Annotated in this window: 60 protein-coding genes and 2 pseudogenes (2 of these 62 running past the window's edge); 28 read left to right on the forward strand and 34 right to left on the reverse strand. The window is 54.4% G+C overall.

Annotated features, from left to right (window positions below):
- From ACWHYZ_RS23145 to ACWHYZ_RS23170, 6 genes are all read left to right on the forward strand, one after another.
- Window positions 1-219, forward strand: partial view of a DUF3987 domain-containing protein gene (locus ACWHYZ_RS23145; protein ID WP_447985027.1) — the final stretch only. Its footprint begins 1,215 nt before the window's first position; the window shows 219 of its 1,434 coding nt (coding positions 1,216-1,434); its start codon lies off the left edge, out of view; its stop codon occupies window positions 217-219.
- Between the two features lie 202 nt (window positions 220-421).
- Window positions 422-718: a hypothetical protein gene (locus ACWHYZ_RS23150; RefSeq protein ID WP_447985028.1), complete on the forward strand. Its 297-nt coding sequence runs from the start codon at window positions 422-424 to the stop codon at window positions 716-718.
- Between the two features lie 190 nt (window positions 719-908).
- Entirely contained in the window at window positions 909-1,220 is a 312-nt protein-coding gene (locus ACWHYZ_RS23155) for a hypothetical protein (RefSeq protein WP_447985029.1), read from the forward strand.
- Between the two features lie 193 nt (window positions 1,221-1,413).
- A complete protein-coding gene (locus ACWHYZ_RS23160; protein WP_447985030.1) occupies window positions 1,414-1,935 on the forward strand; it encodes a hypothetical protein in 522 nt (173 codons plus the stop codon).
- 31 nt (window positions 1,936-1,966) lie between these two features.
- A complete protein-coding gene (locus tag ACWHYZ_RS23165) occupies window positions 1,967-2,188 on the forward strand; it encodes a hypothetical protein (protein ID WP_447985031.1) in 222 nt (73 codons plus the stop codon).
- Between the two features lie 117 nt (window positions 2,189-2,305).
- Window positions 2,306-2,905: an AAA family ATPase gene (locus tag ACWHYZ_RS23170; protein ID WP_447985032.1), complete on the forward strand. Its 600-nt coding sequence runs from the start codon at window positions 2,306-2,308 to the stop codon at window positions 2,903-2,905.
- A 12-nt stretch (window positions 2,906-2,917) separates the two neighbouring features.
- On the opposite strand, the gene ACWHYZ_RS23175 is transcribed toward ACWHYZ_RS23170, so the two are convergent.
- The 3 genes from ACWHYZ_RS23175 to ACWHYZ_RS23185 form a co-directional block, all read right to left on the reverse strand.
- On the reverse strand, window positions 2,918-3,487 hold the full coding sequence (locus tag ACWHYZ_RS23175) for an adenylate/guanylate cyclase domain-containing protein (RefSeq protein ID WP_447985033.1): 570 nt from the start codon (window positions 3,485-3,487) through the stop codon (window positions 2,918-2,920).
- 229 nt (window positions 3,488-3,716) lie between these two features.
- Complete coding sequence (locus tag ACWHYZ_RS23180; RefSeq protein ID WP_447985034.1) at window positions 3,717-4,046, reverse strand: Pycsar system effector family protein; 330 nt, start codon at window positions 4,044-4,046, stop codon at window positions 3,717-3,719.
- Window positions 3,943-4,203 (reverse strand): hypothetical protein, encoded by a 261-nt coding sequence (locus tag ACWHYZ_RS23185; protein WP_447987646.1) that lies wholly within the window; start codon window positions 4,201-4,203, stop codon window positions 3,943-3,945. The genes ACWHYZ_RS23180 and ACWHYZ_RS23185 overlap by 104 nt, the downstream gene beginning before the upstream one ends.
- A 517-nt stretch (window positions 4,204-4,720) precedes the next feature.
- Here ACWHYZ_RS23185 and ACWHYZ_RS23190 point away from each other — a divergent pair.
- Window positions 4,721-5,371, forward strand: a complete 651-nt coding sequence (locus tag ACWHYZ_RS23190) for a YkgJ family cysteine cluster protein (protein ID WP_447985035.1) — start codon at window positions 4,721-4,723, stop codon at window positions 5,369-5,371.
- Window positions 5,372-6,254: 883 nt separating this feature from the next.
- Here ACWHYZ_RS23190 and ACWHYZ_RS23195 read toward each other — a convergent pair.
- The 4 genes and pseudogenes from ACWHYZ_RS23195 to ACWHYZ_RS23210 form a co-directional block, all read right to left on the reverse strand.
- Window positions 6,255-7,103: a DUF4145 domain-containing protein gene (locus tag ACWHYZ_RS23195; protein WP_447985036.1), complete on the reverse strand. Its 849-nt coding sequence runs from the start codon at window positions 7,101-7,103 to the stop codon at window positions 6,255-6,257.
- Between the two features lie 41 nt (window positions 7,104-7,144).
- A complete protein-coding gene (locus tag ACWHYZ_RS23200; protein ID WP_447985037.1) occupies window positions 7,145-9,811 on the reverse strand; it encodes a site-specific DNA-methyltransferase in 2,667 nt (888 codons plus the stop codon).
- 18 nt (window positions 9,812-9,829) lie between these two features.
- A pseudogene (locus ACWHYZ_RS23205) lies at window positions 9,830-12,801 on the reverse strand (BPTD_3080 family restriction endonuclease).
- 16 nt (window positions 12,802-12,817) lie between these two features.
- A complete protein-coding gene (locus ACWHYZ_RS23210) occupies window positions 12,818-12,985 on the reverse strand; it encodes a hypothetical protein (protein WP_447985038.1) in 168 nt (55 codons plus the stop codon).
- A 210-nt stretch (window positions 12,986-13,195) separates the two neighbouring features.
- Between ACWHYZ_RS23210 and ACWHYZ_RS23215 the strand changes: the two genes are divergently transcribed.
- The 7 genes from ACWHYZ_RS23215 (at window position 13,196) to ACWHYZ_RS23245 (ending at window position 21,585) form a co-directional block, all read left to right on the forward strand.
- Window positions 13,196-13,423: a hypothetical protein gene (locus tag ACWHYZ_RS23215; RefSeq protein WP_447985039.1), complete on the forward strand. Its 228-nt coding sequence runs from the start codon at window positions 13,196-13,198 to the stop codon at window positions 13,421-13,423.
- Window positions 13,399-14,631 (forward strand): tyrosine-type recombinase/integrase, encoded by a 1,233-nt coding sequence (locus ACWHYZ_RS23220; RefSeq protein ID WP_447985040.1) that lies wholly within the window; start codon window positions 13,399-13,401, stop codon window positions 14,629-14,631. Before ACWHYZ_RS23215 ends, ACWHYZ_RS23220 begins: the two co-directional genes overlap by 25 nt.
- A gap of 1,394 nt (window positions 14,632-16,025) precedes the next feature.
- The gene (locus ACWHYZ_RS23225) at window positions 16,026-16,199 is read left to right on the forward strand and encodes a hypothetical protein (RefSeq protein ID WP_447985041.1); all 174 of its coding nucleotides are present in this window, start codon (window positions 16,026-16,028) and stop codon (window positions 16,197-16,199) included.
- 168 nt (window positions 16,200-16,367) lie between these two features.
- Complete coding sequence (locus ACWHYZ_RS23230) at window positions 16,368-17,864, forward strand: hypothetical protein (RefSeq protein WP_447985042.1); 1,497 nt, start codon at window positions 16,368-16,370, stop codon at window positions 17,862-17,864.
- A 164-nt stretch (window positions 17,865-18,028) separates the two neighbouring features.
- On the forward strand, window positions 18,029-19,684 hold the full coding sequence (locus tag ACWHYZ_RS23235) for a UvrD-helicase domain-containing protein (protein ID WP_447985043.1): 1,656 nt from the start codon (window positions 18,029-18,031) through the stop codon (window positions 19,682-19,684).
- A 65-nt stretch (window positions 19,685-19,749) separates the two neighbouring features.
- Window positions 19,750-20,973, forward strand: a complete 1,224-nt coding sequence (locus ACWHYZ_RS23240) for a tyrosine-type recombinase/integrase (RefSeq protein WP_447985044.1) — start codon at window positions 19,750-19,752, stop codon at window positions 20,971-20,973.
- Window positions 20,974-21,231: 258 nt separating this feature from the next.
- Entirely contained in the window at window positions 21,232-21,585 is a 354-nt protein-coding gene (locus ACWHYZ_RS23245) for a hypothetical protein (RefSeq protein ID WP_447985045.1), read from the forward strand.
- A gap of 60 nt (window positions 21,586-21,645) precedes the next feature.
- On the opposite strand, the gene ACWHYZ_RS23250 is transcribed toward ACWHYZ_RS23245, so the two are convergent.
- Complete coding sequence (locus ACWHYZ_RS23250) at window positions 21,646-22,503, reverse strand: PEP-CTERM sorting domain-containing protein (protein WP_447985046.1); 858 nt, start codon at window positions 22,501-22,503, stop codon at window positions 21,646-21,648.
- A 437-nt stretch (window positions 22,504-22,940) separates the two neighbouring features.
- On the reverse strand, window positions 22,941-23,255 hold the full coding sequence (locus tag ACWHYZ_RS23255; protein ID WP_447985047.1) for an Hsp20/alpha crystallin family protein: 315 nt from the start codon (window positions 23,253-23,255) through the stop codon (window positions 22,941-22,943).
- 470 nt (window positions 23,256-23,725) lie between these two features.
- Here ACWHYZ_RS23255 and ACWHYZ_RS23260 point away from each other — a divergent pair, with 470 nt between their 5' ends.
- Entirely contained in the window at window positions 23,726-24,679 is a 954-nt protein-coding gene (locus ACWHYZ_RS23260) for a hypothetical protein (protein ID WP_447985048.1), read from the forward strand.
- Window positions 24,680-25,235: 556 nt separating this feature from the next.
- A complete protein-coding gene (locus ACWHYZ_RS23265; protein ID WP_447985049.1) occupies window positions 25,236-25,532 on the forward strand; it encodes a hypothetical protein in 297 nt (98 codons plus the stop codon).
- Window positions 25,533-26,074: 542 nt separating this feature from the next.
- Here ACWHYZ_RS23265 and ACWHYZ_RS23270 read toward each other — a convergent pair.
- The 3 genes from ACWHYZ_RS23270 to ACWHYZ_RS23280 all read right to left on the reverse strand — a co-directional run bounded on the left by ACWHYZ_RS23270 (window position 26,075) and on the right by ACWHYZ_RS23280 (window position 29,051).
- Window positions 26,075-26,692, reverse strand: coding sequence for an O-acetyl-ADP-ribose deacetylase (locus tag ACWHYZ_RS23270; RefSeq protein WP_447985050.1), 618 nt, complete (start codon window positions 26,690-26,692; stop codon window positions 26,075-26,077).
- A gap of 175 nt (window positions 26,693-26,867) precedes the next feature.
- Window positions 26,868-27,257: an Hsp20/alpha crystallin family protein gene (locus tag ACWHYZ_RS23275; protein WP_447985051.1), complete on the reverse strand. Its 390-nt coding sequence runs from the start codon at window positions 27,255-27,257 to the stop codon at window positions 26,868-26,870.
- 477 nt (window positions 27,258-27,734) lie between these two features.
- Window positions 27,735-29,051, reverse strand: a complete 1,317-nt coding sequence (locus ACWHYZ_RS23280) for an MFS transporter (RefSeq protein ID WP_447985052.1) — start codon at window positions 29,049-29,051, stop codon at window positions 27,735-27,737.
- Between the two features lie 173 nt (window positions 29,052-29,224).
- Here ACWHYZ_RS23280 and ACWHYZ_RS23285 point away from each other — a divergent pair, with 173 nt between their 5' ends.
- Both ACWHYZ_RS23285 and ACWHYZ_RS23290 read left to right on the forward strand, forming a co-directional pair.
- Window positions 29,225-30,487 (forward strand): MFS transporter, encoded by a 1,263-nt coding sequence (locus tag ACWHYZ_RS23285; protein ID WP_447985053.1) that lies wholly within the window; start codon window positions 29,225-29,227, stop codon window positions 30,485-30,487.
- Window positions 30,488-30,554: 67 nt separating this feature from the next.
- A complete protein-coding gene (locus ACWHYZ_RS23290; RefSeq protein ID WP_447985054.1) occupies window positions 30,555-31,046 on the forward strand; it encodes a discoidin domain-containing protein in 492 nt (163 codons plus the stop codon).
- A gap of 534 nt (window positions 31,047-31,580) precedes the next feature.
- Here ACWHYZ_RS23290 and ACWHYZ_RS23295 read toward each other — a convergent pair.
- The gene (locus ACWHYZ_RS23295; protein ID WP_447985055.1) at window positions 31,581-31,808 is read right to left on the reverse strand and encodes a CBS domain-containing protein; all 228 of its coding nucleotides are present in this window, start codon (window positions 31,806-31,808) and stop codon (window positions 31,581-31,583) included.
- Window positions 31,809-32,021: 213 nt separating this feature from the next.
- Here ACWHYZ_RS23295 and ACWHYZ_RS23300 point away from each other — a divergent pair, with 213 nt between their 5' ends.
- Window positions 32,022-32,465 (forward strand): CBS domain-containing protein, encoded by a 444-nt coding sequence (locus ACWHYZ_RS23300; protein ID WP_447985056.1) that lies wholly within the window; start codon window positions 32,022-32,024, stop codon window positions 32,463-32,465.
- Window positions 32,466-32,841: 376 nt separating this feature from the next.
- Here the strand turns inward: ACWHYZ_RS23300 and ACWHYZ_RS23305 are convergent, their stop codons facing one another.
- Entirely contained in the window at window positions 32,842-33,300 is a 459-nt protein-coding gene (locus tag ACWHYZ_RS23305) for a thermonuclease family protein (RefSeq protein WP_447985057.1), read from the reverse strand.
- Between the two features lie 310 nt (window positions 33,301-33,610).
- Here ACWHYZ_RS23305 and ACWHYZ_RS23310 point away from each other — a divergent pair, with 310 nt between their 5' ends.
- The 4 genes from ACWHYZ_RS23310 to ACWHYZ_RS23325 all read left to right on the forward strand — a co-directional run bounded on the left by ACWHYZ_RS23310 (window position 33,611) and on the right by ACWHYZ_RS23325 (window position 36,001).
- The gene (locus ACWHYZ_RS23310) at window positions 33,611-33,790 is read left to right on the forward strand and encodes a hypothetical protein (protein ID WP_447985058.1); all 180 of its coding nucleotides are present in this window, start codon (window positions 33,611-33,613) and stop codon (window positions 33,788-33,790) included.
- A 197-nt stretch (window positions 33,791-33,987) separates the two neighbouring features.
- The gene (locus tag ACWHYZ_RS23315) at window positions 33,988-34,602 is read left to right on the forward strand and encodes a Tll0287-like domain-containing protein (RefSeq protein ID WP_447985059.1); all 615 of its coding nucleotides are present in this window, start codon (window positions 33,988-33,990) and stop codon (window positions 34,600-34,602) included.
- Window positions 34,603-34,986: 384 nt separating this feature from the next.
- Window positions 34,987-35,475, forward strand: coding sequence for a hypothetical protein (locus tag ACWHYZ_RS23320; RefSeq protein WP_447985060.1), 489 nt, complete (start codon window positions 34,987-34,989; stop codon window positions 35,473-35,475).
- A gap of 58 nt (window positions 35,476-35,533) precedes the next feature.
- A complete protein-coding gene (locus ACWHYZ_RS23325; protein WP_447985061.1) occupies window positions 35,534-36,001 on the forward strand; it encodes an FKBP-type peptidyl-prolyl cis-trans isomerase in 468 nt (155 codons plus the stop codon).
- Between the two features lie 27 nt (window positions 36,002-36,028).
- Here ACWHYZ_RS23325 and ACWHYZ_RS23330 read toward each other — a convergent pair whose 3' ends face one another.
- The 11 genes from ACWHYZ_RS23330 to ACWHYZ_RS23380 form a co-directional block, all read right to left on the reverse strand.
- Complete coding sequence (locus ACWHYZ_RS23330) at window positions 36,029-36,274, reverse strand: CBS domain-containing protein (RefSeq protein WP_447987633.1); 246 nt, start codon at window positions 36,272-36,274, stop codon at window positions 36,029-36,031.
- Between the two features lie 39 nt (window positions 36,275-36,313).
- On the reverse strand, window positions 36,314-36,559 hold the full coding sequence (locus ACWHYZ_RS23335) for a universal stress protein (RefSeq protein WP_447985062.1): 246 nt from the start codon (window positions 36,557-36,559) through the stop codon (window positions 36,314-36,316).
- Between the two features lie 151 nt (window positions 36,560-36,710).
- Window positions 36,711-37,226, reverse strand: a complete 516-nt coding sequence (locus ACWHYZ_RS23340) for an FKBP-type peptidyl-prolyl cis-trans isomerase (RefSeq protein WP_447985063.1) — start codon at window positions 37,224-37,226, stop codon at window positions 36,711-36,713.
- 1,004 nt (window positions 37,227-38,230) lie between these two features.
- The gene (locus ACWHYZ_RS23345; protein ID WP_447985064.1) at window positions 38,231-38,683 is read right to left on the reverse strand and encodes a S41 family peptidase; all 453 of its coding nucleotides are present in this window, start codon (window positions 38,681-38,683) and stop codon (window positions 38,231-38,233) included.
- Between the two features lie 242 nt (window positions 38,684-38,925).
- Window positions 38,926-39,105, reverse strand: a complete 180-nt coding sequence (locus tag ACWHYZ_RS23350) for a hypothetical protein (RefSeq protein WP_447985065.1) — start codon at window positions 39,103-39,105, stop codon at window positions 38,926-38,928.
- A gap of 155 nt (window positions 39,106-39,260) precedes the next feature.
- Window positions 39,261-39,863 (reverse strand): DUF4142 domain-containing protein, encoded by a 603-nt coding sequence (locus ACWHYZ_RS23355; RefSeq protein ID WP_447985066.1) that lies wholly within the window; start codon window positions 39,861-39,863, stop codon window positions 39,261-39,263.
- A gap of 407 nt (window positions 39,864-40,270) precedes the next feature.
- The gene (gene smbP, locus ACWHYZ_RS23360) at window positions 40,271-40,603 is read right to left on the reverse strand and encodes a small metal-binding protein SmbP (protein ID WP_447985067.1); all 333 of its coding nucleotides are present in this window, start codon (window positions 40,601-40,603) and stop codon (window positions 40,271-40,273) included.
- Between the two features lie 465 nt (window positions 40,604-41,068).
- Entirely contained in the window at window positions 41,069-41,389 is a 321-nt protein-coding gene (locus tag ACWHYZ_RS23365) for a hypothetical protein (RefSeq protein WP_447985068.1), read from the reverse strand.
- Window positions 41,390-42,201: 812 nt separating this feature from the next.
- Window positions 42,202-42,522, reverse strand: coding sequence for a PilZ domain-containing protein (locus tag ACWHYZ_RS23370; RefSeq protein ID WP_447985069.1), 321 nt, complete (start codon window positions 42,520-42,522; stop codon window positions 42,202-42,204).
- 1,047 nt (window positions 42,523-43,569) lie between these two features.
- A complete protein-coding gene (locus ACWHYZ_RS23375; protein ID WP_447985070.1) occupies window positions 43,570-44,232 on the reverse strand; it encodes a PEP-CTERM sorting domain-containing protein in 663 nt (220 codons plus the stop codon).
- Window positions 44,233-44,431: 199 nt separating this feature from the next.
- On the reverse strand, window positions 44,432-44,752 hold the full coding sequence (locus ACWHYZ_RS23380) for a hypothetical protein (protein ID WP_447985071.1): 321 nt from the start codon (window positions 44,750-44,752) through the stop codon (window positions 44,432-44,434).
- Window positions 44,753-45,280: 528 nt separating this feature from the next.
- On the opposite strand from ACWHYZ_RS23380, the gene ACWHYZ_RS23385 reads away from it, so the two are divergent.
- Window positions 45,281-45,838 (forward strand): sugar O-acetyltransferase, encoded by a 558-nt coding sequence (locus ACWHYZ_RS23385; protein ID WP_447985072.1) that lies wholly within the window; start codon window positions 45,281-45,283, stop codon window positions 45,836-45,838.
- 810 nt (window positions 45,839-46,648) lie between these two features.
- Here ACWHYZ_RS23385 and ACWHYZ_RS23390 read toward each other — a convergent pair.
- Complete coding sequence (locus ACWHYZ_RS23390; protein WP_447985073.1) at window positions 46,649-47,143, reverse strand: DUF4112 domain-containing protein; 495 nt, start codon at window positions 47,141-47,143, stop codon at window positions 46,649-46,651.
- A 172-nt stretch (window positions 47,144-47,315) separates the two neighbouring features.
- Between ACWHYZ_RS23390 and ACWHYZ_RS23395 the strand changes: the two genes are divergently transcribed.
- Window positions 47,316-47,609, forward strand: a complete 294-nt coding sequence (locus ACWHYZ_RS23395; RefSeq protein WP_447985074.1) for a hypothetical protein — start codon at window positions 47,316-47,318, stop codon at window positions 47,607-47,609.
- A gap of 93 nt (window positions 47,610-47,702) precedes the next feature.
- Here ACWHYZ_RS23395 and ACWHYZ_RS23400 read toward each other — a convergent pair whose 3' ends face one another.
- The 5 genes from ACWHYZ_RS23400 to ACWHYZ_RS23420 all read right to left on the reverse strand — a co-directional run bounded on the left by ACWHYZ_RS23400 (window position 47,703) and on the right by ACWHYZ_RS23420 (window position 51,445).
- Window positions 47,703-48,239: a GNAT family N-acetyltransferase gene (locus ACWHYZ_RS23400; protein WP_447985075.1), complete on the reverse strand. Its 537-nt coding sequence runs from the start codon at window positions 48,237-48,239 to the stop codon at window positions 47,703-47,705.
- 419 nt (window positions 48,240-48,658) lie between these two features.
- Window positions 48,659-48,913 (reverse strand): RNA recognition motif domain-containing protein, encoded by a 255-nt coding sequence (locus tag ACWHYZ_RS23405; RefSeq protein WP_447985076.1) that lies wholly within the window; start codon window positions 48,911-48,913, stop codon window positions 48,659-48,661.
- 274 nt (window positions 48,914-49,187) lie between these two features.
- Window positions 49,188-50,765, reverse strand: coding sequence for an HlyD family secretion protein (locus ACWHYZ_RS23410; RefSeq protein ID WP_447985077.1), 1,578 nt, complete (start codon window positions 50,763-50,765; stop codon window positions 49,188-49,190).
- A 147-nt stretch (window positions 50,766-50,912) separates the two neighbouring features.
- Window positions 50,913-51,089, reverse strand: a complete 177-nt coding sequence (locus ACWHYZ_RS23415; protein ID WP_447985078.1) for a hypothetical protein — start codon at window positions 51,087-51,089, stop codon at window positions 50,913-50,915.
- Between the two features lie 200 nt (window positions 51,090-51,289).
- Window positions 51,290-51,445 (reverse strand): hypothetical protein, encoded by a 156-nt coding sequence (locus ACWHYZ_RS23420; RefSeq protein ID WP_447985079.1) that lies wholly within the window; start codon window positions 51,443-51,445, stop codon window positions 51,290-51,292.
- 435 nt (window positions 51,446-51,880) lie between these two features.
- Here ACWHYZ_RS23420 and ACWHYZ_RS23425 point away from each other — a divergent pair, with 435 nt between their 5' ends.
- The gene (locus ACWHYZ_RS23425) at window positions 51,881-52,279 is read left to right on the forward strand and encodes a hypothetical protein (RefSeq protein WP_447985080.1); all 399 of its coding nucleotides are present in this window, start codon (window positions 51,881-51,883) and stop codon (window positions 52,277-52,279) included.
- A gap of 120 nt (window positions 52,280-52,399) precedes the next feature.
- On the opposite strand, the pseudogene ACWHYZ_RS23430 reads toward ACWHYZ_RS23425, so the two are convergent.
- The 3 genes and pseudogenes from ACWHYZ_RS23430 to ACWHYZ_RS23440 all read right to left on the reverse strand — a co-directional run.
- A pseudogene (locus ACWHYZ_RS23430) lies at window positions 52,400-52,552 on the reverse strand (thermonuclease family protein); the annotation flags it as partial.
- Between the two features lie 7 nt (window positions 52,553-52,559).
- Complete coding sequence (locus ACWHYZ_RS23435) at window positions 52,560-52,760, reverse strand: thermonuclease family protein (protein ID WP_447985081.1); 201 nt, start codon at window positions 52,758-52,760, stop codon at window positions 52,560-52,562.
- Window positions 52,761-53,235: 475 nt separating this feature from the next.
- Window positions 53,236-53,520 (reverse strand): hypothetical protein, encoded by a 285-nt coding sequence (locus ACWHYZ_RS23440; protein WP_447985082.1) that lies wholly within the window; start codon window positions 53,518-53,520, stop codon window positions 53,236-53,238.
- A 1,092-nt stretch (window positions 53,521-54,612) separates the two neighbouring features.
- Here ACWHYZ_RS23440 and ACWHYZ_RS23445 point away from each other — a divergent pair.
- On the forward strand, window positions 54,613-55,473 hold the full coding sequence (locus ACWHYZ_RS23445; protein ID WP_447985083.1) for a PEP-CTERM sorting domain-containing protein: 861 nt from the start codon (window positions 54,613-54,615) through the stop codon (window positions 55,471-55,473).
- Between the two features lie 156 nt (window positions 55,474-55,629).
- A protein-coding gene (locus ACWHYZ_RS23450) for a response regulator transcription factor (protein WP_447985084.1) crosses the window boundary here: on the forward strand, window positions 55,630-55,675 show its start. It continues 203 nt past the right edge of the window; 46 of the gene's 249 nt are visible here — the first part of the coding sequence; it begins with the start codon at window positions 55,630-55,632; its stop codon lies off the right edge, out of view.

Below are 55,675 nucleotides of genomic sequence, written 5' to 3' on the forward strand. Positions count from 1 at the left end.
ATTGCGGATACGATCCTTCGGGCGGTACGGGAGAAGGGCAGTCTGGATAACTCTGCTATCTCCGGTCTATTCGCTCGTCACGAGAGCGCTGCACGGCTGGACCGGGTCAAAGCCAGTCTGACGGCCGCCGGATTGATCCACTGTGTGGAAGTTGGCACCGGTGGCCGACCCCGAACGGTGTGGCGACTGGGTGCGAAGCAAGCGAAAGAAGAGAATTAACACGCTCTTTCTTCGCTTGTTTCGCATAATTCGCAACTCATGGCGGGGAACTGATGGCTTGTTTCGCTTTGTTCTCTTTTTTCGCAACGTCCAGAAAGGTGTGGCGATGAGTTACCTTGAACGGCTGCGGCAGATCGAACTGTAAAGGGCCGCTCCGCCGACGGCAGAGCGATGGCTCATAGCTTTACGTGAGATTGCAGCATTGGCGGACGGAATTCCGGCGGACGATATTCGATTCAAGCCCCTAATGTGCGCTATTGACGCCTGTGAAGCTCGCTACAACGAAGGCGACTGGCTCGGCTTTCAGCAGACCGCCAAGCTGGCGAAAAAAGTTTCAAGGCTAGTGCTGGGTAGCCCCGTGCAATGGACGTCGATAAAAGGCATCCAACAAGCAACGGTCGAGACGGTCATCGAGGATGCGGGAACCATCTGGGTCGCTGTCCCTGGCGGTCTCTTTCGCGCAGATCTGCTGGCGCCCTTGGGAGACGCTGAACGATGAGCCGTCGTCGTCAGAACAATGTGTCCGCTCCCCCGCGCGGATTCGGCTCCGTAGCGGCTGAGCAGACCGCGAAGTGGCGGGGCTTCACCACCTGGCCACCTCGCCCACATGGAAGGGAAAGCCGATGACGCCGCGGAAACAGAAACGAAGCACCACATGAACGCCAAAATGGTCACCGAAAGGAGGACATATGCGATTGACGCTATCAGACCGAACATTCATCGCCCAACTTGAGCACCTAGCGAAGGTGCAGGTTGCCTTAGCCCTGGGCCTGTTCGGGCAACCACATGAAGGCAATGATGAAGGAGTTGATCTCAAGATGGGCCAACTGTGGACTGACGACATGTTGACCATAGGAGTGATAGCGCAATCCAACGCCAAAGCTCTATTGGTCGAAACTACAAAAGTGCAAGCAGAATACTACGTTCTCGTCAGCTATGACGAGAATCTATGGAAACAAGCACTACGCGATGCCTTGCCTGAATTTATGTCCAATCAATGAGCTTCGAAGCATGAGTGAAGAGTATCCCAGTGAACGGCGGCCAGACGGACGAGGACCTAAGAACGAGCGATGACTAACAACACACTGGCGCTTGTCATCTGCGCAAGACGCTTTGCACCCCTCGGGAAGGGGTTATGTGACTGCTTGCCGCCGATGGACAATCCGCACCTACCACAAACCAAAAGGAGAACTCATGATCGACACCTATGACCCCCGTGAAACGCTTGTGAGTAACTTCTCTCCGATCCCCGGCATGGGGTCTTACGAACTGGCAGTGCGCGCGTCGAACCCTGGCATTCGGCGATTGTGGGGGTCCACGACCCAGCGACAAATGACCGGCCCCGGACCAGACAAAATATTGTGCCCAGGTGCGGCCGTAGGCGTGTGCGAGGACGGCCGAGTGCGCCACATTCGGACTTACAACGTGCCGCAGGAATTCGCAGGATTTTACTTGGCGGCGATTAGCCCGGAGAAGATCCTGGTGTACAGTCGTGGCACTGTCCGTTTACTCGTCGATGGGCTCGAAAATGCAAAGTTGGGAGATCCAGTATACGTAACGGACATCAACAAATTCTCGATCGAACGCACGGAGCACGCACTCATGATCGGAGAGATCCGGTCCCGTGAGGAAGAGAAGCCCGGGTGGTGCCTCGTGGCCTTCAAATCGTTCCACGATACAACGCCATTCCTCGATCCTGGAAACGCGACACGTTAAGGAGGTCTCTCACACTAACCAAGGAGGACGTATGCAGTACCGAGATCCCGATGAAGCTGAACTGCTCAGGACATTGACGACACCTGAAACCGCGAAAAGCTTATGGCGGAGCCCGAGCGCCGCCGGCCGAAAACTACGACAAGATTTTGATGGTCAGGAAAGTACATTCCTGGCGTATATCGGGGCCATTCAGGCGCGCAGAGGGACGAATGAGGCGAAAAGTGCGTGGGCCTCGTATGCCGGCCACCCATAGCCCTGCGAGAAAACACTATTCGTTCAAGTGCTTCCACTGACGCTGCTTCCTGCGCCAAAGTCGTGATGAACGACCCTCATGAGGGATGATCACGGCACTTAGTTGGGAGGCGGACACATGTACCAACTCAAGACGGAGAATGGGTATCAATTCGGCGAAGTCATTTCTGCACTACAGAAAGACATCCGTCGAGGCCACGAAGTCGAGGCAATGTTCTGGGCCTTGGAGTTGTACGAAAAATACGGCAAGGCTCTGTGGACGCGCTTGCAAGTCATCGTCAACGAAGACATTGGCTTGGGGAATCCCACAGCGATCATCCTGATCCAGACGCTCAAGACCCAATTCGAAGACTTCGCGAGGGCGGGACGAGACGGCAGCATGCGACTAGCTCTCGCGAACGCAATTCTGTACTTGTGCCGATCCCAGAAATCCAGAGAGGCCGACCATTTTCAATGCGTGGTAAATCAACGGCGATTGCAGGAGGGTTGGAGACTTGAAATTCCTGACTATGCACTGGACAAGCACACCTCACGTGGAGCCCGCATGGGCCGCTCCTGGCAAGAGTGGTTCGCAGTGGGCTGCCAGCTGAGCCCTGAACCACAGAGTAACCCCTATCAAAATGAGGCTGAAAGGCTATGGCCTACGATGACAAAAAAAAAGAAGACGGCGAGACGAGACAACCACGAGTCCTCGCTTTTCGACGAAGCTGAGGACTAGACTGCGCCGCGCCTAAGACTTCGGAATAAAAAGCGAACTTAACAGGCTGGGTCGTGATGGCATTTCCACGTCAGGTCTATGCGCATGGAAATGCCAGACACGATACGTGTTGCCAGTTGCGGTGTAATTCCACCCCCAGTCATTTTGCGGTGTGACATCGATGAACCAATCTTGCCACGCTGATGGAGAATTTGTTTTGACGATGTCTCCCACCCAGATTTGATTCGTTTCTGCCATTTGCTGTAGATGACATGCAATATTAGCAGTTGGACCAATTGCCGTAAGAAAATTACGATCCTGTTTTGCTGAGCCTTTCGGTGTACCTATACGAGCAAGTAAAAGGCGACCGACATCGATTCCAATTCGCGCGTCTACACCGGGTATCCCGTGCGAGAGGAGATATGGATTTATTAATTTATTGAGCAGATAGAAAACGGTGAGTGCTATTTCAAGGGCGGGAAGGGAAGTTTCATCATCTTTGCCTGTTAGTATCCCCATAACACCATCGCCGGTATTCTTCTCTACATACCCTCCGAAGTCGTAAATAACGTGCATTACCATGGGAATGACGCAATCCAACATGTGAAGGGTCTTGTTTAGCTCGGCAAGGTCCTCGGAGCCAGTTCTCGTACTGAACGATCTTATGTCGAAAAACAAAACAGCCGCTCGAGTCTGTTTTCCCGATCCTATAGCAATGTCGTCAATAGAGGGAGCAACGCGCGCGTTTATTACATCATCAAGACGATTTGGAAGCTCTTTTGTTATCAGAGAGAATCGCTCCCTGAGAGAATCATAATATTGTGTATTCCATCTAGGCATGTTCTAACCCACGACAAGACAGATAAAATGCTCCCATTGAGAGACGGACCTTCTCGTATTTTGCGTGAAGTACCTTGCTAGCGTAATAATTTTGGCTCGCATACTCTCTTTCAACAGCGGCCTTATCAAGCGAGCGTAGTTGATCATAATATTGAGAAGAACTGGCCTTCGCCTGAATATCTTCCCAGAAGATTGACCCGGTTCCCCCTGTTAACGTCCTAGGATACAGAACGAGCCAGCCGGGTAATACCGGAAAACACCGCCATGCCGAATGCCATCCAGTGGAATGCCAATGGAATAAGCGCTTGAGGCCATTGCGCAATTAGGAAGCCAATTAGCGCGAAATTGCCCGTGATTATTCCAGCAGCCTTTGCATCCGCAACATTGACGTAATGATTCAGATAACTGTTCACTGCTAGCCCGAAACCTGCCGGAGGTCTTTCATTATGCTCGTCAGAACCGTCAGAGGGTGCGCTCATATACCTTCGTCACTACTAAGTCATTATCCCTAAAACTATGACATTGGGGGTGTGGCAATGCAAGGCGATTCCAATAGCGTTGTTTACCCCGCTGTCACCGGACACCCTATCCAGCCTGTCAAAGGCAATAAGTTCCGTCCTGGTTGGGCGATGGTGGTGAAGTGGTGGTCAGGGTCCTTCCTGGGCGGGGGATTGTTGAGGGGACTAAAACCTCACTTTTCCACTGACCTGACGTTTGTTTTGGCCTGTCGCTCATATCAGCTGCAAAACCTTCAAATGATCACGAGAGGACCAAAACCTTGTCCTCACGATTTGTTCATGACCTCTGAAATACCTGGCGGGATCTATTCGGAATCCAGGTCTAGAACCATTCATACTGGATGTTACCGGGCAGCCTCGTAGAATGGGTAGGTACTTACTGCTTGGGTACAACGCTTGATTGATGTTGCCAGCGGAGAAGTCTATGTTGAGCACGTCCTTGACCGACCCTCGGTATCACATTTACTAGAAAATGATTATGGAGCAGTACCCACCAAACATCTATGAGCTGACACTTATTATGACCGAAAACTTCCGTGCGCTGTGGGAACAATGGACCGGTGACCAGCGTGTAGACATGGCAAAGGCGTTCAATTTTTATGTGAATCAAGTTCGGGCACTGGCGACAGATCATGCCGACGCCCCGCTAAAGCAGGCTGATGCTCTTCATGAACTCTGTGAGCATGAGTATGAGATAGACAAAGTCCAGAGGCCAGACCAGATGGCACTGATTCGGTGCCGAAAAGGGTGTTCGTATTGTTGTGAGATCTATGTCGGCATCATGCCCATCGAAGGGAAACTGTTGCTCAGTGTTGCCGCTGAGCAAAACATCGATATTGATTATGACCGTCTCCGCCGGCAAGTGGGGGCCACAACGGCAACATGGCAGAAACTTGCCCCAGCCGATCGCCGCTGTGTTTTTCTCAGTCAGGAGGGAACATGCCTCGTCTATGAGAAACGGCCCCTGGCCTGCCGAAAACATGTTGTCATCAGTGAACCGAATCTATGCAAGCCTGGCTCCACTTCTACGCCATTGATATTATCAGAGCTGGAACTTATTACGATGGCTGCATACAACGAGTTCTCGGTGGGTTCGATGCCGGAGGTCTTATTGAAAGAAAGGGTCTAATACCATCAGCTGAGCGGTGTGCCCGCGAGAAGTCGCTTCGTTCTGCATGCAGATTGGATAGAAATGCGAACATATAGGTTTGCCACCTCGATTGACTACTTGGTATGTCCAACAACGCAGCCATCTGGGCATTCCCGATTCTCACGCATTTCCGCCTGCGAAAGACGGGCAATACCATCGAATGGTCGCTACCGCAGGAAATAGACTCCCCATAAGGGTAATCGACGGCATGAACGGCGAAGTGATGCTAAACCGTAAATAAAATCGTAGCGACATGGAGTGACCATTCGTTTTCCTCGCCTGTAGGAAATGGCTAAGGGACCGGTTGGATTCTTCTTTCTCATAGCCTCGTACGTCGTCCACGTCGCTGTTGAGATGTACTCGAAGCACATCTCGAAAGGCATGAACTGCTTTAGACCCTAAAAACTCTTCTTCGCGTGCCCTCCACCATTCATTGAACTAAAACACCTGGATGGTCCAATTTTGGTACGTTGGCCTCGATACCAACAAGAGTAGGAGTCGATTGGTTTGCGGCCCACTTGGCAATAGCTGCAAAACTAACTGATTTGAAAGCCCCAAATTGCTGCCTGGGGTATGTGAAAGCTGCATGCGGTAAGAGGCTCGATAGAGCTTTCAATAGTGGTCACTAAAAAACGTTCCGGTAGAGGAGTTTCGTCTATGAGATCGGCATTGCGAAGCTGAAAAGGAGATCGGCCGAATAGTGCGGTACCAAACTCCTTAGGCCGATAGAGGCCTCGGACTTCAAAGCTTAGTGAACAAATCGCCCAATCACACAGTTAATAAGTGGTACGCAGCGGAGGGACAATTGATGTGAGGCTGATGATAAGCATATCAGATTCGCATCTAAGTGCGGAGCCTACAGCTATGGCTGGATCTTCTTGGACGCTTTTTCATTTCTCCGCTCAATTGCTTTCTTCTTATCCTGCGGGAGTTGGTCGTAGAGGTGGTTTATAGCATTGGGGTGAGTGATCATCTGGTCGGCGATCAGATTGACGACGTCTAGAAGTGTTAGAGCAGTATCGCGATTGTCCTTTAGATCAATAACGCCTGGATGCACAGCTTCATTTCCGATCACTCTCACAATATCCAACGACTTCTGCACAAGAGGGTTCAAACCCTTTCCCACGAGGCTCGCTATGTCGTCGTCGATGTTCTTTCCTTTTTCGCCGAGCCATGCGCACAGTTTCTGTACGCAGAGCCTTAAGAGAGCGGCAGCACCTCGCGGCGACAGATTGAGGATGTTTCGCGCCTCTTCATAGTCCTGTAACACTTCGTCAGGCAAATCCTGATTTGGTGCAGACCCCGACTTTTGTGGGGGATAAACTAGGCTTTGATGGACCCAAACCGAAATCTCCTGACAGTTAAAACATTTACTGATGAAGAGATTGTTAACGCTGGGGTATGAAGTATATTTCCCGCTACCGTTTTCCCCAAGAAAAACTTGACCGCGTTCCATTTTCTTCATCCAATCAAGCAACGTCGCCCTGACGGGATGATCCACAGGAAGTTCTCGAACATTTTCTTGCCACTGTTCATCCGGTATATGCGGTGTCCTTCGTTCGTTTGCTATGGCTTCTCCATGCAACTCATACCAGTATTGTGTGGTGAAGGCGCCGCAGTGAGGACAGTCAAACGCTGTTCCACTGAGGGAGGGTGATGTGGTTTTCGTCTGCATCATACACCTGGGTTTTTGGAAAAGAATGACATCCATTTACAACTAGGGTCAGACATACGCCCATAGAACTATAGGCCTCAATGGACCATATACACCTGCAAAACATCGTCACCATAGTGATTGATGACTTTGACCGCTATTTTGCCTGACTCAGGCTTGGCAAAGGGCCGGCTCACGGTGGTGTAGAGACTGCCCCATGCCGTTTCGTCGATGTCGGCCCGTAGCGCCCGTTTCAACTTCTCATATGGTTCTTCAGCGCCGGTGAAGTAGGCATGACGTACGAAGAAGCTCTCGCCGTTGTAATTGGTGTCGATGAACCAACACGCAATGTCATCGGTGGAAGCGCTGCGTATCTGCCCGATGGTTGGATCGTACACGTCCACACCCTTGATCTCGACCACGATCTGCCCGTCCTGCTCCTTCCTAATCTCTACATCGGGCTCCCCGAAGACCATGAAAAGGTTCCCCGCACCGGTTTTCTTGAGGAGTTCATCCCCCATCGACAGATCGGGATTCATCTTGGTTGGCAGCACCGTCAGCTTGCCATAACGTTTCACCTCTTCAGGCACGTGGGGGTCGAAAGCAAAGCCACAGACAATGAGCATGTCAAAGCCGACACCCTGCACCGCTTCCTTGGCGGCTTCCTTAACCTGCTGCGGGCCGACAGTGCCGTGTTCAGATCCGATAGAGACCGCGACACGGCGGGTTTTGCCATCGGCATCGGTGTATTGACCCGAAGCCTGAAGCCAAGTCCCGGCGTAGGCATCGAGGCGTTCGAAGGTGAGTCGCTCGCCTTTGCGAGTGTTCTGTACGCCGGCCTTTCTGAGGTTTTCCAAGATCATTGTGGCGAAGTCTTGTTCCTTTCGGGCTTCCTTCTCAGTCACCGTGCCGTCCTGATTCTCATCGGCGGTGGAGAGGACACGATGTGGCGACAGGCTCTCCACCGAGAACGGCCCGCAGACCCGAACCCGCTTGTTGTCCTCGTAGGGCTGGTCGTAGAGGGTTTCCGTATCGGCATGACGCGCGATGGCAGCCGCAATTTGTTCCCGAGTTTGTCCCTCCTTGATGTCTGGGTTGTTGGCGATGGATTTCAGTGTGACATGAGGCACGCGCTTGTAAACGAACCCTTTGCGGATGTCACCTTCCGTCTTGTATTCCGGTGGAATCTTGCCGGTCAGTTCGCTTTCCTTCTTCATGCCTTCTGGCGAATCTGCCAGCAGATAGTAGGGATACTTTGCGGCCATCATACGGGTGCGCGCAAGCGCCAGGGCGACACGACTAGTATCGATGGTGATCCAGCGCCGGCCCCACTGCTCAGCGACGTAGGCTGTCGTGCCGCTGCCACAGGTTGGATCGAGGACAAGATCGCCTGGGTCGGTAGTCATGAGGAGGCAGCGTTCAATGACCTTTGTTGATGTCTCGACAACGTATTTCTTGTCAGATGCAAAACCTACTACGCCTGTGTCAGACCAGATGTTAGACATACCAAAGACCGGGAAGTCATCAAGGAATCGGACGTAGTAAAGTCCGCCGTCCGTCGCTTCAAGCCGCATCGCATTTTTAAGCTTCTCCATTCCAGCTTGGCTGGTCTTCCAATACCCACGATTCGGCCGATACATCCGACCATTAAGCTCGACCGGAAAATCGCCTGGTGGCCGCTGACTTGTGAGATTGTCGATGCGATAAATCCTACTTCCTTCAGGCAATAGGGATGGATCGGCACGCTCACGCGCTGTCATTGTTCGCTTTCGCCCGTCGCTCAAAAAAACGCGGCCATATGCACTTCCTTCTAACGTCGTTGCCTTCATCGCAAAGAGATTTCGGTACTTGACCACTTCCTTGCTCTTTGCAAACCAGAGCAAATAATCCGCCACACCAGCGAGCAGTTCGGTTGTTGCACTGCTTGTCTTTGCGACACTGATCAGCGAGCAAAAGTTCTCACTCCCGAACACCTCGTCCAATAAATTCCGTACGAGGTGGACGTTCTCATCGCCGATCTGGACAAACACGCTGCCGGTCTCGGTCAGCAGCTCGCGCGCCACGACGAGCCGATCGCGGAGGTAGGCAAGGTAGGAGTGGATCCCCAGCTTCCAGGTGTCGCGGAAGGCGCGCACCTGTTCGGGCTGACGGGTGGCGTCTTCGGCCTTGCCGTCCTTCACGTCGCGCTTACGAGTGCTTACCTGCCAGTTAGAACCGAACTTGATGCCATAGGGCGGGTCAATGTAAATCGCCTGTACCTTGCCCTTGATCCCTTCCTTCTCGGCCAGCGAGGTCATGACCAGCAACGAATCGCCAAGTATGAGGCGGTTGGTCCAGTTCTGCTCGTGGTGATAGAAGTCGATTTTCTGGTCGAAGTCCTGCGGTCCGCCGTTGAAGTCCGCGAACAGGTTCGGCTCATTGTCGTCTGACTGCACGATACGCGGCAGCGCGTCTATGATAGCTTGCGGGTGAATCTTCTCCTGGATGTAAACAGGCACGATTGGGACGGCAAGGTCTTCGCGGTCCTGCTCGTCCTTACCCTTCCAGATCAGTTGCGGATCGAGTGACTGATCTCGCGGGTAGAGCATTGTTTTGACTGAGAGCTCTTCGTCGGCGACAAAATCCCGCAGTTCCTCTGTGGGAATGTTGGCACGCTTATCCTTGTGGCGGATGGACTCGACTTTTGTCTTGGTATTGTTCTTCTTAGCCTTTGTTTTAGTACTGTTCTTCTTAACCTTTGTCTTTGTGTTGTTCTTCTTAGCCATGGCGACTTCCTTTGTTGGCTACGCCTGCACCTGTGTCAGAAAGCCGCGGATAAGATTTTGGGCATTCCATGGGTCTGCGACTTCGAGGAATGACCAGCGGCCGAATGCGCCGTGATTATTGACGGCCGGTACCCATAGCGTACGCGCCGTGGCGACCTTGGCGGCCTTATCTTTCTTCTTCTCGCCGGTGACTTCGACGATGAGGTTCATGAGGTCATCCGGTCCATGACCGTCGTCAATGCAGGCGATGAAGTCGGGAATGTAGTTCTTTTCCTCACCGTTCAGCGTGTAGGGGATATTAAAACCGAGGTTGTGGTTTTTGACGTAGCGGATGAGCTCTGGCATGTCTTCGAGGGCTTCGGCCATCTTCTGTTCCCAGGAATCTGTATCGGCCACTACGTGTGAGATGTGGCACTTGTCATCGCGGGTGGCGAAGACGGATCGCGTGGTGTCGAAATCAACATAATCGGTGGACGCGATGGTGTCATACGGGCGCAAGATGGGTTTGAGCGCTGCGGTGCCGTCGGTTGACGCGACGATAGCCTTGTAAATCCGATCGGCAGCGTCGTGCGCAAACTCGATTAGCAACAATAGTTGCGGGAAAGTGTTGTCTTTGAGCGTTACCTGTTCAGCAAGCCACTGCTTCGCGATGCCGAGCAATTGTGGAAAAAGCCACGGCTTGTCGTTGCCGTCGTCGTCGCGAAAGTACTTTTCGAGTGTAAGCCTGGCGAGGAGGAAGGCGACTTCGTTCGGCCGGCGGCGCTTCAGATCGTCAAGCGTGTGGATGCTAGTCTCGCCGACGATGGGCGCATTCTCAGTTTTGGTGGGTATGTTGACAGTGGATAGGATGAGCCGTGATTCATCGGTGAAGGTCGCTGTTAGCAATTCACCCGCCGTGTCGTAACGGTAGCCGAGGAGCCGCGGAAAAGTGATTTTGCATGCGATTCGGCTCTCGATAGCGTGAACTCGCGTGGGCAGCGGGCCTGGCTTGGGATCTTTGGTTGCGCCGCTGCACGGAATGAATGAAAATGGCACGCCGTAGACCTCGGCATATTCAGGATCGAAATGCCCCTTGTCGTTGGGGGCATAACTCATGCGACGCAGGGCACGGCCAACGACCTGCTCACAGAGCAGTTGCGTGCCGAAGGCACGCACGCCGAGAACGTGGGTTACAGTGTTGGCATCCCAGCCCTCGGTAAGCATGGAGACGCTGACCACGCACTTAACGTGTTCCCCGAGCTTCCCCGGCTTGCCGACGGTATTCATTACTTCGCGAAGCAGGTCTTCATCTGCAAGATTATCCGTATCACGACCAGGGAACCGGACGCGGTAGTCGTCCTTGAAGGCCTCAATTTCGCGAGCGGCGATCTTCTTGAACTCGTCGCTCATCACATTGCCCGACTCAAGTTGCTGGCTGTCCACCAGGATGGTGTTGGGGCGATGGAGCCATGACCCATTGGCATCGTCGTTCCGAAAGATTGGTAACTGCCCCGCCTGGGCGATAATCTGTCCGCCGATCGGCTTTTCCCAACCGGCAATATAGTCAAAGACCAGCTTGGAAACATTGGTGTTGTTACAAACAACGATGAACACTGGCGGCGTAATACCACGTGCGCGGGCCTCCACGTTCTGCTCCCACATGCGATAGTACTTTTCGTAGTTGCCGTAAAGACTAAGCAACGCCCCTTGTAGTTCGACAGGGAGCTTTGGTTCCCTACCCAACGCGTCTGATTTGCGCCCTTTTTTGGGCAGGTGCTCACGGATGCGCACCCACAGGTCGCGGTAGGTGGGCTGTTCGCCGGTCATAGAATCATCGATAACGGGCACACGGGGCACCTTGACGATACCGGCCTCGATGGCGTCGATCAGGGAAAAATCTGAGACCACCCATGGAAACAGCGTGCCCTCGGGATAGCCAGAACCACGCAAAAAGAACGGTGTAGCCGAGAGATCGTAAATGGCCTTTACGCCAATCTTGCCTTTTACGGCCTCGATGCCAGAAATCCAGATGCGGGCCTCCTCCTCACGACTTTTTGCTTCGACGCGATCCTGACCCGTGAGTGCTTCATCGTCGGCATCGGGTTTGCGGCGGTAGCAGTGATGAGCTTCGTCATTGAGAACAATGATGTTCTTTTTCGTACTCAACTCACGACAGACCCGGCGCACCATCTGGTCAGGGGTTTCGGTAAACGGGCTTGGCTGCCCATCGGCAAGAATCGATTTCGTAATCTTGCCAGCCGCAACCTTCTCTCGTAATTGAAAGGCGTGGTGATGATGATTTTGGCTTGACCGAGCTGAACCTGTAGCTGCATCGGAACGACGTCGCGTTGCCGGTAATAATTCTCCGGGTCGTTCGGCAGTAGTACCCGCAACCTGTCACGGATCGTGATACCGGGCGTGACGATTAGGAAGGCATCACTAAAGCGCGCATCCTGCGGGTTGGCAAGTTTGTTGAGGGTGTGCCAGGCGATAAGCATGGCCATGACGACGGTCTTGCCGGAGCCCGTAGCCATCTTGAACGCTGCGCGCGGAAGACGGGGATTGGAGCTGTCGTTCGCCTCACGGATACTGTTCTCAATCCAAGCATCCCCATACTTCTTGGCGACCTCAGTGATGTAGATAGCGGTTTCAAGAGCTTCGTTCTGGCAGAAAAAAAGCTTCTTCTCGCGGTGGGCATCGGTCCAATAAGCAATCAGTTGTGCAGTAGTCGGCGTCACCCCGACATAGCCGCCTTCCCTCCACAGGGCCACGCGGGCACGAATCTGGTTGACGAGCTTGTTCTCTTCAATGCGGTCTTGTGTCCACTCCGTATCGAATTGAAGCTGCTTGGCGTTCTTCTTCTTCGGCTTGGCGATGGGGACGAAATATGAACTCGTTCGGCGTCCGTCATCAATCTCGTTCGTAATACCCTCATCGGAAAAACGAAAATGGCGGGTCGGCTCTTCGAATGGCGAGTTTAGGATCGGGGTCTCGATGACGACTGACTTCATGAAGCTGGTCTCACGCCTATTGCCGTCCTTTGTGCTTCTTCAATACATCGTGTAACGCTTCCTCGATCAGGTCATTGAGCCGCCTGCCCTGCCTAACAGCGAGAACTTTGGCCTCCACCAATAGTGTCGCATCGATCCGAACACCCACCTGACGTTTTTCGTGATCTTTGGTCTTCCCTTTCATAATTAGCCAGGATAGTCACCTACAGAGAACATGTCAAATAATGACTTTTGACATCACTCGGCTATATAATGGTCCTATGGTCCCATGGGACCATAGTTACATGGAAAGACTTTTGATTCATCGAACGCGCGCTTGCGAGAACAGAAAAACGGACGCGACGGTAAGGCTAGCGACCGCCACCAAGTGGCAACGACGAAAGGAGACGTACCGATGGTCTCGGACACGGCCCACACGAAGAGCAATCCACGCCGGGAAGAATGCGGCATTTTTAGCTATGGTCACAAAGCGAAGAGCAAGCACTTCATGGTGCGTCTTAAGCACCGGGGACGGCTGTACCGCAAGTACGGGTTCGCTACCATCACGGACGCCCGACGTGGCGGGATAGTCGCAGAGGCAGGATTGCGGAACGTCGGATGTTTCCCGAACAAGAACGGCTGACTACCGAGGCGCCACTCTTTCGCGAGTATGCGGCACGATGGTTCCAGACCTGTACCGGCAAGCGCCTCAAGCATTCGACTATTCAACGCTATGAAAGCGCGCTGCGTGTGTATTTGCTTCCCGCTTTCGGCGAGATGCGACTGTCTGAGATTGACCGAGGGAAGGTACGGGAATTTGCGAATAGGCTGACGTTGAAGCAAATCAGGCGGAAAGGCATTGGCCCACTTGCGCCCAAGACTATTCATAACGTCATCCGGACATTGTCAGCAATCTTTACGCTGGCGAATGAAGAAAATGTCGTCCCACACAACCCCGCCCGCAATCCCTCAAAGCTGATCCGCATCGTCCGTCACGCGCCGCGCGTCGATGTATTTACCCATGCGGAAGAGTGCCTGATTCTCGATACAGTCAAAGCGTGCCTGCCTGCCTACTACACGTTCATATTGCTCCTCTTTCGCACCGGGCTGCGCGTGGGCGAGGCCGTGGCATTGAAATCCCAAGATGTCGATCTGCGCTCGCGTTATGTCTATATCGAACGCAACTTCACACATGGTCATTTAGAGGAAACGCCAAAAGGTGGGAGGAGCCGCCGCGTAGATTTGACGCGGGATCTCCTCGCAGTCCTGCGAGATCATTTGACACTGCAAGAAGCCGAGGCAGCCTTGGACGGGGAGCGGCGATCGCCCTGGCTGTGTCAGTCTCCTGAGGGGCAACTTATTCGTGGGAACAATTTTCGCGATCGCATCTGGAAGCCGCTGCTGCGTCGGCTCGGACTCCGGTATCGCACCCTCCAAGCCATTCGACACACCTATGCGACGCGTTTGATCATGGCGGATGCCAATATCGTCTACGTCCAACACCAGTTGGGACACTCGACGATCAAATTGACGGTGGACACCTATACACACTGGTTGGAGCTGGCGAAACGCCAGCACACGCTACAAGTGGACCGGCTGATGGATGCGCCCTGTGAGGAGGAACAGCCCAATGAGGGGGTCACCCAAGTGGTCACCCGGGCGCACGCTGACCACCTGAATAAGATTAACCCATTGAACCGAAATGAAGATATCCCACTGAATGTTGGGGTGAGTGACGGGTTTCGAATTTTTGATCTGGCAGCATCCTGTGACACTCCAGACAACAGGAGACGGCATAAACGTAGGAATGGCAAAAGAACATGTTTCCTGGTCTTGTCCCTTGGACCCTAATATGTTATGGGCTAGTGGTCACCTTATTGGTCACTCTAGACGGAGGCTTAATAAGGCTGATCATGTGACGACCTACGTCGACGAAATCTGTGACCGGGCGTGACGACCATTAAACACCCTTACCCCTACACCATACCACCCATCCCCAGCTTAAACCCAAAATTGACAAAAGCGCTCAACCCGTGGGCCATGCTTGAATTTTTGAGAGTCGAAGCCCTGTTGCGGTCGGCCGAAGTTCATCGGATTTTTAATAGAGCGAAAAAGTCCTCCACCGAACGGCTTTTCAAAAAATATGGCATCACCTGGGGCGTCTTACAGGGTCAACATCATCGCTACTTAGATCCGAATTGTCATATAGTGCTCTCCTATCCTGAGGATGCAAATGATCCAGGAGCTGATTTATGGGCTCGTGCAGGCATAGGCGATCTCAAAGCTAGAGGTGAGAGACACCTTATCTTCGAGCACGACCTGCCTTATTCCTACTTCTGTATTAACCATGCCAAAAACCCCCAAACCATCCTTGATGGTTTAAAGCCTATCCTTGAAGCGAGGCATGCCACCTGCAAGATGCAGCATTTCTATCCAGTATACTCACTCAAAAACACATATTGGACTTCGAGTGTGTCTATACCGCACAGTAGCAGCCTGAAACCGGCGATCAGTAATTTTAGTACGTGGGTACGGTATCTCCACTGTTATGACCTGCGGACATGTGAAGGGTTAGCATTTGGGCCAATCGCTCAAACAGTCTATGGATTAAAAACAGCTCGGCCTCGCGCGGAAATAGGGTTTAAGCGAGCTAAGCGCCTCATCATACTGGCTGAGAAAAATCGTTGGCCACCATGGTCGGAGGACCTTCACTAATCGCTTTCTGCCATCCGAAGGCTGCTTCGTGCTGAACCTGGTGCGGCACATGTTTCAGCATTACCCGGCCGCCTCTGAATGCCTTCCCCGTCCGTACAAGGCGTAATGACTACAACGCAGCCTGCAGTCGCCCGACCATAAAGATAAATATGGGAGTCGGCGCACTTGTACAAGTTGTGCACAGTGCCGCCCCAGGGTTGTTTCATACCTCATCGCGCTCCCCGAATCGGGATTCCTTCTCAAGCGACGCTGTCGAGTCCTTGGGCAGTGCTGACCACGGCAATCCATTCCATGTCATGACGCTCTAGCGGCTACTTCCATTTTTTGTTCGCGCTTAAACTCGAATCAAATCTCACCTTCGTTACAGCAGTCGAAGCCGTGCTAGCCAAGTGTAAGTGTAAGCCAAGAAATGTTCACGTGTTGGTACCAACACGATCCTAAATCTTCCATGTTGGGATTGTTGGCATAGCCCATCTGTGTTTTAACGACGAGGAACAACTTGGTGTTGTTCTATTGCAAAGGAGGGAACCATGGGCGATTGGGTGAAAGTAGATGAGGCCACGAAACGGTTAAGCGTATCCCGTGAGTTTTTGTACAAACTGCCGTTGAGCACGCCTGGCGTCCACAAGCTGGGGCGTGCCAAACGATTCGATGTGGAACAGTTGAAGGCATGGGCTGGCACTGCCAAACCCAGCGCCAAATAGTGGAGGTATAGGAATGTTCGAAACGCCGCGCGAACAGCTCCGGGGCCTCCTCAACACTTTGCTGCCCCACATTCCCGCTGGCTACGTTGTCCTATTTTGGGGGCTACCAAGCAAACGGTCGGAATGGGTGGAGGCAATCAATGAGGCGACTGTCGACATGCTCATGGCATGGGGGAGAAGGAAGACGTGTACATCGGATGCGGACTGGCTCCCCGCGCCTTTGGACCGCATCAGCGGTGTCCGGCTGATCAAATCGTTGGAATTCCTGCGCTCTGGCTGGACATCGACATCAAAGGAGTCGGCCACAAGAAGCAGAACCTGCCTCCGGACGCGGAGGCTGCGCACGGACTCATTAGAGAACTTGACATCCCTCCTTCTGCCATCGTGCATAGCGGCCACGGGCTCCAAGCTTGGTGGATTCTCAAAGACTTCTGGCGCCTGGAGACAACAGCGGCGCGTACAAAAGCGATGGCCTTAGCGAAAGCATGGACCGACACTTGGCGGGCACGGGCCCAGTCGCGTGGATGGGACATTGACGCCACGGGAGATCTCGCCCGAGTGATGCGGTTGCCCGGTCTCTGGAATCGCAAGGCGGACCCCGTCCCCACTCGACTTCTCAGCATCACCAATACGATCTACTCAAGGGAGGACATAGAACGACACTGCCTTAAACCCGCAGGGGGGTCACAGTCATCGGGCAAGACGAAAGAGGTGCAATGGCATTTCACGCTACGACCAGATGCGGATGCGCCGACAGAGAAATTCATCCACCTTGCCGACAGCGATCCCCTGTTCCGCCAAACCTGGCAACACACTAATCCTGATCTGAAGGATACAAGCCTGAGTGGCTATGACTTTGACCTTGCGAAGCGCGCTCTGGCCGCCGGATGGACCCCTCAGGAAATTGTGAATTTGTTAGTCGCTCATCGCCGCAAATACGGAGCAGACCTGAAGCAGAGAAGAGATTATTACGAACGCACCTTAAGCGCGGCCTCGGGAGCACGGTGCGCCATCCAGCAGGAACGCCACGTGGCCGCCCTTCGCCAAGGAGGTGAGCTGCCGCCGGACGTGCTGAAGAATCGAGATCAGTGCCTCGCGATCATCAATAGTACGCTGAACTGTCAGATTACGCGGCTTATTCGGTACGCAGCAGATCCCAATCAATATGAACTGGAGATCAACGGAAAGCTCGTGTTGCTGCGTACCGTGGACAAGTGGACCTCGCAGTCCAAGTTTCGGAACGCCGTGTGCGATGCCGGGGCGGGATGGTTTAAGCCCCAAAACCCAAAAGTCTGGGACCAACTTGTCCGCGCGCTGATCGGCATCATCGAGGATGTCGAAACAAGCCCCGAGGCCACTGAACGAGGGAGCGTCGTAGCCTGGCTCGAGGCGTACCAAGCTCAGGGGGTCGAAGCGGAGAGCAATTGGGAGCGCGCCATTGCGTCGGATGCGCCGGCCTGGCACGGCAAGAACATGGTGTTCACGTTGGCCGGGATACATCGCTTTGTCACCGTGTGCCGCCAGGAACGAGTGACCGAACGACACCTCGTCGTGAAGCTCCGGCGGATCAGCTGCACGGTTCGCACCGAGAACATTAAGGGTCCAAATGAAAAACGCACCACTAAGCGGGTGTGGACATGGAAGCCGGGAAACGGGCAGCCATGAATCACAAGCGGAGATTTAGAACGTTTCTGGTGCTCCGGGGAATGCTCACTTTCTTATTCTTATTCACAGTGACCAAAGTCTGCAAAAAGACGGCGCAAAGTGATGAATAAGGACGAGCGGGCTCGTTATTCACGGCTCGTGAATTCAATGACTTAGAGCATCAGATGAATAACATGAATAAGCACTACGACCTTCCGGCGATCTGCGAGAGGCGTGTGTTCGGCCCTCCGGGAACCGGCAAGACCACACACCTCGCGCAATTGATTGAACAGGCGTGCCGCGAGTACGGGTCCAACGCGGTGTTGGTCACCAGCTTCACCCGTGCGGCGGCACAGGAGCTCATTCAGCGGGGATTACCCCTGGATCGGGGCCAGGTCGGCACCCTGCACGCGCTGTGCTACCGGCAGCTGGGTCGCCCCAAGTTAGCGGTCGGGAAGACACTCGTCAGCTGGAACACCGCCTATCCGGGATGGTCCATGGAAGGCGGGACGCCTGCCGATCTCGATGATTACCATGGCATCGACTTCGATCGAAATGATCACAGGGACGGAGATGGCTTGTTCGAAAGCTATTCGACGTTACGAGCCCGTATGGCTCCACGCGAGACGTGGCCCGAACCCGTTCAGCACTTTGCTGAGGCATGGGAGGACTGGAAGCACGAGGCTTCTGTCGTTGACTTCACCGATTTGATTGAGCGATGTCGTGTGGAGCGCCGGCTCCCGCCACAGGAAGCCGTGGTGCTCTTTGCCGACGAAGTGCAGGATTTTAGCGCCAACGAATTGGCACTGGTTCGACAGTGGGGAGAACATATGCACAGAATTGTGCTTTCCGGCGACGACGATCAATGTATCTACGCCTTCAAAGGCGCATCTCCGAAAGCGTTCCTCCTTCCAGACCTTCCCGCTGATCGCAAACAGGTGCTTCGTGAATCGTTCCGCGTTCCGCGCGCAGTCCATGTCGTGGCCGCTCGATGGATTGGACAACTGCAGGGGCGCGAGCCCAAAACCTATCATCCTCGGCAAGCAGACGGCGTCGTGGAGCGGGCGCCCGGCATTACGTGGAAATATCCCAATCGGTTGCTGGACCGGCTGAGCGTCCATCGTGAAGACGGCAAGCGCGTGGCGATACTTGCTACCTGCGGCTATATGCTGAATCCCTTGAAGCGGCTCCTTCGTGAGCGGGGCGTCCCGTTCCATAACCCCTACTGTGTCAAGCGGACCGACTGGAACCCGCTACACCTCAAAGCGGGGACCATGTCGGCCGTCGACCGCGTGCTCGCGTATCTCCGTGTCAACCGTGGCGGCCGCTGGACCTATCAGGACGTGCACCACTGGGCAGCCGTCTTGGACGTCGATGGTGTGCTAACAGCCGAGGCCAAAACCGCGATCCGAACAGCGGCGGAGGAGGAGGCGCTCTCCGCTTTCCCCGTCCGAGATCAAGAGTTGGATGCGTGGTTCACCGATCCAACGGCACCTGAGGCGGCCACGTCTGGAAACCTCTCCTGGTATCGAGAACGCTTACTCCCCTCCTTTGAGCGACGAATGCGGTATGCCTGCCGCGTTGCCGAAGACTACGGGGCTGACGCGCTCATAAAGCCGGACCTCATCCTGGGCACGATTCATTCCGTCAAGGGAGGCGAGGCGGACGTGGTGTACCTCTTTCCGGACCTCTCGCGCCGAGGCTACATGACGTGGATCAGCTCCAAGGAAGGTCAAGATAGTGTGAGGCGCGTCTTTTATGTAGGTGTGACGCGCGCTCGTGAAACGCTCTATCTGCTAGAAGGCAGTGGGCCGAGTGCGCCGCTCTTTCAGTATGTGTGACCGGGATGTCTCGAGTGGGAAGCTAACAATGGGTGAGCGAGAGATAATTTCTTATGAGGCGACATATGGCTGAGGCGGAGGAACACGTGTCGAGCGACGACCGCGGCGACGGGAAACAGCGGCGCACCTGCCACTATGTGGACGAGAACCTGTTCTGGTACCTCGACAGACAGGGGCAAAAGAAGTTCATGGTCCGCCTGATGCTCAACGGGAAACTGTGGCGCAAGTTTGGTTTCCCCACCATTTCGAAAGCCCGACAATGGCGAGATAGTCGCAAGGGGGCCGCCGCTGATGGTCGACTCTTTCCCGAACACGAACAGGCGCAGCAACGGACCATGCTCTTTCGCACGTTCGCCAAAAACTGGCTCGATTCGCGCCGGACGAAGCAACTGAAGCGGAGTACCCTTCGTCGCTATGAAGGGCTCCTTGCGCAACACTTACTGCCGGCCTTCGGACAACTCCCACTGGCCTCGATTGACCGGACGAAGGTGCGCGCCCTGGCGAACCACGCTCACTCTCTCGGGCTGAAACCGAAGACGATCCACAATATCGTCCGCGCGTTATCCTCTGTCTTTTCTCAAGCGATTGAGGAAGGTCTGGTGCTCCAGAATCCCGCACACAAGCCTTCGGCCCTAATCCAATTGCCCAAGAAGGGAGAACATGTGGAGGTCTTCACGCATGAAGAGGAGGTTCACTTGTTAGAGATCGCCAAACACGCCTGCCCGCGGGAGTACCCTTTTATTCTGGCCTTATTTCGAACCGGAGCGCGGTTTGGCGAGGCGGTCGCCTTGATGCCAGAGGACATCAACTTTCGCGACCGGTATGTGGTCATTCAGCGCAACTTCACCATGGGATATTTAGAGGACTCGCCGAAGAGTGGGAGACGACGGGAGGTGGATCTTTCACAGGATCTACTGCTCATCCTGAAAGAACATGTCGCGTTACAAGAAGCCGAAGCGGCCCTCCTCGGCCAGCCACGACCCAAGTGGTTATTTGCCAGCCCCGCTGGCAGCATTATTCGCTGGAACAACTTTCGGGACCGGGTGTGGAAACCGCTGTTACGAAAGGCGGGGTTAGATTATCGGTGGATACATGCCACGCGTCACACGTTCGCGACGAGGTTGATTGTAGAAGACGCGAATATCGTATATGTCCAGAAACAGTTAGGCCACTCCTCCATCCAGATCACGGTGGATCTGTATACGCACTGGATTAGACGTGCTGAACGAAAGAGTAGTCTAGAGGTGGATCGCTTACTGGCTCCACCTATCGCAAGCAGGGCTTCGTAATGCCGGACATTTCAATAGGTGCTCAACGCCGCGGCCGGCGCACCTCTTCAACAAGAGGCACGTGTCCGTGTCACAGCACACGGAATGTGTGGCCGAACCGGCCGAACCACCATCGTTGGCGACGTCACAGTGTTCACGGGTCCTTCCTCGGGGTCCCCGCGGTACGGGGGCACACACCGCGTCTTTTCAGTGAGCGCACCTTTCTCATTTGGGCTTGGCAGTGTCCGATAAATCTGGTAGGAAACCGGAAGCAGCTTGATGAAAACGAAGGGATGCCCATTGTCAGAGATACGGCTGAACATCCATAAAACGGCCGCACTCCTTGGCATAGACCAACGCTCCCTGCGACGATGGGTCAATCACGGGCTGCCTCGCCGGTCAGATGGTCTGTTTGCGTTTCCGGCGACCGGATTATGGTGGCTGGCGCATCAGCATCAGCACGACCCGCGATGTCAACGGCTGCTTGAGGAAGATCTCCTGCTTGTATTGAGGCATGCCCTGCAGGTCATACCGGAGCGCGCGAACACTATCGCGAGTGTCCAACAGCTCCTTCGACAGCTCAGCGGCTTTCAGCTCTCCCCAGAAACGGTCAAACGGCTTTCACAGCGATAGTCGCGGCAGCGCGGCATGCCCCCTAGATCCAACAAACTGAGCCGGCTCCGGAACGAGCATCTATTTGTTGTGTCGAAAACGCCAGATGCCGAGGCCCGCAACTCCAGAGGCCAACAAAAGGAGAGTTGACGGTTCAGGAACAACGGGACCATTGCCGTTAGGCGGCGTGACAGGCGGAGTAGTTGGTGTGAACCCTCCACCATTGATCTGTCCACCAAAAAGCCCGATCGTAATCGCGTTCCCGGTTGGGACATACTCCTCCAACGACGTGAAGGCAGATAAGGCGGAAAACTGATTATGGGTAATATCCGCTTCCACAATTTGAGAAAGTCCAAGACCGCTTGTAGCGCCGGCTGGCGTAGGTCTCATGCATAGACCGTTTCCAGTCTCAGAACTGCACGTGGTTAAGTTAGAAGCTGTAGCAGTTCCAATCGGGGGCAGGAAATTATAAAAGTTGTTCCCGAGCCCTTGGTGAGTGTTGACGAATAGATTGCCACCACCATTAAAGTAATTGGTAAATAACGACTGATTTGCATTCAGTGTGGTACTCCCCGCACTGCTCACGAAATCACTTCCACTCCCGATCACCAATACGCTATTGCCTTCCGTAAACGCATTCGTCCAGGTCGGTGTATCGAGATCGTAGAAGGCAAAATTATTGTAGTTGCCTAGGTATGAGCCAAGATTAGGACTGGAATTGCCAATGTATCCAATCCGTTGCGTCGGGCTCCCAGGAATGACCGTGCCGTTTCCATTATTCACTAAAGCAGTGAGACCCCAATTCATATAGTTAGACGCGCCATGATCATCAGTATCGTGGCCGGTCAAAATAATGCTTCCTGCATTTACGGTTGCTGCAACGCCTATAACAGCGAGCAGTGCGACGACAAAAAAGAGTAACGATCCTTGGTTTTTCATTCTTCTCATCCTCCTCCGGTAGTCTGCAGTAATGACCGTCAAAGGTCGACTTCAACGCAAGTTCAATACCGCAAGGAGCACAGTCCCGTTGGTGTTTGACCGTCGAGCGGTATATTTCTGATTTATCAACGAATCTACTACGTGATCTCTTGGGGATGTCACATGCGCAGGGCAAGGCGACTATGGCGCTGTTAACACATCTTGACGGCGACTTGGCGTCCGACAAGCGAACAGCGAGGGGAAAAACCCTCGTGCTTTCTGGTCGTTGCAGAACAGTATGCGCTACATTTCGCTGTACGGCGCTTACCCTTGTGGTATCGGAAAACTTGACACTCGCTTGCTTGTAGGAGGGCAGGGGGGCAGAGCTTCAGCAGGATGCCAATGCAACCAGCGTTTACTTAACCTCTTCATCTTAACCGATGTAGAGTTACACGGGCCTACAACGGGGCTACGGGCGTGCCACCAAACATAGATGACTGTGATATGGCGAACGTAAGGCGTGAAAATGGAAGCATGACGGTTCGTGCTCTGGGGGTATTCTCGTACGAACGTCTCGTTTGCGTTAGCAAGCTCAACGCAAAACCCCGTACTTGTAAGGAAGCCGCAACCTTCTCCGAATCAATATACGAAGGCAGTCGGAATGCTCGGCTGAAGTCGCCCCACGCCATTTCATGGGCAAAATACCGGCAGCCCTTGTCGGAGTTGGTTTCCTTACGCTGGCCGTTCACCGTGAGCACAGCCGGCCCCTTCATGCAGCGAAGTACGTCCTGAAGCAATGCTGGACATCAACAGTAGGAGGTGACGTCGTACATCCCAAAGGGAAAGGTATGGATACGTCTATAACTGGAGGCGTCATGCTTCTTGGCTACTGCTGCTTCCGTTGTGGGACGCCGGTTGTCCCATGTGAGCGGGTAAGGCCTAAAACTAGGAAAAGGAACATTGTTGGTTCGTGGCTCCCCATCCTCCAAGTTGGTATTCATTACTTCATTCAGCATGGTGACCCTCCTTCTGACATGCAGTGATCCATCAGCTGCCGGGTATGTCCTTTGGCGTCACGGCATCGTACCCAGCCGTCTGACCGTACACGAGTGAGTCGACGGATAAAGGATTTAGGGTACGCCTACCCCCTATCAGCGCGATGCCCGCTATTGCTTCGCCGACATAGTGGATACGATGAAGCGAGCCTGGAACACCTGACGCAACATATAAAGGAGACTCTGTTATGGAGGTTGAGCACACAATGCAACAATGGTCCTTGGGCGGATCACGAATAAAATGGGGTGCGCTCCTCGCCGGATGGGTGGTCGGCCTGGCGACTCAGATGATGCTCACCCTGCTCGGGTTAGCCATCGGCGCGTGGTCCATTGATCTCCGAGCATCGGAAGCTATGCAAGGGATCCCGCTCGGGACGGGAATTTGGACCGGCCTTTCAATGTTGATCGCGGCCTTTGTCGGTGGGTATGTCGCGGCCCGCCTTGCCGGGGCTGCCAACCGGATGGATGGCGTCTATCACGGCGCCACGGTCTGGGGGTTGAACTGGCTTGCCTTCGCGTGGCTGACCACGACGGCCCTCTCGTTCATGATTGGCGGCATTTTTAGCACGCTCGGAACCGCAATTCAGTCCATTGGCCGGGGGGTTGGCACGGCGGCCTCCAAGGTGGCAAGCAACGCCAACATCACTCTCTCTACGGACGACATTCGTAAGCAGGTCGAGTCCGTGCTCGCCGCAACGGGCAAACAAGAGCTGCAGCCCGAGCAGATCAAGAAGGACGCGGGCGCGGCGACGGAGAAGGCGCAAAGCGGACAGCCGTTGACTAAGGTGACGGATTCCGCCCTGTCCGAATTGCAACAAAAGTTGATGGCGCTGGATCGTGACGCAGCGATCAATGTCATGGTGACCAAATTCGGAATGACACGCCCTCAGGCCGAGCAGGTTGTGCAGTCCACGCTCGGCGCCATTGGCCCGATTAAACAGGCCGTACAGAACGCAAAAGAGCAATCGGTTGACGTAGCGACTCAGGCCCTCAATCAGATTGGCTCGGCGGCCTGGTGGCTTTTCCTCCTCGCGATTGTGACGCTTGGTGCATCACTGGGAGGCGGCGCGTTCGGTATCGTCAAAGAGGCGATGCTTTCGGTGGAAGGCAGATCTCTTCGTGACACCAGACGGACCGGGTAGCAGGCTGCAGTCAGGGGCCACGCTCTGTCGGTGGCCTTGCCCGCATTATCATTCCAAAAGATGAACCAGGCGGGATGCTGGCACTAGAAGACGAACATGGCAGCGCGCTGAGTAGAAGGTGGATGGCCTGTGAAATCGGTGAAAGACGTCCAGTCGGAAATTCGAGACAAGGTTACCCCGGCTGACATACACATGCATTAGCTGCCCGATCTGCGACACAAGTGACTGTATGTTGCAGAAGCGGCCCTAGCGGGAGGAGACAGCCTGCACAATGCCCTATAGCGTCTATCAGCAGCTGTGAGGCATCCCTTGACCGACATCGGCCTCAAGAAATTTCTCGCTGACTGGAACGCTCAGCGCCAGAGCTAGACATGGCTTGCTGGAAGCGCAACGAATCGCTCCTATTGGAAGCGAGTTGTTGCTTCAAAAAGCCAGGTGAACGACATGACTCAGCACCTCCAGTAGGTCATCATGAAATTGGTGATGTAAAGGTCCCTAAAAGACTGAATCCCTTCGTCAGTGGTTGCCGAGAGAACGCCATCGTTTAGGAGAGGGTATGCTACGCAAAAACATTCTTAAACAGGAGCGGAGCGACACGGTGCGTTCGGGAACGAGTGCCACGATGATATCTATTTCAGATGTGGCGGGTGTGTTGGTGTCGTCAGAGGATCCGCGACATCCCATTGACCATGTGTTTGATGACCGAAATGGACCTGGAGGAACGAGGTGGATTGCAGGAGAGGTCGGTGAACAAACCGTTATTTTAGCTTTCGACCGGCCGCTACGCCTTCAAAAAGTGAATCTGGAGATCGAAGAACCTGAGATGAGCCGGACGCAAGAATGCGGTCTCTGATGATGGCGGCCAGACGTATAAGGAGGTGCTCAGACAGGAATATAACTTTTCACCTCCTGACGCAACGTTCGAACGCGAATGGTGGGCTGTGCCCGTCGAAACATGACCCATCTTCGTCTCTTGGTCAAGCCGGACAAAGGCGGGAAGCGGAGCCGAGCCACCGTGACATCCCTCAGGCTGCAATGATTCCTTGGTCTCCAGACCCTTAGCCCTACTCGCAAACCGGAGGCCGTCGGGCTATTCTCCCTCCCTGTAAACCAACAACCAGGTTGGCGCCTTTGTTGAGGTGCCGGCGGATAAGACAGCCGACGCTTTGGTTCAAGGGGAGCAACTCAACAGTCATCCTTGTCCCGCGGAATGGTGCCGAGCCTCCAAGGGAGCAATGCAGCGGGTCTACAGCGTCGCTCCGTCCCCACGGGTACACACGGCTCTGGCTCAATCTATCTCTGTATGGTGGCACCTATTCTTTGCCATGCCAGCCAAAATGGAGACGGGAGCGGTATCATCCATACGCCCCTGACCCTCCACACACTCGGGGAACTTCAACAAGGAAAAACGTGTGCCCGTAGAAACTCATGCCGGTCAGCATCTGAAAAAAAGACTAACCGCACCTCGGTCAGAGAGACGTCTGCATCAAGGAATGTTGAGATGGCCCGAGACGCGACCTCCGCGGCCTCGGCCTTGGGATACCCATAGGCTCCGGTAGAAATAGAAGGGAACGCGATAGAGACCAAACCGTGCTGCACAGCAAGGGCCAGGCAATTCTGGTAGCAGGCGGCTAACAACTGCGCGTCGTGATGATGATTGGTGCCCTTCACGGGCCCGACGGTATGGATCACATGCCGTGCGGGGAGCCGTCCTGCTGGTGTGATAACCGCCTCGCCTGTCCGAAGACCGTGGGGATAGCTGGTTTGTCGCAACTCTTGACAGGCAGCCAAAATTTCAGGACCACCGGCTCGGTGAATCGCTCGATCGACGCCTCCGCCACCTAGCAATGTTGGATTCGCCGCGTTAACGATGGCATCCACAGCTTGCGTGGTGAGATCCCCGGTCAGCAGCCGCACACGACCATTGAGAAAGCGTGGTTCGTTTTTCTGCAATTGTCCGCCATCCATAAAGTACCACCATGCTTGCCCGGACTGTTGCCTTGCGCCACTCACCGCGTGCTCCGGCACAGCCTAGTCCACACCTTGTCTACCGTTAAGATTTTCTTGTCGCTGGAAGAGGCAAGAATGGGACGCTTTGATAGCAGAGAAGCCATGGACCTGGGTGGTATGGGGCGAGGTGGTCACTCCACCTCACCCCTGTTACACCTGCCTTGCGAACTCACATGTCTTAGCTAATTTCAATCCGTCGCGGTTTGGCTTCTTCCCGCTTTGGCAATCCCAACACAAGGACCCCGTCCTTGTATGAAGCCGAGACCTTATCCGGATCAATATACGTGGGGAGACGGAAGGACCGACTGAAGCCACCCCACCCGATTTCCTGAGCGAAGTATCGACGAGCATTGTCGCTGCCGGTCTCCTTACGCTCGCCCTTCACCGTGAGTACCCCATCCTCGAACAGGATGTTCATGTCCTGGCGATCCACGCCCGGAAGCGCCACCTCAATATGGAACCCGTGCTCATCCTCATACGCATTGCAGGACGGCGCCCAGCCGGACGCGTTCATGCTGCGAAGCGTATCGTGGAGCAATCGATCCACATCAACAGACGCAAGTGCCATGGTCTCCTCCTTTCTATGATGGCCCTTTCTGTCCCGTCCTGGGCGATAAGATAATCTCAACTTTCCAGGCGTCAAGTCCCACTCGAACATGCGTTAATGGGGGTGGCGTGTGTTGAAGGATCCCAAGCACCCGATTGAGGTTGACTCCAGGCAGACGTCGAAAGCGCGCCTATCAGGCTGGGCTATTCGGCCCGTTGGCAAACTTGTGGTTAAGGTGGGGACGCGTGACCCGCGCCGTAGAGCAGTGTGGTCGGAACGCCTACATCGACATCTGGAGGAACTTCAAGGCAAGATTGCCTTCCCTTTACAGCATCCGAGCGAGCATTTCCCGCTCGTTCATAACGATGTGTTGATAGCGACATACCTTCCGACTATTAGGACACGCGGTACCGATTCTTCTCGTTCTACTTAGAGATTAGTGGAACCAGTCCCGTTGTCGGCAAAAATGTTGAAATGGACCCGGCTTTAACTGCCGGCCTATAACGCTTCTACTGCTGTTTGCGTTTGGAAGCTCCCAGATGGGCAAATTGCCGTAGCAGTAGGGAAATCACTTGTCAGCCAGAAGATCATCGCCATGGCGACAAGACTGACTTGCGGCCCGAGACGATCCGTCCCCCATCCAAACGCGACCATTCCGAGCATACTGGCTGACATGGCGCCGGTGTTAAAAATCGAAAAGATGCGGCCTCGCAGTGGGGCTGGTGTCATGTCTTGCAAGAGTCCCCACATGACCGGTGTAAAGGTCGCGAGCCCAGCACCGATCACCGCCACCAGGCCCATGGAGACAAACGTGTCGCTCGTGCCTGCCAACAGAAAACTGGCGAGGCCGCCGGCCACCATCGCGCCGGCAATGATGGCAAGCTGAGTCGAACGGTGCTGCTGTCGCGTGCAGGCTAAGGCGACAGAGACCGCCACCATCCCCGCGCCATACGCGGACCACAGCCATCCCAGCATCATCGCTCCCACGTGCAAGACTTTTTCGGTGAAGACGGGGAGGAGAAAGACAAATGCACTGGATGCGAGGCTATAGCACAATGCGGTACCCACCAACCCACCAATGGTCCGCTGCTCGATAAACGCGAACCGCAGCCCCTGACGGAGTTCCCTGACGAAGCTCTCTCCTTCTTTTGAGCGCGCCTGAGCCTGCGCTTTGGTGCCCTGAAGCCGGGACAGGGAGAGGACGGAGAGCACGAAGGTCACACTGCTCGCATACAAGACGACCTGCATGCCGATGGTCGCGATCCCGAGGCCGCTTAAGGCCGGGCCGATCAGCATGGCCAGCATGGCGGTGCTGCCGACTAAGGCATTGGCGGGAGTCAATTGGCTTCGGTGTACAATGAGCGGCACGCTCGCCGCTAAGGCCGGCCCGAATACGGTGCCGACGACCGCCATTACAAAGACTACGCTATAGACGAGCGGGAGCGTCAGGGCATTCATGCCATAGAGGACGGGGATGATCAGTGCCAAGCCGGCTCGCAAGGTGTCCACCCCCATCATGACCCATTTCTTCGAGAATCGGTCGATGTAGACGCCGAGCAGCGGACCAAGTAGTAAGGGCGGCAGGGTTTCCAAAATCCCAATCACCGTCATCATGAGCGTGGAGCTGGTGAGGTTGTAGACGAGGTACAAGAGGGCTACCTTATTGAGCCCTTCGCCAATCTGTGAGACGGCTTGGCCCATCCACAACCACCGCAGGTCCGGGATCTTGAGCAATCGCCATCCCGTCTCCGCGTGTTGAGCATCGCGAGAAGAAGCCCTCTGAACATCTGCTTTCGCCGCGGCCACTGAAGACATCTCAACCTCAACAGCAAGTCAAATTCGCGTCGCACACGCCTGTGCCTTGATTGTATGCTGATGAACTCCCACCGTCCTGTCAGTCAGGCCCCCTCCCCTTGTGGTCGCCGTCTGACATCGGTTATACGTCCTCCCACTCCGCACGAGGCGGCGGTCGGAATAGAATAAGACGCATGACCGCTGCGACAGCGAAGAGTGGATGGACGCTGCTTGGTGATCGGAATTTTGCCTGTCTCTGGGCGGGCCAAATGGTGTCGCAGGTGGGGGATAGCTTAAACAAGTTCGCCTTGCTGTGGTTTGTCTATGAGTTGACCGGATCGACGCTGAAGACGACCGTCATCGGGCTCCTGCAAACCATTCCACCCCTGTTCTTAGGCCCGGCCATCGGCGTGTACCTGGATCGGGTCCCGAAAAAGCCCGTCATGATTTGGATTGATGTGTTACGAGCTCTGCTCGTCCTCCTGATTCCGTTGCTTCACCTGCTGAACGTGCTGACCCTGTCTCGTCTGTATGTGCTGGTCTTTCTGATTGCGCTCTTCTCCAGCGTGTTTGGCCCGGCGTTGGCTTCCTCCATCCCGTTGCTGGTGTCGCCGGAGCGCCTCACGCCTGCCAATGCGTTGCTCCAGAGTACCAACAACATCGGCATGCTGGCTGGGCCCGCCCTCAGCGGTCTCGGGATCGCCCTCGTCGGGGCGCACAACGTCCTGTTTCTGAATGTCGTGACGTTCTTGTTGTCGGCCCTGTGTCTCCTCCCCATACACCTTCGCCCGCCGGCTGCACCTTTGGGAATAGAGACCAGGACGTTTATAGAAGAGGTATTCACCGGTTTTCGATTTCTCGGGAGTCATCCCATGATCATGGCGCTGATGTTCGGCGCCAGCTTGTACAGCATGGCGGCGAGTGCGGTGGTGTTTCTCTTACCTGCGTTGGCAAAATCTCACTTTGAAATGGCAGCCGTCGAATTAGGCGGCTTATGGTCGTTATTGGGAATTGGCATGTTACTCGCCTCGTTATGGCTTTCGAGTCTCACGCACCTACACTTCTGTGGCCGGCTACGCATTGCGTCGGCGTCCCTGGTGTTGGGTGCCGTCGCCATGGCGGCCATGAGCTTCTTTAAATGGAAGCTCCTGGCCATGGCGCTCATGGTCGCACTGGGCGGAAGCCTGGCGCTGTTCAACCCCATTACCTGGGCCTTCTTACAGGAACTCGCGCCCGGTGTGATCATGGCGCGGGTACTGACCGCCTTCAGCACGGCGGCCATGGCAGCCTCCATGCTCGGCATGCTCCTCTTTGGATGGGCCGCCGATGTCTTTACCCCGGTCAAGAGCTTAATGGGTGCCAGTCTGATATTTCTGTCTACCGCCGGAATCCTCTTCTATTATGGTCGGCGCTATGGATTTCCACCTGCCGTGGAGCCTGAGATGGTCCAATTCTGAACATCATGGACACGTGATCGAAAACCGTTGTCGCGGATAGACCGTGCTCTGGACGAGGAGTCGCCGCATGCTACGAAAACATATTGTAAAACAGGACCCGAGCGAGACGGTGCCGCCCGCGACGAGTGCGTCCATGATATCGATCCCCGACGTGGCCAGCGTGCTGGTATCGTCGGAGGATCCATTGCATCCGATTGACCATGTGTTTGATGACCACAATGGACCCGGTGGAACGCGGTGGCTTGCCGGAGAGGTCGGTGAACAAACCATTATTCTCGCTTTCGACCGCCCGCAACGCCTCCAGAAGGTGAATCTGGAGATCGAGGAATCGGAGGTCAGCCGGACGCAAGAAGTGTCATTGGCCGTCTCTGTTGATGAGGGCCACAGGTATCACGAGATACTCAGACAGGAATATAACTTTTCGCCGCCTAACACGACCTTTGAGCGCGAATGGTGGGCGGTGCCCGTGGAGAATATGACCCATCTTCGTCTCGTGATTAAGCCGGACAAAGGCGACAAGCCGAGCCGGGCTACCGTGACATCCCTTAAACTGCAGTGAACGGTCTCGCCCGCAGAGACGTGAGAGGTACTGGGGATACCGAAGGTATTGTGGCAGTGATGGTCGTCTATCAGGCGCGAAGGGACAATTCAGCCGAAGCGCCAAGCCGACTTGTGTGGGCGCCGCTTCCCCAGCAATGTTTTGCCGTCATGTTTTGGGTTGCGCCATGCTCGCCACCGAGTATCTGCGCGGGATTGCTCGGCAGTTTGTGAGCGGTTCACGATGTCCGGTTCTCGCCGTACAATCCGCATTCGTGCTGTTGTAAGTTCGCACTTGCTGTCAGTATGCCGACTTCCCTACTCGATTTCTGCGAGCAAGGTTATAGGCATCTTTGATGGCTTGTACACTGGCGTCCGAGCGACCATACCGTGCGTGATTAATGCCTTCCTTCAACAGACGTATCGCATCTTGTGATCGCATGCGGCTTAAACGCGCTCATGGCATAGATAAACAAGGTTGTATGCGGTTGTTGTCCCTCCTCACCGATGAGGCATGGTCACCATCATGGAGCCCATGCAGTCAACCGACGAACGCTTACATGCCTTCTCGCTGAGGGGCGGCTGGCTGGGAGATCTGTTTCAGGGCCTCCACGGTCGTGCTCTTGTCGGTGCCCTTCACGGCGACGTCGCCCAATGACACGATGCCGACCAGTTCGTTGTCGTGATTAATGATGGGCATACGCCGCACCTGACGATCTTGCATTACCTGCGCCCCTTCTTCGACCGTTTCATCCTCATAGCAGTAATCCACATCGGTGGTCATGATACTTCTGATTGTCTCCGTTTGAGGATCACGGTGTTCAGCCATCTTATTAGGGTGTCTAGCAAAGTGACAAGATGTAAGCAGTCGGCCGCTTGCTGCACCTAAAGACATACGCCATATTGAGGCGACCGGTAACACACGCGACACGCGTTTACCTTCCCACCAAAGCACAACGCCACTTACCGCAATTAGTCAGCCGAAGAGGAGAACACCATGAATGCGAAGAATTTGATGACCCCTAATCCGAAAGTTTGCACGCCGAGTATGACGTCTGAGGCAGCTGCCAGGATTATGGAGCAAGAAAATGTTGGGGCGCTCCCAGTTATCGATGGTGCGAGCAAGAAGCTGATTGGAATTGTGACGGATAGAGATCTCTGTTTGGGCGTGATCGCCAAAGGCTACAGCCCGGCAGCAGTAACTATCTCGAATTGTATGACGACCCATCTCCTGACCTGTGGTCCACAGGACAATGTCGAATACTGTGAGCAGCTTATGAAGCAGCATCAGGTCCGTCGCATCGTCGTGATAGATGAACATGGTTGCTGTATGGGCATCATTTCCCAAGGGGATCTGGCCCTATATATTCAAAGCCCGCAGGAGATCTACGATACCCTACGGGAAGTATCCAGGCCTGGACATGCCAAGCGAGCTGCGTGACAATCGGACCAGAAAGGCCGCTTATTACAGCTTGCCCGATCATTGTGAACCGAAGGGCGAGCGCGATCTCTCCGACGACCCGAAAGAAGGCGCGAAGGAGGCCGACCTAGGCGGAGCGCCTGGTGTAAAACTGGGGCGTTCCTGCACCGCGATGACGTTAGTCCATTCGCTTGTACCAGACGATTGTTGCCGTCATTGTGGCAAGGCAGGTCGGCCTATCATCATGAAAGGTGTAGAACCGAGCGGCATTGATTATGGTATGGCGACACACCGGAATTCTTCATGCTGCAGTAAACGCATGACGGAATCGATTCCTTTTAGAGCTGAACAATCTTCTCATCGTGACCTACTTAGTTTTTCGTGACGTTGCCCCCCATCATCGACACCAGTCTGTGATCTTGGCCCCGCCATTGTAGGCAACGGCTAATCCAGCGGCTAACAGTTCCGACCCCAGATCTTCGCCATCCACCACAAGCCGTCCAAGAATTCTAAAATCTTTATCCCGCAGCACATCGGTGATCTCAATCCGCTTCCCCTCTCTAAGGGTGCTCTCTGTCAACGCTTTGGCCTGCTGCGCCAGCGACTGTTCACGTTCACAGGGCGCGTTCAAATTCTGGAGCATCATCCCAAGGATGCGGATATTGATATGGTTGCCAAAGAGCGGAGGGAGATCCGCCAGCGATACCGTACAGGTGTCGCCGTCGTGACAACCATGGAACGCCTTGACACGTAATGGTCTCGTAGCTTCATCAGTAGGCAGACCAACAGGACGAGTATCGCAGGAGACGAGGAGCACGAAAATCAGTATCAACATAGTCAGGCGTGAAGCTGACATAATCGCAAACCTACACAACATGCTGTCCCATTAGTCCTAGCGCACTTTGACCAGGATAAAGCTATCTCCCAATTGAAACACAAGGCCATCGTTGAAAAGGCTATCGCGGCTATTATCATAAGAAATTAGTCCCGCTGTCCTTCGGTGTGGAAATGAGCTGACCTCGTGGTGCTTAGAGCTATGCCACTGGTTTCAGCTGTCGTCTGCGTGCCTACAGAATTTAATAGCGACGCACAAGTACGATGAATCATGCGTTACGTATCGAAGACATGTAAATTCAAGCCTTTCTCTGTAAAGGGAGGTTGGACACATGGCGGATGATCATACGGATTTAGACGAGGCGAACCGGAAGCGAGCGAAGGAAGAGGAACGCTATCGGGATGAAGTGAGTCGAGGCGGTCATGGTGCCCATAAGCCATGCGAAAAGTTTCCTATTGAGGAAGCGCGCGAACAAGACAAACGCGAACGAGAAAACAGGCCGACTGTCTAAGACCAAAACGTCTTGGATTGAGACACGTTCTACGTCGTCATTGCCTTACGCCTTCTACCGTGGCGGAATTGAGATCGATCGGATTTTAGGTTTCACAGCCATAATCCTGCGTGTGAGAATCAGAAACCACTTGTCGTTATGAAGTGGTAACGGAAACTCAGACGGCTGCCCGTTCATGGCAGAGAAACGGGGGGAGCATGCATCGTCAATTGGGGTTGGGTATGTTCGCAATTGGTATGGTCGTTTTGATGGCGGGACTTTCCCTCGGATCGAAGGAGCGCCAACCGGATAGGGGCGTGAACCTGAAGATGCCGGCCATCCAGGCAACCGACTACCTACATGCCGTGATCGAATCGCATCGTATGTTCTATACAGTGCAGGTGGTCGAGCGGCTACAAATGAAAGGCGCTATGGTCGCCTCGCACAACTGGCGTACGGCGCCCACGTTACCTCTGCCCGCGCAATTCCTGGTGGAGGCCAATAACCTTGGGGCGACCACCGGCAGTCCGGTTCGCTATAAGCTCATCAGCCGCTGGCCGATCAATCCTGACAATGCTCCAGAGTCGGACTTTGAAAAGAAGGGACTGGACGCGGTGGAGGCGAACCCGGACCGGTCGTATGCCGGTATCGTTACAACTGGCACAAATATGACAACCGGCAAGGATAAATGGTTCACGGCCATTTATGCCGATATCGCTGTGACGCAAGCCTGCATCGGGTGCCATAATTCCGATCCGGTGAGTCCGAAGCGCGACTTCAAGCGTGGAGACGTGATGGGGGCGGTCGTGATCAGCATCCCCGCGGAGGAGTGACGGCCGTCGGACACTGCACTTGCGGAGTAGGAGGAAGGACCTCAAGCCCCGCCGATCATCATGTCCCACGTGCTTCCAACTTCGCGTGCCCAGGCATCCATTACAGCCGTTGGCTTTCCCGGAGAAATGCCCGGCCATCGAAACCAGGAATCATAGCGTAGAGCCGCGGACCTGCAGCGGGGAGCCGGCAGTTGGGCCGAGGAATTCTCGATGCCAGAGTGTTAGCAAGCAGCCGCGTGGCTTGATAGTGCCTACAGGAACTAGAGGATCTGGCTGATATTCTCTGACCTCCACACGTACGGTACAAGTGTACGAACGACCGCGCAGAGCGAACCAACGAGAAGTGTGTGGTCACGTCTCAGTTACTGAAGGAGGAGACACCCCATGCTGCGAAAAGCCATACTCAAAGTGCCCCAGTCGTCCCGCCATCCCCGTATTTCACAAGAATCAATCTCCCTCGCTGATGACGCTGTCGTGTCGGTGTCCTCAGAAATGCCCGAACATCCAATTGACTGTATTTGTGATGGCCATTCTGGCCCAGGCGGCACGCGCTGGATTGCCGACGAGCCGGGCGACCAAAGCGTCGTGTTCTCCTTTGACACTCCACATACGCTTCACCGAGTGACTCTGGAAGTCGAAGAACCGGACGTCAGTAGGACACAAGAACTCGCGCTCTCAATTTCCGTTGATGGAGGGCAGACGTACCGACAGATTTTGTGCCAGGAGTACAATTTTAGTCCTCCCGGTACGACATTTGAGCACGAGCAATGGCAGGTCCCGGCAGAAGACGTCACGAACGTATGGATGTGGATCCGGCCCGATAAAGGCGGCAAGCCATGCCGAGCAAGCATGACGTCTTTAGCATTGGAATAAAATAACTGCGGCCCCGGCACTGCCTTGAACAAGCAATGATTTCTTTGGAGGATACACGGTGAGACATGCTCAAGTGGGTGATACAGTCCGTGTGCATTACACGGGAAAGCTACAGGACGGGCAGGTCTTCGATTCTTCAGAAGGACAAGACGCCTTGGAATTCACCCTCGGAACTGTCGATGTCATTAGTGGATTGAATCAGGCTGTCATAGGAATGACACCGGGAGAGTCGAAGACAGAGCGGATCGCCAGTGACCTCGCATATGGCCCATACCAAGAAGCGCTTTGTGTCAGAGTTGATGGCGCGATGTTCCGAGCTGAAGGGGTAAATCCTGAAGTCGGCATGCAATTGCAGGTCCCTGATGCAGATGGACAACGGATTCCAGTGCGCGTCACGGATGTTTCGGAAGGTGGGGTCAAACTTGATGCCAACCACCCGCTGGCCGGAAAAGATCTGGTTTTTGATATCACGCTGGTGGAGATAGTCAAGGAATCGGGTTCGGACGCTACACCAAGTTCGCCCTAATACAGAGGGGTCCGCTAAACGTCAGCTTCATCGCGACCGTCGAAGAGGGCGTCGCTCTATACCTACACAGCCGTCTTCATCGATTACGGGGATGCGACGCACCGGGTGCAGTCTCACCTGTTTCAGGCAGTCCTCGATGTCGTGGTCCGCATAACAGGTCACCGGATTGGTGTGCAGGCTTCGTTCCTGAGGATTGTGCAGCTGCTCGCGCACCTTCTCACCCTCTGCCAGTTCGGCCAGACTGAAGTTCAGACCGATGGTTCCCCACTCCATCACGGAAGGAGTATCCTCGCTGTCTCGATGATCTGCTGGCTACCCCTCACGTTCCCCTGCGCGGCTGACTAATTCGTCAAGCTGCCGCCTGATGCCAAAGCGAATCTCATCGATGACCTCGTCGCTCATTACATAATCAGGAAATGCACTCGGCTGATATGCCACGACATGCAGGACTTTGAGTTTAGCGCGACACGCCGACGCGAGAAAGAACGCAACCTCCTGCCCACGCCCTGCGCCTTCAGAGAAATCCGTAGCGAAGAGAATTGTGTTCAGTAGCTGCATGTTCGTTAATCAAGTCGTTAGACCAAAGAGCGTCATCACGGACTCTGAGGGTTACAAAACCCCCAGCGCGTTGGCCAGTTGTTCCACTCCCATACCTTGACATCGAAGATGAGATGTTTGCCGGCAAGAGGGTGGTTAAGGTCCACGACGGTCATTGGCTGACCGTCAAGCAATTCGTAGATCGATCCTGTCCGTGCTGTAGGGGAAGCAGGTCTCGGCGGATTTCCATGATCTTCTGATCATCATACGGTCCAAAGGCCTCGTCAGGCCGTAATTCTACTCGGTTCTGCTCGCCTGGTTTCATCCCCATCAACGCATCGTCCAGGGCCGGAATAATCTCCTCCTCACCGGCAGTATACTCACTGACAACGCCTGGGATGCGCTGGTTGGTTTCCGGCACCATGAGGGTAAAAGCAATCGTCACGTTGGCCCCGCCTGTGACGACGTGTTCCTCAGCAGGCATGACACGTTGCTCACCTACCGGACCCTCTTGAGACGGAAGCGTCGCGGCATTCGCCGTGCCAATACCCAGTGCCAGCGCCAAACGAATGTTTCGATTGGTCTCATCGTATGCTCTCCTTTCAAGGTCATGTTTTTTATCCTTGTAGATCCACACCGCCTTAGAGGCGCAAGCGCGATGCCATATATAAATAGGAGAGCAGCACATGTGTCACCCTGCTTAGGTGCCATTCCAATTTGCGACGGGAAAACGGCTACTCGACATGGTGACGGACCGCGATCTCGTGGTTCGTGTCATGGCAGAACCACCGCAATCCCGAAACGCAGATCATCAACACGAGGTTGCGATCGTTTCCCCTCAGGGGAATACGGGTTATTTCAGGTTGCTGTAATCGTCACACTCCGAAGCCCATTACAGCATTGGAGTAGCGAGCATGTGTGTCGGCATGTTATGTCGAAGCCCTTGGTCGGTGACTGTCTGACGTCCGAATCAGGGGGCACTGTTTTTCACACCGCAGCCATGGCGGATAAGTTGATCTTCATCTCCGTGACACGATATGTCTGCGTTCGATCAGGTTCTTTCCGGCCTTCCTGTGGCTGGCTTTCTTGAGTGGCGTGCACGCGAGGCGTGCGCCAGGGAACCTGAACGCGACGGGACTGCGCGAATCAACGCCTGACGTTCTGGTCACTCACGGCATGGTCCGACAGGACGCCATGCGAGCCTTCATGCAATCAGGGGCCCACAAGGGTGCGATGCCGAAGCTCTTCAACTGGTGTGACGAGGCGTCCGTTGTCCACTGGAATCAGGACACTGCTGAACTTCCTTCATGGAGCGAGTCGCACCGCAGGATGGTCGAAGACGAGAGGCAATCGCGGGTGCGACATCCTTCGGACGCGCAACTTGACAAGCGCATCGCTCCGCCTCGGGTATAAAAGACGTTAATAAGAAGGAAGCACCGAGCGTGGACAAAGGCGTGAACGAATGGTTTTGCGACCGCAATGTAGTCCTGGCAAACTAAAAGCGTCGCAATCCCTTGAGTGCGAGCAAGCCTTCGTCGTTGCGGAAAAGACCGTGTGTGATGGACGGTGGCAATGCATGAATCACGCTTGAATGCCAACAGATATCCTGCAACCTGAGTAGAGGGCAGTGGAGCCAAACCGTGTCGGGGTCATGAGAACGCATTCGTAATCTTATGCCGCTTCAGGAGGTATTCAACGAGACGGGACGCCGTAGCTTCCCACTGGTCCCTTCGAAAGGCTCTCGCTCGGCACACGCGGGATAGAAACTTCTCGCGTCCCCGCCTCACCTTTCACACCCAGTTTGACAACAGTCCCCGCTGTGCCACGAATCGTCTTCACAAGCTGCTCATACGTCTTACCGGACACAGGCACGCCGTCCACTGCCGTAATTTCGTCTCCGTGTGCGAGACCCGCTTCATGAGCCGGCCCCTCAGGATGTACCATGCCCACATATAAGACCGCAGGATCTCCCACCCGCTCCGCCCCAACCTGAAGCGATACACCGATCACCCCGTTCAGAACATCTGCTTCTTTTTGATGTGCGTTAGGGTTCTGACCGATAGCTTCTTCTGACGTGCTCACCCCAACGCTCAACAACAGCGCGAGCAACGTAAACACTGGGATAGCTTTTATCATACTGTGCATTCCTTTCTCTCCTTCGTCTCAGGTATCTACGCCATAAAGCCGGGCGGTGTACCTGTATAGAAAGCATACCTTTCACAGCGCGTCGGCTACAAACCACGTGTGATTACTACTCTACGGAACGGTCCACGTGACTTATCTTTGGGGAATCACAGTCCAAACCACATCATCTACCTTGCGCTGGTGGGACTGACCTTTTGGGATCATCCTCCACAAACCAGCATGGTCTCCAATAAGCAACGCCTTCAAGGCTGGAGCGGCTTCACGTCGCTCAATGCCCCCATCACCTGCTCATGAAGGGCCAGGATTTTGGTCCGCTGACCAGGATTTTGCTCAGCCTGGATGAACAAGCAATCACGAAGCAGCTCGGCTTGCTCCTTCGTAAGGTCAAATTGCACCCTGGATGGATCTGGCTCAATGCTCATGTACCTATTTCCCTTTTCTTCTGGTAATGGCGCCGTCAAAGCCTCTCTGTACGACAGAGAAAGCACTACGCCCGCGGCTTGTTGTCCTCGCTGTATGGAGACGCTATGCCATACACTTCGCACTATATAATTCTGGAATCCTTTGGTGCACACTCTCAGGGTGAAAAGCGGTGCTTCCTTTCCTCCCCAGGTTGACCGCTTTCGCCTAGCGGTCCTTCAGATTCCTGCTGTTCAGCCATGAGCCGCTGGGCGGCCTTGAGGTGGGCCTCCAGGATGGGACGCGCACCGGCCACCATTTGTGTGAGCTGCGGATCTCGTGTTTGCCCTGCCAGTGAGCCCAACGTTTTCAAGACCTGCTTGTGCATCTCAATCTCATGGGAGACATACGACTGGTCGAATTCCTTGTCCGATGATGCTTGCAGCTTTTGCATGGCCCTCTCATGATCGTGGACGAGTGACTGTGTCTCGGGCCCGATGACAGGTAGCACCCCAAGACGCGCCGCGGTACCTGCTGATTCCTGAAGCATCTGCATGTGGTCCACTTCCATCTCTCGGCCATAGGTCTTGACCGCCAGACTATCGCCGCGCTCCTGTGCAAGACGACCCCCTTCCAAATCTCCTTTATTCGCGTGATTGAGAAATCCCAGCAGCCGGGCCTCGGGTGATCCTTGTTGTGCCTTCATTTGCGTGCCGGTCTTGCCCTCCTCCCTAGTTCCCGATTTCTGCTGCGGCATCCCGTCATTTGATGCACCGGTCATGGCGCACGCTCCAAACGCTAAAGCCGCTATCATAATGACGGCATTTCGGTACATCCTTACCATTTTTCTCTCCTTCTACAGGTCGTGATCGTCATACTGAGCACCTTGTAACACCTAATGGGTCGAGGAGGCATCGGTTGAGATGGCGATGATGAGGATCAATGCGACCTCGCTATTCCATTTCTGATCAATGGGAGTATCTCGTGTCGATACGGCTGCCGCAGGCAGTCGGAGTCGTATTGTGATGTAAAGAACCGGGCCACGACTGTGTCGGGATAGCTTGAGTCGCCGCAGTGCCGAGGCTTCGGGTTATTGCTGAAGAGTCCGAGGTGCGCTGAAGCGATTCAGTCCTTTATCAAGTTCCCATGGCCGCGATTGGGGTCCCCGCGCTCAACCGCAATTGGCGTTTACTCAATCTCAGCGAGCAGCTTGTAGGCATTTTTGACGGCTTGTACACCGGCCTCAGTGCGACCATAGCGGGCATGATTGATGGCCTCCTTTAATACGCGTATTGGGTCTTGTAGACGACGGCCTTGGTTGTTCCGTTCCGCAAGCCATGCGTAACGGAGTGCCACAGTGGCTTGTTCAGCGAGAGCGTTGTTATCCTTTCGGTGGCCGTTCGTTATGGCCTGATCTGCATGCTCCAACGCTGCGGCGATGTACTGATCCTGTCGAGCACACCCGGCGAGAACCGAGCTCAATATCATCAGGACTGTGATCACATGATGTGTTAAGCGCATAACGATGCATATCTTCCCTCGGCGCCGGACGGACGATCCTTCGAATCCGACATCAGGTCGGTTAGTTGGTCCGAACACCTCTTCATGCCGTCATTCTGTAGGTTGGAATCTTCACCTTGGTCAGAAGTGGACCGGCGTGGTTAGCGACGTATGGGGCGTTTTGTCGTTTAGCCGACCATTCCTTCCAGGTCGTCGCCACAGCACGATGGTACAACGCCTTGCCCGATGCCTACACGTGGTTAAGAGCGTATAAGAGATGCGACGCAAACCCTGGCATCAATCTCTTCAGTCGACCTTCCCGTGCCACGTGCGTAGATTCTTCCCATTGAGCTAAGAACTTCCCATTGTGTCCGCAATCACTTGGGTGCCGTGACCGGCTCGCGTGACAGCATCACGTCTCGCCACGAAAGGCACAGCTGCCGAAAAGAGGGTTATCTCGGGCGGAGTCTTATGGAGTAGGGCTGTCTATCTCATCGGGCGAATGGATTTCGCGTGCCCCTCGGGTGTCACATCGGCTTCGATTGGATCGCCCGGCCTGAACGGTGCCCCTGGACGCCCTTGTATCAAGGTGTCTTCATCAAGCTGCAATTCCATGCGTTGTCCGTTCGAGTCTTTCATGATGAGTTTGTTTTTCTCGTGCACAACCACTTCCCCTTTATATACGGAGGAGCGCGGCGCGCTCTTCTCTCGGTCCTCCATCGCGCCTAAAGAGACGGTTGGTATGGCCGGAATGGTACTGCTGCTGATGAGTAATAAAACGGTTGCGGCGATGAATCGGGCTTTCATAGATCACCCATCGTCATAGTCACTGGTACATGCGGCACTGGGGGCCAGTGTATCAACAAAGGAGCCCCCCTGAAAACCGAAATGAGTTGGTAATTCTCTTCGTAGCGACTCGAAAGAACCGAAGTTAGATCTTGGCCTGCCGAGCGGTGATAACTACCCAGAGTATTGCCTCCTTGAACCGTTCTAGATTTCGAGGAGCTTCAAGCACCTTCAGATCAAATCTTAGCTTTCCATCAAGGTCCTCTTCACCAAACTGCACGCCTGACACCTGGTTCAATCGTTGCCGGAACTCATCGAGAGTGTGTCGGTTCGCAAATATCCGTTTCTCTCGCATGTTTAAGACACGAATGACAATGGTCCCGTTCGTGCGAACAACTCGCTAAACCTTCAAACTTCACTGAAAGACGTGACGGTCTTCATCGCTATACTGCGTGGCCGGTCTCACGTTTCGTGAATAGGTACCGACATACCGACAACAGGGCCTACCCTCGCACTCGGACCGACAATTCGCGTCGGTACCATCAATACCGACACGTGGCCTCTGCCTCGCAATGGATGCCCCAACCGTCGTCCCCTGTCCGTATGTGTCGGTAAATCTCATACCGACGCCATACCCCGCGCCCAGGGCGGCAATGAGTGACTTGTCGGTATGTCGGTCCGGGATTCAGAGATGGAGGACGTCACTCTTGTTTCGCTCATGAGAACGCTCCATTTCCGACAATTTCAACGACACAATTGAGCGATAGTAAACCCTACATATTAGAAGGCTGGACGACGCCATCTGGCCACGCATCGCCCTCACCATAAGAGGCTCACGCATAAAAGTTGCTCACAAACTCACACAGTTTTTTCTTGCCGCTCTCTTCCATTTTGAGAAATTCAAGTCCGAAACGATTGCGCTCGGTCCACCGAACCTTTGCGACCTCAACGTGAATCGCATGACGGGGCAAGAGCATCTGCAAACGAACGTACTCGCCTGGGATTAAGGACGTAGGCGACTCGATTGCGCAACCGGGAAGGGACAGATTGAGGATCTCTCCTTCATCCATATACCAATCGGTTTGAAAAATGACGGGATAGCAGACAGGCACGCGAGCCGTTGTGCCCAGCCGATCAGCCTTAAGAATAAGCATAATGTGCCCGCTTAAAGGGTCCGATCGTCAATAGGAGACGCTGGGGTTGTTGATTCACACACGTTTGGAAAAGCCGGTCGGGACATCGAGGACTTCGCACGGTCCGCATGGCACGCGTGTGAGTACTGATGTCCGCCGGCGATGACTGCATCCACGACATTTCCACAGTTCATGCACTTATGGGCGGGACACAGCAGGTATGCGCCATCCCAGTCAATGAGCCCGACAGGGACCATGAGCCCGGCACAACGTGGACAGGACATAATCACTCCCTCGAAATTGTGAGGGACTGATCATAGATGAGCCTCAGGAAGCGGACAATTCCGCAGCTGTCGTACGACGAACGTCGAGGTTATGCCGCCGATCAATCGCCAACGGCACGACCCACCATGCAGGCTACGACATATACGACATTAACGACCTAAGGTCCTTCACGACGGGGGCTTTTGTCGTTTAGGTCGTTTCGGTCGTAACCCTAGTGACTCTCCACGGCTAAAACGATCGGCCTCCCTTTTCAGCCTCAGAGGCAAGGAGCGGATTGTTATGCGGTTTGTCGGGGGTACGCCTGGCGGAGTCGCGGATTCCGCAATCAATGGCCATGCGGACTACTTCGTCGAGAAGCCTTTCTCCATCGGTCCATTGGCGCAGTATGCCGGTATAGTAAGCGACTTCCTGGACTCGGTTTTGTCCGGGCCGGCATCAAAGACAGCAGCACTGCCAACACGTACGGCTCGTTCCCGATCACGGCAGATGCAAGACCGTCCGTGGTTTTCACGTGTGGTAATGTCCTGCCTGGGATTGCGTTGTCGACGGAATGCCTTCCCTATGCCTTTCCACTGAGCTCACTGTCACATATAGTTCGCGGTTCGCTGGGTCTGTTACATAATGGTATAAGGCCCTCACCTTAAAAGCATTACCGAACAGCAGCAAGACCAATAGCTTAGTAGACTCACCTGCCCAATAGCCTACAACCGTTTACAACAAGTTACAGCAGCGTGTCCTATATAGGACAAAGCAGATGTGGTATCTGTACCAGCGCCGCCTAATCTAAGCCCGCCACGCCGCCACCCGTCTATAGCCGACGAATAGAGCAAGACCGGAAAGGAGCAGCAGCCATGTCGAGGGTTCTGGGTTAGCAATCGACCGCTGCGATTTAATGTCCTCTAATTGCATGTCATTTATGCTCGCAACACGGTCTCCAGTTAATACTAATGTCGCCTCCGCACTAGAGGGAACTCCGATTCGATTGAAGCTCGGCCGGTCTGTGGACAGAATCCATGCTTCAACATGGCCATCGACTTTAAGTCCAGCAAGAATCTGAACTTGGTCTTCGTCGCTCGGGAAGCCTGTAATAGTCCGTGTGTCCAGTTCCGAATCTCTAAATCCATTGAGAAGAATGCCCGTATTCACGCCTTCCAGCATTAATGTCAGCTTGCCAAAGTCCCTGTCACCCATCGCCGAATCGGCGTCTAAAAGCGTGAGCGTAATGGACACCCGATCAACACTTCGCAGGGCCGTGTAATCTTGCCCGGCAAAATTAAAGCCTGGCTCACTGGTCACTTCAAGCGGCCCATTGCCGATTGGGCGATCAACGCCACTTTGGACCACCGTGCTGGTAATACTAAACGGAACTGCTTGAACGGCTACAGGGGACATTAGGGCAATCCATACGGAAATGAGAACAGTTAGGTGCCTATTCTCTAATCGCATTCTCCTCTCCTTTCGCTGGGGCATTATGATAGGTGCAGATGGGAAGATGAGGACTGTGACAAAAGCCAGCTTCAGTATGCCGAGCATTACACATTCGCGTAGTCTTTCTTGGGAGATGCTGTCTTCGGACTCGGTTTCACTAATAAAGCCATCGATTCTTCAGTCGCACATCATGAAGCGGCAATCGCCATACCTTGGCCTACGTCAATTTTATGGCCTGTAGAAATGTCGACCGCATGGTTGAGTCGTCGTCAGTGAGGTTCAGAAACTCGGGATTTGTGCCTGAGAGCAATGGGGCGAGCCCGACCCCGAGGAAATGTCCTGGTCCAAGCTCAACAAGCGTGTTGGGATGGCCATGCACGCCATGCTGCTGGGCCATGGTCAGATGCTTGTGCCAGATGGCATAGCAATAAGAGGCCGACTGTGATTGTCCTCCGATCCCAATCAGCTTCCAGCCGTAGTACGAGATACCCAAGCTGCTTATGATCCTTCGGCACCACCAGGGGAGCTTAGCGATCATTCGTTTGAGATGTCTCGTTCTGATCAACCGATGCACCAACCATTGTTCCGAGGCTTCTTCTACATGACGAGTGCAACGATAGATGCCAAGCATCCCATGATTTAACGGTCCTCATCGGCATGACACATGGTGGTTGCCTGCACGACAGGGCTATTACAAGTTCGGCGAGTCTGTGCTCTATTACCGGATCGAAGGAAAACCCTAGCCTCTGTCACTGTTCGATGCCGAGAACGAGCAGTATGGGTATAAGTCTGGTTTGCCGCCAGGGATGAAGCCTCAGGATGCGGCACGGGCCTTTCGCTCAGGATAGAAGGTCGCCGGTTTTGGCGTGAATCATCTGGCGAATGTGACATCCCGCCTGGTATGTTCGGAGCCCGTACCTAGTTAAAGGCTGTCGTTTAATCTAACATCCTGATTTCGGTTCTTAGAGAACTCTTACGTTTCGCACGATTTCATCGTATTGAGGGTGCCGACATTGGCACTGTAACTCGGCGAATCATCCAGAATGGTACAGCGCACCGGAGCGGGATGCTCAGTGAACGTCAGAAGATGCTCGGGGGCCTTTTGTATGATCCGCTCGATCCCGAGCTGGTCGCTGCTCGAACGCGTGCCCGAGACCTCTGCCATGTCCTCAACGCGAGCCGAGAAGGAGATCAGGACGAGCGCCACCGAGTCCTGCGTGAACTATTCGGTACGGGAGGTGACACGGTGTGGATGCAGCCGCCCTTCTTCTGCGATTACGGGTGTAACATCGAGCTTGGGCAGCGGGTCTTTTTTAATTTCAACTGTGTCGTGCTGGACGTGTGCCGCGTACGCATAGGGGACTTCACGCTCTTGGGTCCGGCGGTACAGATTTACACCGCTCTACACCCCCTAAATGCCATGCTCCGTCAACAACAGGAATTCGGGAAGCCTGTGGACATTGGTTCCAACGTCTGGATTGGTGGCGGCGCGATCATCCTTCCTGGGGTCCGAATTGGGTCCCAATCGGTCATTGGGGCAGGAAGCGTGGTGACCCAGGATATTCCCGACGGTGTGCTCGCCGTTGGTAACCCGTGCCGCATCATTCGTGACATCACGGAGTGACGGCGACATGTCCCGCCTGTCTTTCCAGCCACCCTCAGATATTGCATCCGCGGCCCTGTCTGCCGAATCTCTTTTAAACGAGCCGGTAATGTTATAAACAATTTGGATTATGAGGTCTCATGCCCAACGACATTGTAATTGAGCTATGGCACCACGGCGGTCATTGGTGCCTGAAGAAGAGTGGAGAGCAGTATTGGCATAAGTCTAAATACGACACTGAGTGGAAATCTGGATTGCCGCCAGGAATGAAGCCTCAGGATGCGGCGCGTGCCTTTCGCTCAGGATAGAAACAGGACGACTCGTGCCCCTTCTTTGCTTACAGGTTTCGAGGTATTCTTGCCTTGAATCATTCAAATCCCCGGTTTAAACTCGATGTATGTTAGCGCGACTCATTGCCGGCCTATTGTTCGTACTGTTGGAGTCATCAATCGGTTTAGCCGGAGACGTAATCCCTCCTGTCCCGCCCCCGGAAAAAGGAACGGGGCCGCCGCCGGCGACTGCCCCCGAAAACCCGTCGCAATCAGGTGCGCCCGCCATTCCCCCATCGAAAATTGATCCAGGGATAGAGCGACGTCCATCGGCTATTCCAGATTCGCGCTCAGCCGTCCCTCCGCCGAATGTAGATCCCAATATGTCGGTAAATCCTGAGACAGCGCCGCCTGCAAAGGACGCTCTTAAACCACACAAAGGCGAAGAACCCAGCGAGCGACCCAGTCGCTGATCGTCTATCATCACACCGGGGTCATCCTCGATACACAACAGTGAGGCGCGATGCAGTGAAGCACGACGGGCGCTCTTACACATCCGTGATCAAAAGAAAACAGAGATCAGTGAGAAATTTCTTCTTTCCCAGAACCACCAGCCTACAAATCCAGCCAAGATAGCAATCGGTGCCGTCATGCCACACACTAACCCGACATCCAGTACGGTCGGCGGGGGGACCACGATCGGGCAGGCCGTCCCTTCAGTTCGTTTCAACGCGCTTACTAGCACGGCCGAACTTTTTGCATGGCTTTTGAACCCGAACGAATAGAGGTCTCCGAAGACTGGGATGGCCCCGATCACACCGTTCAGCAATTGGTAATACATCATTCTGACAAGATCCTGTGAGGGAACACGTAACTGGCGTGCGGCGAGGAGAATATACGACCCGCAGACTACGGTCAGGACATCCCCTACCACGGGGATAAGGCCGAGGATAGGATCCATCCCAAAGCGTAGTCGGGTCCTTGGGATGGCGATGACGTCGTCCAAAATGTGCGCGAGGATTTCCGCTTGTAGTTCTTTTCCTCGGACTGCTTCCATCCCCAAATTGTACCGTACGTCTCTGGCAACTGTCCGTCGGCGAAAGGGCATGTCATGCTTGAATCACAGAACACACGACACATGGACGAGCTAACTCTGCTCCTGCTGGTGACGGTGGCGTTGCGTACAAGTACCACTACTCGGCGATTCCTGCGGTGCGATAGCATGAATTATGAGAAGCGCGCTTACCGCACTCGCAGTCATGTTCCTTCTCATCCTGGGGGTTGGCTGTGCAGGAACATTGGACGGCATTGGTTTCTACGGAACGACCGGTTATTACCCTCCACTGTACGCTGACCCGTTCTACACACCGGGCTTTCCCACTCACCCGTATCGATATGGCCCAGGCTTCGGCCCTCCGATCTATTCGAGCCCGTTCTATTATCCGCCACGCTTTTTTCCCCCGTATCGCACCTATCCACATCGGTATGGTTGGCACGGGCCCCGCCATCACCATCGGCGGTAGACGGTTCTATCGCTATGAACGGCACCAAATAGTATTTGGTGTGTGGGCGCGTCGGCCGATGGAGGAGGATCAGTCCCTATAGATAGGGAAGGTCTAGCGCGGTAGTGCAGCGGCGTGGCGGTCACTGTATTGGCGGTACTCCTCAGCAACTAAATCGAACAGCAGCCGGTCCATGACCTTCCCCTCGACCACGTGACAGGCCCGCTGTTTGCCAATGTAGCGAAACCCATTCTTCTCTAGTACACGGACTGATGGATGGTTGGCTTCCACGGCCCACGCGTTGATTGCCCGGAGCCCAAGCTCATTGAAGCCGGTCGCTAAGAGTTTCGACACGGCCGCAGTCGTGTGTCCTTGATTGGCGAACATCTTATTGCCCAACACATACCACAAAAGGGCTGTGTTGAAATGTTTATCAATGTTGGTAAGCGCCACCAGGCCAAGAGGGTGCTCGCCGTCACTCAACGAATACAGCTTCAAACAGTGCTTCGCATTCGAGCTCATAACCTTCAACAACGCCGGTGATAGGCTCTGAATGCCATTGCCGAAATCCAGCCACTGATAATTCTGGGGGTCGCTTAACCATCCCACTACCACAGCAATATCCGAGTCTTCCAGCGATCTCAGCTCCATGACCTAACAATCCCTCCTAGACGTTTCAATAACGTCTTACGTATTCTAAACATCACCCAGTTCTCTTAAGGCATTTGAACTGAAAGTGGACTCTAGCAGGAGCGTTGCGAGCATTGATGCTAGGCATCCTATGATTTTAAGGTCGTCACCGGCATGGCACGTCGTGGTTACTTGGTCGACAGGAACAAAACGTAGCGGAGCAGCCGTTCGCCGGCGGCATTAAATTCTCTTCGTCAAACCGATGAAGGTAACAGCGAAATACGGCAGCTTGCCACACCAGTACAGTGGCTCTTGCTCATCTTCAGGGGGAGCAACTGTGAGGGGAAAGTCTTGGGATCACTTGCGATTCGCCAGTCCCTTCTGGACACCAATCAGTGATCATGGTCCGCCATGTGAGCAAACGTACTTGGTCGAGCACCTCAACGTCCGTTTTCATCTGAGACTATGAACACCAGGATTAAATGGTCGTCAATCCTCGTCCGGTTCAGCGCCTCGCGTGCTCGTTCTGCCTCTACCATCGTCAGCATTTCTACCAACTCGTAACGGTACGAAGGAATGTACTGCGCTTCGATGATGTGTGCGGTCAGAACGCCGCCGTAGGGCGTGAACAACTCTTTTAAATCGTAATCAGTAAACCATTCAGGGAGCCCATCGACGGTCAGACGGGCTGGCACGAGCCATCACCACCCCTCTAAGAGAGCAATTTCATCCAGTGGCATGAAAACTACGCGTTGCAATGTTAACGAATGTTACCTGCTGGGGCAATTCAGCTTGGTGTGTGAGAACTCCTCAATTTACTCGGTAAAGGTGCATGCTTGGCAGACATGAACGCGGAGGGCACTGTTCGCGATTGGCATTACATCAATTCGTTGACAGCGTTGGGGGGTGGACCGGATTTATTTTGATTCGTTCGCTGATTTACCTTTGACCATTGGAAAATGATACTCGCTACCACCAGGACCAGAATTCGACTCTGATATATCGGACAATCCGCCGTGTCAGGAGCTCGAGAATCGAGCGTTTGCCACAGTAAATCTTGGCGTTGCCGGTCATCTCGGACCGTAGCAGCATGGACCGGTTCTCGATGAGCGTTCGTACTCGGAGGATTTTAGAGTCCGGGAGATCTTGCCGGTCGCTCGCCGCGGGGGCGATTGCCGTGACCGTCCCTGAAAATGTTTCACTGGGATATCCGCGAGCTTTGAGGCGCACGGCTTCTCCAACGGCGAGATCGGCAATCTCTTGTTCGGGCATCGCGATTTCCGCTTCAATCATTCTGAGATCGTGGACCTCGGCGATGAGATCCCCCTTGCTGATCAATTGGCCAACTTTTTCCTTGATGCGAGGAGTCGTGATCACGCCCGGATGCGGAGCGATGACACGGAGCAGTCCTAGCTGCTCTTCTAAATGATCCCGTCGAGCCTCTAACCGCGCGATCTCGGCCCTCGTGGCATCGATGTCCTCTTGCCGACTGCCGGCCAACACAAGGGTGAGCTTGGCTTGTGCCTCATGCGAATCCCTCTCCGTGATCGCCAAGTCCTTCACGAATTCCGAGAGCGTATCGGCCTGAACCTGTCGGAGCGTGGCCTCTGCTTCTTCTAACTCCTTCTCACGGACCGTCCGCTGTTCCTCGACATCATCACTGTCTCGCTTCGAGATGAAGCCTTGCCCAAACAAGGCCTTCACCCGCTCGAAATTATGCTCCGCGAACTTCAGGCGCTCCCGACTCTTCTCCACGGTCGCCGTCGCACGAGCTAACCGCTCCGTGCGAAACAGTGAGGATTCGTCATAGCGCTTCTGGGCCTGCTCCTGCCGCGTTTTTGCCGCGGCCACCGCTTTCCGTGCCACCTCAATCTCTTCGGGCCGTGCTCCAACCCGGAGCAACCTCAATCGAGCCTGTTTCTCATCGAGCTGGGCATTGACCTCCTTCAGCTCGGACCGATAGTCGCGGTCCGCGAGACGCGCAATGACTGTACGGGTCTCGACGAAATCACCCTCATTCACAAAGACCTCTTCAAGGATACCGGGGACCTCTGCCCGGACATCGGCATTTTCAATGGGGAGCACCCTAAACTCTCCGGAAACGGTCAGCTCGAGCCGGCCCAAGACGAGAAACGCGAACGCCACGACAACGAACAACATCACTTTTACCGGCCGCTTTGAAGTCCTCACACGTCCGATGGCGGTTGGGACAGCCTTAAGCCAACCCAACCCGCTTCTCCATGCGCGCCCCACTGGATGTCGGAAGACCGCCATGACGAGGGAGACGAAGAGCAAGAACCCGAATCCTTGATACCGTTGCACTAAACTGCCTCCCAGCCACCAGGCTAGAGAGCCGAGCAGCCAGGCGGAAAAGAGTGCGGCCAAGATTCTGTAGATCAGATAGATCTTCCGTTCACGGGGTGTCGCGTCTTTGTAGAAGCGGTCATTACGCGGGTCTTTGACGATAAAGATGCGTTGTTCGGGCGTGACCTGCTTGCTGAAACGCAGATCGTGACAGAGTTGTGGTAGGGCCGTGGAAAGATCCATATTCCGCTGGCTCAACTGGATAGCTGGATACTCGGGTTATTCGCCGGAAACCTCATTCCGGTTGTTGTTGTCCGGGGCGTTTGTCTCGGTCTGATTGAACATTGGCGTATGGGGCGCCGGCACGCCGACGCCCCGCAACTGCGTGTACTAGTTCTGACCGGGAGGTGCATGCCCGGCGGGGTTCACGGCCGTCTCGTCGATCGCCTGCCCGTTGGCTGCCCCGCCGCCTTGGGGGGTGTTTCCGCCCGGATTTGTCAACTCGGTCGTAATCTTCGGGGCGATCCGCTCTTCCAGCTCTTCGATTTTCAGGTTGAGAGTACGCATAAGAACCTCCTTTTCGCTGCGAATGGAAACCAACCGTCTCATTGAGCGTTTTCAAATTCCAGGAGGGGTCTCTTCATATCCACATCTTCACCACCTCCCTCGCACTTCCCGCTCTTGGTAATCTTGGTGGTCCTCGCCTGCACCAAAGAAACGTTGGCGTGTGTCAGGGGCGCCGGTAGGCCGACGCCCCACAACCGCGCTTACTTGTTGTGGCCTGGAGGCTCGTGGCCAGCCGGGTTCTCGGCGGGAATCCCGTTGGCATTGCCGTTCGGGGTGTTGCCGCCCCCGTTGACTTGGACGATAGCCGGCGCGATCCGCTCTTCCAGTTCTTCAACTTGTAGCTTGAGGGTTTCCATCTGAACCTCCGTAGGTTAAGGATCGGAGCAATGATGGGGCGGATGGAACGATTTTGTACGTACCATCCTCTCTAGGCGACCATCCGTCAGTGCCGATGTTCTATTTCCACATCTTCACCCACCTCCTTTCAATGCAGAGTGCGGCTCAGTTGGCATTCGCATTTGCATGTAGTGATCCCCACGACGGGCATTTGTATCTGTCGCACTATAAGGAGACAATCGTACTTAATACGTTATTTGCGTCGCCCTAGCCGCTACACATAATAGGAGGACAGGTTGACGGCACGTAGAAAACAGACGACATCCACGTACGACATGGCATGATGGATCGAGCCGTTAGGCTGTAGTAATGTTCGGCCAGTTGTGATGCCTGTGCAGCGCGAACATTCACACATACACACTTGGGAGGGGCACTTTGATTACGAAGGAGGGACAATGCGACAACTGACAGTCAAGCGCACAGCAGAGTATGGAATAGGTATGGCGATGGCGTTGCTTGTGTTCTCCGGGCCCACGCTGGCATTAGGGGGAGACACAAGCGGGTTCCATGCCCTCGGTGAAGTGGATGTTCGAGAAGAGATGACGGATACACAACTCGCGGAGGTGCAGGGCGGCCAGGTCGGGACCTTTACGGTGCAAGGACAGCGGGAGTTCACCTTGCCCGGTGACGGCGATATTAATGTGAGCTGTACACCATCTTGTGTTGTGACGATCCAATCCGGAGGTGCGACGATCACCAGTACGAGCAGTGCTGCCAGCAACATGGTCAGGACGTTCAGCAACTCAGGGACGAGTCACGTGAATATCTCGAGTACGGTATCAGTGGGTAGATGACCAGTGCCTCCGAGGCTATGCCCTAGGAGAAGCGGGTCTTCATGAAGATGAAGGCCCGCTTCTTGATCTACATGCTTGCGATTGCCAATTCTTGTTCAAAGAGCCAGTCGAATCATCCGCCTAATGAGGCCCACGCTCAGCCAGCCCTGCTTGTTCCTGAAGGTCTCTCAGCGTCATGTCCTTTGAATACTTGTCACCACCCCAGCCCGCCTTAACCAATTCCTGGTTCAGTATTCGCCCATCGGGTAGCATCACATCACCGACCGTCCGGCGATACTTGTCATGTTTTCACGGTCACGTCCTGGCCAAAGGCGAGCTTGGAGGTGAACTGCTTGGCACGCTGCCCGAACGCTTGCCGTTTCTCAGGACAATCAATGCCCTTGAGCCGGATCTTTTCGGCTTTCCCCGTCGTGCAAAAACTGAAAAGGCCAGTATGGCAACCGATTAGACTTGGTGATCTCGTTTCATCGGCTCTTAACAACCGTCCAGGTGCAACACGACGAGTTCAAGACGGCCGATGCTCGAATGGATGGCGGAACGGTGAACGTCGGTAGGACCAAAGGTCGAATCATTCACCTTGTGATTGATTGCCTTCCCATTTGTGCAGATGCAACGCCAGCGATGACCGACATTGTGCAACAGGTGTCATCGTTCAAGACACTAATCCGGCCCACCACCGCTTTTGCCGCCTTTGGGGTTAAGGCGGGTGATGGTTTGCTCGTCAGCATCCTCCGACGCCTGAGACAGCGCACTCTGCTCCTGTCCGGATTGGGATGTCGTGTTGATCTCTTCTTTGGACGTTCCCCGTGGAGGAACTCGCTCCTGATTCTTTTTTTCCTCTTCAGCGCAAAATGTGTGACGCCCGTCTTTTTGGCCGGGTCTTTTAGCTCCGCCATGTCTCTAATCTCCTATAAGGTATGCACCATCCGGAGTTTGCCATCGATCGGCGTAGCGAACTAGTGTCCTTTCTTCCCACGTTCCCGTTCTTTCTCTTCTCGGCTTTTCTGAGGCATCTGCCCCGCTTCCTCTTGCTTTGTGCTAGAACTCAGTCCCTGGGGTGACTCCTTTCCTTCCTGTTGTTCCTTCATGCGATCCTGGTGCATCATTTCTTGGGATTGCTGGGTTCCACCTTTGCCAGACGCGCCGCCTGACATTCCCCCCGATCCAGTCTGCCCGAAGCCAAGTGGTGTATTTGTGAATAGCAGCACGGTGGCTACGCCAAGTGTCGTCAGACGAGTCATAACGTACCTCCTTATTTTTAGTATCGTACGACCTAACAGAAGTTCTACTTTTCTCGGCCTTTTTTTGCTTCGGAGTTTCTTGGGGTCGTGCGGGCCGAGATGGCTATCCCGACCACCGGGTCGGATCCGGTATTGAGCTGACGTAAATGAAGCGATGTAAATGAAGGCGGGAAAGGGAAGCCTACCCTGTACGACATGCGGAGGGCCAGACATATCGTAACAACCTTCCCCGCCTCTGGCTAGGGTCGGTCGTCTCGTCCACCTTCAGCAAGGTGCTAATGCCGGTGAATTCGGCACCCAACCAGCTCCTAGTTTTGTAGTGTATGACGCGGGCACGAGAGAGCGATATCAGACACATCCTAATTCTTCAGCTTGTTACCTAGAAGTCATTATGTCAGCCTGTCTGATGGGACAAGAGAACCCGGATGGGTTTCTCCAACATGAAGGGTTTCGACCGTGCGGTCAATGTGGAGATGCAGGCGGTCAAGAAGTTGGAGCTGATGGACTAAGGACCACGGTCTGAGAAATGAAGGCGGGGAGGAGGGAAAAGAGCCCATCCGAACCCTCTACACGTGGTTAAGGTGACACAGACTGTCAGAGGTCTTCCCCGCCTGTGACGGTCGTCTCGTACACCTTTAGTCAGCGGCTAAGGCTTGCCGGCCAGCAAGCTGACTAAAGAGTCCGAATCGGCCAACCCGTCATGCTTCACACTGTACCCCGCGTAAGAGGGGCGGCGATATCAGACAGAACCTGGTTCTCGCCTCTATTAACGAGAAATGACCATGTCAGACAGCGTTGGAGAATAGGAAAGACTTCAACCGCGCGGCAATGTGAAGATGTAAACTACACGTGTCCTCACAGCCTACAGAATTCAATAGCGATCCACCAGTGCGATCACATGGGTAGTGGGTCAGTTTGGATTGAGCAGTGCCGCAACGTCCTTGTGCACCACCTCGGACCGTAATTTCCAATCGCTAGGAAACCTCCTATCCGTACCGGCCTGACAGTACAATTCCCCCTTGTGACATTGTGAAGGACCCTGGCCTGGGATAACCTCTGAGCCTAAGAGACAAACCACGATGGAGGTGTCCTATGTCGCCAGGCAAAACGATCACGTTGGTAGTTGGGTTGGTATGGATGGCTCTTATCACCGTCGGCCCCTCGTATGCTGTTTCTGTTCAGCAGGGGAGCGGCGCCAATCCGGCTGCTATTCAATCCGCAGTTGATGCGTTTCGCAGCGACTTGGGAGGGTCCCTTAATTCCAATGTAGCCGGTTCATTCGCCACGGGCCGCCGTGAAATCAATTGGGATGGTGTGCCAGACAACCTGTCAGCACCCAATAATTTGCCGTCAAATTTCTTCAACGTCAATTCCCCCAGAGGAGTCCTCTTCTCCACACCCGGCAGTGGCTTCCAGGTCAGTGCTAACGCCGTCAATCCGACGAACACACCAGTGCGATTCGGGAATATCAATGCTCAGTTTCCCGATAAATTCACCGTTTTTAGCCCGCAACGCCTTTTCACCGCATTGGATAGCAACATAGTGGATGTTAATTTTGTCGTGCCGGGAAGTAACACTCCGGCGACAGTCAGCGGGTTCGGATCTGTCTTTACTGATGTCGACCTAGCAAACACGACTTCTATTCAGTACTTCAATGCCAGTAATACATCGTTGGGAACGTTCTTCGCTCCGACTGCCTCACAAGGCCTTTCGTTCGTCGGTGTTTCAGGTTTTGGCGAAGGGGTGGCACGTGTTCGACTCACGAATGGGAATGGTCCCTTAACTGGTGCCGCAAACGGATTCGAGAATGTCGTCATGGACGATTTCATTTATGGAGAACCACAGGCGTTGCAAGGCGGAGGGGCAGCCGTTCCAGAACCGTCGTCTCTCATGTTGTTGGCAACGGGCTTAGGGGCGCTGGCGTGGAGAACGAGAACTCACTTTATGAAATGATGCATGACTCTTGGGTGAGATAGTACGCTGAAGGTATGAATCAACTTGGCGTACCTGGCGGGTCGGACTGCTCTTCGGTGGCGTTCCGCACTGTGTGTTCGGTCTACTCCGCATCGGGTGGTATAGCAAATCGGCCTTGTCACCCGGAGATCTTCAATGGCACGAAGTCAGAGATGGCAGGAGAGAGCCCACCGACGGCGGC

Source organism: Nitrospira sp. Nam74, assembly GCF_965152615.1.

Coding starts and splice junctions, on each gene's coding strand:
- ACWHYZ_RS23155 (WP_447985029.1), top strand. CDS start 909: ATGCGATTGACGCTATCAGACCGAACATTCATCGCCCAACTTGAGCAC.
- ACWHYZ_RS23160 (WP_447985030.1), top strand. CDS start 1,414: ATGATCGACACCTATGACCCCCGTGAAACGCTTGTGAGTAACTTCTCT.
- ACWHYZ_RS23165 (WP_447985031.1), top strand. CDS start 1,967: ATGCAGTACCGAGATCCCGATGAAGCTGAACTGCTCAGGACATTGACG.
- ACWHYZ_RS23170 (WP_447985032.1), top strand. CDS start 2,306: ATGTACCAACTCAAGACGGAGAATGGGTATCAATTCGGCGAAGTCATT.
- ACWHYZ_RS23175 (WP_447985033.1), bottom strand. CDS start 3,487: ATGTTGGATTGCGTCATTCCCATGGTAATGCACGTTATTTACGACTTC.
- ACWHYZ_RS23185 (WP_447987646.1), bottom strand. CDS start 4,203: ATGAGCGCACCCTCTGACGGTTCTGACGAGCATAATGAAAGACCTCCG.
- ACWHYZ_RS23190 (WP_447985035.1), top strand. CDS start 4,721: ATGGAGCAGTACCCACCAAACATCTATGAGCTGACACTTATTATGACC.
- ACWHYZ_RS23195 (WP_447985036.1), bottom strand. CDS start 7,103: ATGGATGTCATTCTTTTCCAAAAACCCAGGTGTATGATGCAGACGAAA.
- ACWHYZ_RS23200 (WP_447985037.1), bottom strand. CDS start 9,811: ATGGCTAAGAAGAACAACACAAAGACAAAGGTTAAGAAGAACAGTACT.
- ACWHYZ_RS23210 (WP_447985038.1), bottom strand. CDS start 12,985: ATGAAAGGGAAGACCAAAGATCACGAAAAACGTCAGGTGGGTGTTCGG.
- ACWHYZ_RS23215 (WP_447985039.1), top strand. CDS start 13,196: ATGGTCTCGGACACGGCCCACACGAAGAGCAATCCACGCCGGGAAGAA.
- ACWHYZ_RS23220 (WP_447985040.1), top strand. CDS start 13,399: ATGTTTCCCGAACAAGAACGGCTGACTACCGAGGCGCCACTCTTTCGC.
- ACWHYZ_RS23225 (WP_447985041.1), top strand. CDS start 16,026: ATGGGCGATTGGGTGAAAGTAGATGAGGCCACGAAACGGTTAAGCGTA.
- ACWHYZ_RS23230 (WP_447985042.1), top strand. CDS start 16,368: ATGGGGGAGAAGGAAGACGTGTACATCGGATGCGGACTGGCTCCCCGC.
- ACWHYZ_RS23235 (WP_447985043.1), top strand. CDS start 18,029: ATGAATAACATGAATAAGCACTACGACCTTCCGGCGATCTGCGAGAGG.
- ACWHYZ_RS23240 (WP_447985044.1), top strand. CDS start 19,750: ATGGCTGAGGCGGAGGAACACGTGTCGAGCGACGACCGCGGCGACGGG.
- ACWHYZ_RS23245 (WP_447985045.1), top strand. CDS start 21,232: ATGAAAACGAAGGGATGCCCATTGTCAGAGATACGGCTGAACATCCAT.
- ACWHYZ_RS23250 (WP_447985046.1), bottom strand. CDS start 22,503: ATGAAAAACCAAGGATCGTTACTCTTTTTTGTCGTCGCACTGCTCGCT.
- ACWHYZ_RS23255 (WP_447985047.1), bottom strand. CDS start 23,255: ATGAAGGGGCCGGCTGTGCTCACGGTGAACGGCCAGCGTAAGGAAACC.
- ACWHYZ_RS23260 (WP_447985048.1), top strand. CDS start 23,726: ATGGAGGTTGAGCACACAATGCAACAATGGTCCTTGGGCGGATCACGA.
- ACWHYZ_RS23265 (WP_447985049.1), top strand. CDS start 25,236: ATGCTACGCAAAAACATTCTTAAACAGGAGCGGAGCGACACGGTGCGT.
- ACWHYZ_RS23275 (WP_447985051.1), bottom strand. CDS start 27,257: ATGGCACTTGCGTCTGTTGATGTGGATCGATTGCTCCACGATACGCTT.
- ACWHYZ_RS23280 (WP_447985052.1), bottom strand. CDS start 29,051: ATGTCTTCAGTGGCCGCGGCGAAAGCAGATGTTCAGAGGGCTTCTTCT.
- ACWHYZ_RS23285 (WP_447985053.1), top strand. CDS start 29,225: ATGACCGCTGCGACAGCGAAGAGTGGATGGACGCTGCTTGGTGATCGG.
- ACWHYZ_RS23290 (WP_447985054.1), top strand. CDS start 30,555: ATGCTACGAAAACATATTGTAAAACAGGACCCGAGCGAGACGGTGCCG.
- ACWHYZ_RS23295 (WP_447985055.1), bottom strand. CDS start 31,808: ATGACCACCGATGTGGATTACTGCTATGAGGATGAAACGGTCGAAGAA.
- ACWHYZ_RS23300 (WP_447985056.1), top strand. CDS start 32,022: ATGAATGCGAAGAATTTGATGACCCCTAATCCGAAAGTTTGCACGCCG.
- ACWHYZ_RS23305 (WP_447985057.1), bottom strand. CDS start 33,300: ATGTCAGCTTCACGCCTGACTATGTTGATACTGATTTTCGTGCTCCTC.
- ACWHYZ_RS23310 (WP_447985058.1), top strand. CDS start 33,611: ATGGCGGATGATCATACGGATTTAGACGAGGCGAACCGGAAGCGAGCG.
- ACWHYZ_RS23315 (WP_447985059.1), top strand. CDS start 33,988: ATGCATCGTCAATTGGGGTTGGGTATGTTCGCAATTGGTATGGTCGTT.
- ACWHYZ_RS23320 (WP_447985060.1), top strand. CDS start 34,987: ATGCTGCGAAAAGCCATACTCAAAGTGCCCCAGTCGTCCCGCCATCCC.
- ACWHYZ_RS23330 (WP_447987633.1), bottom strand. CDS start 36,274: ATGGAGTGGGGAACCATCGGTCTGAACTTCAGTCTGGCCGAACTGGCA.
- ACWHYZ_RS23335 (WP_447985062.1), bottom strand. CDS start 36,559: ATGCAGCTACTGAACACAATTCTCTTCGCTACGGATTTCTCTGAAGGC.
- ACWHYZ_RS23340 (WP_447985063.1), bottom strand. CDS start 37,226: ATGTGCTGCTCTCCTATTTATATATGGCATCGCGCTTGCGCCTCTAAG.
- ACWHYZ_RS23345 (WP_447985064.1), bottom strand. CDS start 38,683: ATGCACAGTATGATAAAAGCTATCCCAGTGTTTACGTTGCTCGCGCTG.
- ACWHYZ_RS23350 (WP_447985065.1), bottom strand. CDS start 39,105: ATGAGCATTGAGCCAGATCCATCCAGGGTGCAATTTGACCTTACGAAG.
- ACWHYZ_RS23355 (WP_447985066.1), bottom strand. CDS start 39,863: ATGACCGGTGCATCAAATGACGGGATGCCGCAGCAGAAATCGGGAACT.
- smbP (WP_447985067.1), bottom strand. CDS start 40,603: ATGCGCTTAACACATCATGTGATCACAGTCCTGATGATATTGAGCTCG.
- ACWHYZ_RS23365 (WP_447985068.1), bottom strand. CDS start 41,389: ATGAAAGCCCGATTCATCGCCGCAACCGTTTTATTACTCATCAGCAGC.
- ACWHYZ_RS23370 (WP_447985069.1), bottom strand. CDS start 42,522: ATGCTTATTCTTAAGGCTGATCGGCTGGGCACAACGGCTCGCGTGCCT.
- ACWHYZ_RS23375 (WP_447985070.1), bottom strand. CDS start 44,232: ATGCGATTAGAGAATAGGCACCTAACTGTTCTCATTTCCGTATGGATT.
- ACWHYZ_RS23380 (WP_447985071.1), bottom strand. CDS start 44,752: ATGATCGCTAAGCTCCCCTGGTGGTGCCGAAGGATCATAAGCAGCTTG.
- ACWHYZ_RS23385 (WP_447985072.1), top strand. CDS start 45,281: ATGCTCAGTGAACGTCAGAAGATGCTCGGGGGCCTTTTGTATGATCCG.
- ACWHYZ_RS23390 (WP_447985073.1), bottom strand. CDS start 47,143: ATGGAAGCAGTCCGAGGAAAAGAACTACAAGCGGAAATCCTCGCGCAC.
- ACWHYZ_RS23395 (WP_447985074.1), top strand. CDS start 47,316: ATGAGAAGCGCGCTTACCGCACTCGCAGTCATGTTCCTTCTCATCCTG.
- ACWHYZ_RS23400 (WP_447985075.1), bottom strand. CDS start 48,239: ATGGAGCTGAGATCGCTGGAAGACTCGGATATTGCTGTGGTAGTGGGA.
- ACWHYZ_RS23410 (WP_447985077.1), bottom strand. CDS start 50,765: ATGGATCTTTCCACGGCCCTACCACAACTCTGTCACGATCTGCGTTTC.
- ACWHYZ_RS23415 (WP_447985078.1), bottom strand. CDS start 51,089: ATGCGTACTCTCAACCTGAAAATCGAAGAGCTGGAAGAGCGGATCGCC.
- ACWHYZ_RS23420 (WP_447985079.1), bottom strand. CDS start 51,445: ATGGAAACCCTCAAGCTACAAGTTGAAGAACTGGAAGAGCGGATCGCG.
- ACWHYZ_RS23425 (WP_447985080.1), top strand. CDS start 51,881: ATGCGACAACTGACAGTCAAGCGCACAGCAGAGTATGGAATAGGTATG.
- ACWHYZ_RS23440 (WP_447985082.1), bottom strand. CDS start 53,520: ATGACTCGTCTGACGACACTTGGCGTAGCCACCGTGCTGCTATTCACA.
- ACWHYZ_RS23445 (WP_447985083.1), top strand. CDS start 54,613: ATGTCGCCAGGCAAAACGATCACGTTGGTAGTTGGGTTGGTATGGATG.